The organism is Brachybacterium sp. SW0106-09 (assembly GCF_001293905.1).
In the GTDB taxonomy this organism is placed as follows: Bacteria; Actinomycetota; Actinomycetes; order Actinomycetales; family Dermabacteraceae; genus Brachybacterium; species Brachybacterium conglomeratum.
In genome coordinates this window covers 1-57,359 of the sequence record NZ_BCAK01000056.1, presented here as the reverse complement: position 1 = coordinate 57,359, position 57,359 = coordinate 1, and the positions used below count along the sequence as shown (strand labels likewise).

Below are 57,359 nucleotides of genomic sequence, written 5' to 3'. Positions count from 1 at the left end.
TCCACGAGACTCCGATCCCCGGACTGCTCGTCGTGGACCTGCCCGTCCACGGGGATGCGCGAGGCTGGTTCAAGGAGAACTGGCAGCGCGAGAAGATGCTCGCCGCCGGGCTGCCGGACTTCGGCCCCGTCCAGAACAACATCTCCTTCAACCAGGCCCCCGGCGTCACCCGCGGCATCCACGCCGAGCCCTGGGACAAGTACATCTCCGTGGCGACCGGGCGCGTTTTCGGCGCCTGGGTGGACCTGCGCGAGGGCGACTCCTTCGGCGCCGTCCACTGGCAGGAGATCACCCCCGAGGTCGCGATCTTCGTGCCCCGCGGGGTGGGCAACGCCTTCCAGACCCTCGAGGCGCCCTCGGCCTACACCTACCTCGTCAACGACCACTGGTCCGCCTCCGCGCAGTCGCAGTACACCTTCCTGAACCTCGCCGACGAGACCGTCGCGATCCCCTGGCCGATCCCGCTCGCGGAGGCCGAGCTCTCCGCGAAGGACCTGGACCACCCGCGCCTGGCGGACGTCGCCCCGGTCCCGCCGCGCCGCACCCTGATCGTCGGCGCGAACGGTCAGCTGGGGCGCGCGCTCGCCGCGCGCTGGCGCGGGCGGGCCGACGTGGACCTCGTCGGCCGCGACCGCCTGGACCTCGCCGCGGCGGAGTCGGTCGCCGCCTTCGACTTCCGCCCCTACGGCACGATCATCAACGCCGCCGCGCACACCGCCGTCGACGCCGCCGAGACCCCCGAGGGCCGGGCCGAGGCCTGGGCCGTGAACGTCGACGGCGTCGCCCGGCTCGTCGAGGCCGCCCGCGCCCAGCGCGCCGCCCTCGTGCACGTCTCGAGCGACTACGTCTTCGACGGCACCGCGGAGGTCCATGACGAGGCGGAGCCGCTGACCCCGCTCGGCGTCTACGGGCAGACCAAGGCCGCCGGCGACCGGCTGGTGGCGACCCTGCCGGAGCACTTCGTGCTGCGCACCAGCTGGGTGGTGGGGGAGGGGAAGAACTTCGTCGCGACCATGGCGAGCCTCGCCGAGCGCGGCATCGACCCGAGCGTTGTCGACGACCAGATCGGCCGCCTGACCTTCACGGACGACCTCGCCGCCGCGATCGAGCACCTGCTCACCGCCCGTCCCGGGCCCGGGGTGTACAACCTCAGCGCCGGCGGGGAGCCGACGAGCTGGGCCGGGATCGCGCGCCAGGTGTTCACGCTGACCGGCCACGACCCGCAGCGCGTCACCCCGGTGCCGACGGCCGAGTACTACGCCGCCCAGGGGAGGGCCGAGGGCGACGGCACCATCGCGCCGCGCCCCCGCAGCTCGGTGCTGGACCTCGCGAAGATCGAGGCGACCGGCTTCGTCGTGAGGGACCAGGCCGAGGCGCTCGCCACTCATCTGGGAGTCGTCGCCCGCTGAGCCGGGGCCGGCGGGCACCGCGCCGGCATCAGCGGGCGGCTTCCTCCGCGACTGCGGTGAACAGCTCCTCGTTCGCAGGCACCCCGGTCCGCACCGCGCCCTCCTCGTCGAGATAGCGCCAGGTGAACGGCACACCCTTCGCAGTGGTGATGTCGGGCCCGTCCATGAGCTGGACGTGGACGTGCGGATCGGAGGAGTTGCCGGAGTTACCGCACTGCCCGAGCACCTGACCGGCCCGCACCCGCTCACCCGCCTGCACCGTGGGCGAGCCGCGCCGGAGATGGGCGAGCACCGCGACCGTCCCGGCAGGGACGTCGGACCCGTCGCCGTCGTGGGCCGCTCGGCTCCGGGCCGCGCGCACCATGACGTGGTTGCCCAGCAGGTGCCGCGGCGAGCCGAGGCTGCGCACGAATCCCTCGAGCAGCAGGTACGCGATGCCGGGCAGGGAGAGGCGGCTGAGATGGTCGCGGCTGGTGCCGTGCACAGCGATCACCTCCCCGTCGAACGGGGCGAGCACCTCCTGCCCGAAGGACGGGAACCCCTCGGGCTGACGCATCGGCGCCCAGAGCGGATCCAGGGCCCGGGGCGAGGCGCCCTCGGGCTCGTGGGTGATGTCCAGGGCGTAGGTCTGCGCGAGATGATGGGTGTGAGACGGGACCGATGAGGCGGGGGAGTTCAGGCCGCGCCACCGCCCGCGCACCGGCACCGCGACCGGCACCGGGTTCTGCTCCTGCGAGGGGCGCTGGAGGCGGGTCTGCAGGAACTGACCGACCAGGCCCAGCACGACGAGCGCGACCCCCAGCAGATAGAAGACGTCGATCCCGCGGCCCAGCGAGACCGTCAGGATGATCAGGAGCGCACCGAGCGCGAGCGCCGGCCCGGACAGTCGCAGCACGGAGGACATCGAGGAACCTTGCCGGTGAGGGGGGCGGAGATGCACCCACAGTACGCACTGCCGGCCTGGTCCGTCCCGGGTCTTCCGCGACCGCTCAGAGGGGCCTCGCCGCCGGGGCCTGCAGTGTCGGGCTCAGGCGGCGCGGACCCCCGGCCGGCCCGACGGCCCCGGGGCGACCGACGGGTCAGTGCCCGTAGCCGCTTCCCGGCTCGGTCCGCTCCTCCGCATCGATCTCGTCCTGCTGCGCCTCGATGATGCCGTCGTGCTGCTCGGCCTCCTCGCGGGAAAGCCTCTTGGTGCGCTCGTCGACGAGATCCTCGATCTCGTCCGTCGACGAGCTCCCCTCCCCCTGGTCCTCCGGGTTGGGGCGCGCCTCGTCATCGGGGTCGTGCATCGGTGTGCTGGTCATCTCGGTACCTCGTCTCCGGGTCGATCGGTCCGGTGGTGTCTCCGGACGGGTCAGTCGCCGGGCCATTCCCCGAACGTCTTCTCGAAGGCTCGGGCGCCGCCACGGTCCACGAGCGCCTTGACCGTCGCGTAGATCGCGCCCTGGAGCGCGGCGGCGATGAGGATCTCCCGCAGCGGGAACTCGGACTCGAGCGCCTTGGGGGTGTCCTTCGATCGTGAGGGAGAGGCGACCTTCCAGAGCTGCTTGAACAGCACCCCGGAGAGGGCGCCGCTGAGGATCCCGCTCGCCAGGCCGACGGGCCGGTAGAGGATCTTCGCGGACGTGCTGGTGGTCTTCCGATGGGCCATGAGGTGCTCCTTCGTGCAGTGCAGTGTGGCGGGCCCGGCCGGGAGGGGCCGGGTCAGCGCCGACGGGTGATCAGCAGGCCGACGGCGGCGAACACGGTCGCGCCGGCGACCGCGGCGAGCAGCGCCGGGACGGGGCTGCGCGGGTCGGCGGCTGTGTGCCGGGCGTGGGCGAGCGTGGACCGTGCGCGCTCGCGGGCGTGGTCGACCTGCTCACGGGCGCGGTGCGTGAGCCGGCTGATCTGCTCATCGGCCTGCGCCTTCGGGTCGAGCTTGTCGGAGAGGGCCTCGACCGTCTCGCCCAGCTCGCGGCGGGTGCGCGCGATGTCGGCCTCGATCTCGTCGGGGCTCGCGTCGTCGGCCGGTTCGCGGGGTTCGCCGGCGCCAGGGTTCACGCGGGCGTTCTCGTCCTGGCCGTGCCTGGCAGCTGAGTGGGACATGTCAGATCCGCTCCTTGATCTCTCGGGCGTCGCGGCGCACGGTCTCGACCGTGCGCTCCGGCGCGGGGGTGAGGCCCTCGGCCTTCTTCTTGCCGAGCAGCGCGGCGATCCCCGCGGCGATGAACACGGCGACGGTCACGATCAACGCCGCGGCCCAGGCCGGCAGGAACAGCGCCAGGACCAGGATCAGCGTGGCCAGGAGCGTGCCGACGCCGAACCAGGCGAGGATCGCACCCGCGCCGAACAGCCCGGCGGCGGTCCCGCCCTGCTTGGCCTTCTCGGTGTACTCGGCGCGGGCGAGCTTCAGCTCGTCCCGCACCAGCCGTGCGGTCTGCTCCGAGAGCCGATCCACCAGATCGGCGATGGAGGGCTCCCCTGGGGGTCGAGAGGTGGTCACAACGTGCTCCCTTCGCAGTGTCCGCGGCGCCCGCCCGGAGCGGGGGCCGCGGTGCGGGGCCGGGGCGAGGCGCGCCCGGCCCGTCAGTGGTACTGGCCACAGCTTAGGGACGTCACGGTCCGCTCAGCCTGGAGCCGGCCGGGACGGGCCGCAGGGACCCACAGCATCCGGCGCTCACCTGCGACGCTGCGGCGAACGCAGGCATCTTGTGAAGGAACCCGACCGGACGGTCACGGTGGTCGCACCGCGCCCCACCTGCGGGTGCGCTCGCTTGCGCGCCGTGGCGCCGCCCAGGACGTGCCCGCAGCGCCGATCGCGTGGTCTGATCGTTTCAGGAGTGCGGGCGCCCCGCTGCGGGCCTCGAGGGGCCTGTGCGGGTCCCGCTAGGGCTCGGCCCGCGCTCGTGAGCAGGAAAGAGGAGCGAGCATGACCGCGAAGAGCACCGAGCCCGACGCCCACCCCGCCGACGCACCCGACCCGGAGGATCCCCGCAAGCCGGACTCGCCTGCGGAGGTGACCGCACCGTCGTGGAAGTACGTGCTGCGCACCACCATCCGAGAGTTCTCGGCCGACGCCTGCACCGACCTCGCCGCGGGCCTGACTTACCGCGCTGTCCTGTCCATCTTCCCCGCCCTGATCGCGCTGGTGTCGATCCTCAGCCTCTTCGGGCAGGACGAGCAGTCGGTCACCTCGGTGCTCGACCAGGCAGAGGGCATCGTGCCGCCCGACGCCTGGGAGACGGTGCGCCCCGCGCTCGAATCGATCCTCACCGCGCCCGCCGCCGGGCTCGGCCTGATCATCGGCCTGATCACGGCGCTGTGGTCGGCCTCGACCTACACCAAGGCCTTCGGCCGGGCGATGAACATCATCCACGACGTGCCCGAGGGGCGCGGGGCGATCACGCTCAACCTGCAGATGTACCTGCTGACCGCGCTGTTCCTGATCCTCGGTGCGGTGGGTCTGCTGATCTTCGTGCTCTCCGGGCCCGTCGCCGAGGCCGTGGGCAGCGCCATCGGCCTGGGCTCGGTCGCCGTGACGGTGTGGAACATCGCGAAGTGGTTCGTGCTGGCCGCGATCGTGGTGCTGGTGGTGGCGCTGCTCTACTACGCGACGCCCAACGTGCAGCAGCCCCGGTTCCGCTGGGTCAGCCTCGGTGCGCTGATCGCGATCGCCGTCGCCGTGCTCGCGAGCGTCGGCTTCTTCCTCTACGTCTCGAACTTCGGCAGCTATGACGCCACCTACGGCGCGCTGGCCGGCGTGATCATCCTGCTGTTGTGGATCTACCTGATCAACGTGATCCTGCTGTTCGGGGCCGAGGTGGACAGCGAGATCGAGCGGGGCCGCGAGCTGCAGGCCGGGATCCCGGCCGAGGAGGAGCTGCAGCTGCCGCCCCGGGACACCAGGGCCAGCGACAAGAGGGCGAGGAAGTACGCCGAGGACGTCGAGCGCGGACGCAACCTGCGCGAGAGCGCCGGCCGCAGCCAGGAGGACCCGGCCGCGGCCCGCGACGGCGAGCGTCGCGGGGGGTCCGACAGCGATCGCCGGCACCGGCGCCACGACGGATCACGCTGACGGGCACGGCGCTGCGGTGCAGGCCACGACCACCGCCCGCATCGGCCGAGTCGGGCCGGTCGCCGCCGCGCCGCGAGGGCGCCGCGACCCGCGCCTCACACCAGGTCCCGCGGGATCCGCCGCGACCAGCTCTGCGAGTGCACCCGCGGATCGCCCCGCTCGGCATCCAGCTCGTGCGCGTCCAGCTGGGCGTCGATCACGAACTCGGTGGGGGTGGAGGTGAGGATCGTGCGCGTCGTGATCAGCGCGCCCCAGTCCTCCCGCTCCACCCGGCGCACGGTGCGGGTCTCCCCGCGCACCGAGGTCACGTCGTTCCAGCGGAAGCTGTACCACTCGTCGGTCGCGCGGCGGATCCGGCTGCCGGTCTCGTCGATCAGGAACTCGCCCTGGTCGTTGACCACCTCGAGCACGGACTCGTCGGTCGCCAGATCGCGCGTGACCCGCCAGTGGTGCGCGCCGGGGGCGAGATCGGTGACGGCCGGAGGCTCGGCGGCCTCGGGCTCGCCGAACTCGTGCAGGTGCGCATCCTCCTCGCGGGGTGGCCGGACGGGCAGGAGCAGGCGGCTCGTGCCGGTGGTCAGCGTGACCGTCGCGGCATCCGGCGCGGGCCAGATCAGCGGCCAGTACGAGGTGGAGACCGACAGGCGCAGCCGGTGCCCGGCGGGGAAGGACTGGGCGACGCCGTTCAGCGGCAGCGCTGCTGCTCGAGGCGGCTCCAGTACTTGTGCTCGCTCTTCAGCAGGCTCTCGAGCGACGGCGCGGGCAGGCCGTTCTCCGCCGCGAGCACCATGGCGAGCACGCTGACCGGGAAGTCCCAGTGCGCGATGATCGCGTCGATGCTGCCGTCGAAGGCGTCCAGCTCCGCGCGCGCGTCATGGAGCACCTGGTCGAAGTCGAGGTCCGTCGTGTTCACCAGGGTCTCGTAGTCGAGCACGCCGTGGAAGGCGAGGTCCTCCGTGTTCCTGACGGTCTCGAGCTCACGGCGCTGCACGTCCGTCAGCCCCAGGACGAAGATGTTCTTCGTGTTCATGCGTGTGCTCCTCCGCGGGCCGGGATCGGGTGTGCCGGGGTCGGAGTTCCCCGGGCGGCCCGGGTGCCGCGACTGTTGCACGACGACCCCGTCGGGGCCCACGATGCGGGCCGATCGGTCGGACTCCGGCGCTGCGTGCCCTATCAGCTCCGGAACCGGGCCGTATACGCCGCGAAGTCCCACGGCTCCTGCCCGCGCTCGTCGCCGTCGAGGAACTCCGACGCGGCCTTGCGCCCCTTGCGGTAGAGCAGGTCGCGGTCCTCGTCGGAGAGGTCGAACTGGGTGGGGCGCACCGAGTCGGTGTCGATGAAGATGGTCCGCTCCACCGCATGCTGGGCGTCGATGTGCATCCGGTCGTAGAACCCGGTGACCGTGTCCACCACCGCCTTCCCGAAGGAGAGCGGGCCGCGGATCCGGTTGCGCTGGCCGAAGTCCGCCTCCGGCTTGGCCGAGAGCTTGATGCCGAAGGTGGGCCAGCGCGGCATCTCGCCGCCCGGCCGGTCGAACACCGAGACCGGGAAGTTCGAGAGCATCCCGCCGTCCACCAGGATCGCGCTGCCGCCCGCGGGGGACTTCCATCGCACTGGGCGGAAGAACAGCGGGATCGAGGACGAGACCCGCACCGCCTCCGCGATCCGCAGCCGTTCGGGGTCGCGCCCGAGCTCGGCCGCGTCGCGGGGCAGCAGCCGCAGCGTCCCGGCCGAGAGGTCCGAGGCGGTGACCACCAGGCGGTGACGGCGCGGATCGTCCCTGCTCACGTCCACCTCGGGATCGTCGATGACGAGGTCGCCGAAGGTGCCGGTGCTGCCTGCCGGGGCGTGCTCGGCGAGCTGCTGCTCGAGCCACTGCTGGAGGAAGTCGCCGCGGTGGATACCGTTGTGCAGCAGGATCGCGAGTCCCTTGCCGGGCAGGGTGCGGGTCCACCACGGCCCGTCCTCGAAGCGGCGGTAGTCGGTCGCGCGGAGGATCTCCACCATCGTCGCCCCGTCGATCCCCGACGCGGCGAGCGCGCCCGCGATCGCCCCGGCCGAGGAGCCCGCGACCCGGTGCACCCGGTAGCCGCGCTCCTCGAGCACCTCGATCGCGCCGGCCAGGGCGATGCCCTTGACCCCGCCGCCCTCCATCACGAGGTCGACGCGATGCGAGAGGTCCTCGCCGCCGGCGTGCGCAGAACTTTCCTCTCCCCCAGCGTGCGGGGCGGCGCTCGGCGCGGTGTCGGGCGACGCGGCAGGCTGCGGGGACGTCATGCCGCCAGGCTAGGGGAGAGGTGTGACGGCGAGCCCGCCGCGCCGACGGGCGGGCGGTCGTGGGCAGAGCCACGGAGCTGGGGGGCAGGCATGGGCGAATGACGCGCTCGAAAGCCCACGTTTTCTGACCCCGGCCGACAGTGCGACGGCGAGGCATGCAGATCCCTCGCCCGGACCGGAAGGTTTTGTGCCCGTGGCGACTCATGCCGGCCCGCACATGAGTCCTCACGGCAGCAAAAGCTCACCGGACCCGCGCCGGCGGTCGATTCCCGCCGCCGAGGCGTGGATATGTGTCGGAATGGGGCGGCGCTTTCCCGGCAGAAATCCACGCCTCGATTGCGCCCCGCCCGAACCCCGGTCCCGCCCGGACCACGCCCTCCCCGCACAAGGACCCGTCCGACGCCCTGCAGCGTCCTCCGCCCTGACAGGCCCTGGTTGCGGCACCCCGAGGTGGGGATACTGCGGTGAGCGAGGTCGCGGGTCCGGTCCGGCTACTGGCGGGACGCGGACGAGACTCCCGCGGAGGACGGCTCCGGTGCGTCGGGGACGCCCTCGCCAGCGGCGATCCGAGCCGCGAGCTCTGCGCCGCCGATCCAGCCGTCGGCCTCCCGCCGTTCCACCTCGGCCTTCACCAGCGGGATCACGTTCTCGCCGAATTCCTGCGCATCGGTGACGACGTCCTCGTAGCCGCGCACCCCGAAGATCTCGAACCCGAGGTCCACGTAGTCCATGAGCGCCCTCGCGACCGTCTGGTAGGAGCCGACCAGCGCGGTCGAGGACCCCGCGCCCCAGCCCACCTTCGCCGGTGCCGTCCACAGGGCGCGGTCCTGCAGATCGCCGCGCTCCGCAGCGGCGAGCAGCCGCTGGGACCCGGCGTTCTCGGGACCGCCCGAGGGGTTCTGCCGGTGGGTCTGGCCGGGTATAGCCCTCTGCTCGGCGCGAGTGCGCAGCCCCTCGAGGATCCGCTCGGCCCGCTCCCAGGCCTGGGCCTCGGTGGGAGCGATGATCGGGCGGAACGCGATCTGCCAGCGGAGAGGGCGTGTGCGCCCCTGGGCTCCGGCCTCCTCGAGGATTGCCCGTTGCAGCGCCCGGGTCTCGGCGAGCGGCTCGCCGAAGAGCGTGTAGATGTCCCCGAGTGCCGCGCCGGAGCGCCAGGCGGCGGGGGAGGAGCCGGCGAAGGAGACCGTGGGCCGCACCCCGCGCAAGGGCCGGATCGCGGAGTGGTGGCCGTCGAAGGAGTAGTAGGTGCCACGGTGGTCGAACGGCTCCTCCTCGCTCCAGGCCCGCAGCAGGATCCGGAGGTACTCGTGGGTGCGGGCGTAGCGGTCGTCCTTGCTGAGCCGGTCACCCTCCCGCGCCTGCTCCGCCTGGGACCCGCCGGTGATGAGGTGGACGGTCAGCCGACCGTCGCTGATGTGGTCCAGGGTGAGGAACTGCTTCGCCGCGACCGTGGGGAATACGGTGTTGGGCCGGTGGGCCAGGCGTAGCTGAAGATCGCTCGAGGCGATCGCCGCCGCAGTCGCCGCGGTGAGCGGATCGGGGGAGTCGGAGCCGTAGGCGAACAACAGGTGCTGGAAGCCTGACTCCTCGTGCACGCGCACCACCCGCCGAAGGTGCTCGAGATCGAACACCTCCGTGGTGCGCGGGCGCAGATCGGACTGGTCGTTGGTGGCGCCCATGCCGAGGAACTCGACGCTCATGGGATGGCTGCCTTTCGTCGGAGGGTTGTCGGAGTGTCATCGGTGGGGTGGCGGCGGGTCGTCTGCGGGGACGACGGGGTCAGCGGCGCAGGATCCGGCCCGCGAGCCAGTTGCCCAGGAGCTGTCCTGACTGCACGATCACGATGATGATCGCGACGGTCGCCCAGGTGGCCTGCTGGTTGAACTGCTGGTAGCCGTAGATGATCGCGAAGTTCCCCAGGCCGCCGCCGCCGATGTACCCGGCCATCGCGGACATGTCCACCACGGCGATGAACATGAAGGTGTAGCCCAGCACCAGCGGCGCGAGCGCCTCGGGGATCACCACCCCGAACAGCACGCTCAGGCGCCGAGCACCGGCGGCGCGCGCGGCCTCGACCACGCCGGGATCGACGGCCACCAGGTTCTGCTCGACCACGCGTCCGATCACCACGGCGGCCATGATGGTGATAGGCACGATCGCCGCCTCGGTGCCGAGGGTCGTCCCCGCGATCGATCGCGTCACGGGCGCGACCGCGGTGAGGAAGATGATGAACGGGATCGGCCGGATGATGTTGATCAGAAAGTTCGTGACGAGGAAGACCGGCCGGTTTGCGAAAAGGTTCCCGGGTCGGGTCGCGTACAGTGCGGCGCCGATCGCGAGGCCCACGATCCCCGAGATCGACAGGGCGACGGCGACCATGTAGACGGTTTCGCCGATCGAGCGAAGCAGGACCGGGGTCAGGGTCTCCCACTGGTTCATGAAGCCACCTCCTGCGTGGCCGTCGGGTCGTTGCCGGCGTCGGTCGCCGCCGTGCCGGCCCCCGCGGCGGCGGTGAGATGGCGGATCTCGGTGCGCTCGCCGATCTCGTCGATGATCCGCTCCAGCGCATCCCGATCTGTGTGCACGCGATAGGTCAGGGTGCCGATCTGGCGCCCCAGCACCTCCGTGATGCCGCCGTGGACCACCGCGTGTCGGGCGCGGTGGCGATGCAGGATCTCGCCCACGTCCTCGCTGGTGACGTCGCTTATCTCGATGCTCAGCAGCTCCCCTCCGCCGCGCTCGAGCGCGGTCAGCGTCTCGCCGGCGGGGACGCCCTGCGTGACCGCCTCGACGAAGCGCCGGGTGAGCGTGGCGCGTGGGTGGGCGAACACGCGGTAGGCGTCGCCGCTGTCGACCACCCGGCCGTTCTCCATCACCACCACCTGGTCGCACAGCTCATGCACGATCGATATCTGGTGGGTGATGACCACGATCGTGATGCCGAGTCGGCGGTTGATCTGCCGCAGGAGGTCCAGGACCTCGGCCGTGGTCTGTGGATCCAGGGCACTGGTGGCCTCGTCGGCCAGCAGGATCTCGGGATCGGTGGCGATCGCGCGCGCGATGCCGACCCGCTGCTTCTGCCCTCCGGAGAGCCGCCGCGGGTACTGCCCGGCCTTGTCGGCGATACCCACGAAGTCCAGCAGCTCGTCGACCCGACGGGTGCGCTCCTGCCTCGACCAGCCGGCGACCTTCAGCGGATACTCGACGTTCGCGCGCACGGTGCGCGAGCCGAAGAGGTTGAACTGCTGGAAGATCATTCCTACCCGGCCGCGCAGACCGCGCAGTGTGCCCTCGGAGGCGGAGCCCACGTCGACGCCGAGCACCTCGACGGTGCCCGAGGAGGGTTGCTCGAGCCCGTTGAGCAGGCGGACCAGGGTCGACTTGCCAGCCCCGGAGTACCCGATCATCCCCACGATCGAGCCCTTCTCGACGTCCACCGAGACGTCGTCCACGGCGGTCGTCGCCGCACTGCGGCGCGTACCGGGGAAGGTCTTGGTCACGTTCTTCAGAGAGATCACTGCGGGCATCGCGATATTCCCCTTCCGGGCCCGACCAGGCGGGCGGAGTTCTCGGAGCGGCGGCGGGCTCCTCGGTCCACGGGGACCCGCCGCGGAAGGCTGGACACGGAGGGCGGCGTGCTCAGCCCTCGGAGCCGCGCAGCTCGTCCTCGAGGCCGTGCAGGACCTCGGTGAGCTCGGGGCCCGTCCACTCGGTCTTGAACTTCAGGTTGCCCTGGTTCAGCTCGGTGACGGCCTCCTCGACCTCGGGGGAGTGGTAGGCGGCCACGAGCTTCTCCCAGCGAGGATCCTCCGCCAGCTCCTCACGAGTCACGAAGGCGTTGATGTAGGGGTCGAGCTCGGGATTCTCGAGGTCCTCCTCGAAGATGATCAGGTCATCGCCGAGGCCGCCCTTCTGCGCCTGGGTGTTGTTCACTATCGCCGCCTGGGCGCTGCCGTCCTTGAGGGCCGAGACGGTCTGGTTGGAGTCCACGGGGAGCAGCTCGACGCTCGACTCGGTGATCTCGTCCGGGGTGGACAGCGAGTTCCCGCCGTCCTGCAGGGCCAGCAGCCCGGCCGTCTGGAGGTTCAGCAGGCCCCGCGCGAGGTTGGTGGGGTTGTTGGGGATCGCGACGGTCGCGCCCTCGGGCAGCTCCTCGACGCTCGCGAACTCCTCCGAGTAGAGGGCCAGCGGGTACACGGCGGTGGCGCCGACGGGCACGAGGGAGCCGCCGTTGTTGACGTTGAACTGCGAGAGGAAAATCAAGTGCTGGAACAGGTTCACGTCCAGCGCGCCGTCCTGGACCCCCTGGTTCAGCTGGACCCCGTCGTTGACGGTCTGCACCTCGAGCTCGATGCCGTCCTCGGCGAGCCTGGTGCGCAGGAGCTCCCAGTGGGGCTCGTTGCCGTCGTCGGTGCCGATGACGATCCGTTCGGAGCCCCCGCCGTCCGCGCCAGAGGCGTCGGAGGAGCAGGCGGCGAGGGGGAGCGAGACGCTCGTGGCAAAGGCGGCGGCGAGGGCCGTTCGACGGGTGATCATGGGCCCACGATGGCGGCGCGCGGTGAGGGACGACAAGCGCTGTGACGACTTATGAAAAGCAAAGACATGGAGTGACATAAGTTTGTCTATGGGACTGTGGTCGAGGTCGCACATGCCGACGGCCCGGCGGTCTCTGCGTGGATCCGCAGAGGTCGCCGGGCCGTCGGGTCCGGAGCCGGGGGCTCGCCCCGATCAGGTCATGCGCTCAGAGCGTCTTCTCCAGCGGGTCGAAGCCCTCGGGCAGCACCGGCACGGTGTCCACCGACGACTCGACGTCCACGAACTCGCCGCGCTCGGCCGACTCCTCCGCGGAGAGCATGATGTCCAGCACGTGGTAGCCCACCTCGCCGCTCGCCACGTGCGGGCGACCGTCCTGGATGGCGCGGACCATGTCCAGCAGGCCCAGGCCGCGGCCGGTGACCGGGCCCTCCTGCTGGATCTCGATCCACTCCTGCTCGGGCGGGGCCTCGCCGAAGGACTCGAAGGGGCGCACGTAGGCGATACGGCCCTCGAACATGTTCGGGTCGGGGATCGAGAGCGAGCCCTCGGTGCCGTGGATCTCGACGATGCCCTGACGGGCCAGCGGCGAGTCGAAGCTGACCAGCGACGTGCCGGTCTGGCCGCCCTCGAACTGGGTGAGCACGGAGATGGTCGACGGCGGCTCGACGGGGAACTTCTGCCCCTTGTTCGGACCGACGAGGATCTCGCGCTCCTCCTGCGCCTTCAGACCCATCGCGGCGACCTTCTCGACGGTGCCGAAGAGGCTCACCAGGGTGGTGAAGTAGTACGGGCCGATGTCCAGCAGCGGGCCCGCGCCCTTGGCGAACAGGAAGGCGGGGTTCGGGTGGAAGACCTCCGGGCCCTGCCACTGCATGGAGGTCTGCGCGAACAGCGGGCGGCCGATGAGGCCGTCGAGGATCGCGCGCTTGGCGGTCTGCACGCCGGCGCCGAGCACGGTGTCGGGGGCGCAGCCGATGCGCAGCCCGGCCTCGTCGGCCTGCTTCAGCAGCGCGGCGGTGGACTCGCGGTCCAGGCCGAGCGGCTTCTCGGTCCACACGTGCTTGCCCGCGGCGATCGCCTGCGAGGAGATCTCCGTGTGCACGGCGGGGATGGTCAGGTTCACGACGACCTGCACGCCCGGGTGGTCCAGCACGTCCTGCGCGGTGCCGGAGGCGGGGATGCCGTACTTCTCGGCCTGGGCCGCGGCGACCTCGGTGTTGAGATCGCCGAGGATCAGGACCTCGAGGTCGGGGAAGGTGGTGAGGTTCGTCAGGTACTGGTCGGAGATGACTCCGGTGCCGATGAAGCCGACGCCCACGGGGCCGTTGAAAGGGGTGCTCATGCTGCGAGTCCTCCGTCGATCAGGAAGCGGTAGCTGTTCTCGACGTCCGCGAAGACGTCGCCGGGGGCGTTGTCGTACTCGATGACGGCGTACTTCACGTTCGTCGCCGCCTTCATCGCCTCGACGGTGGGCACCTCGCCCTGGCCGGCGTGGCGCTGGTCCAGGGTCGAGGAGCTGAACTTCGGGGCGCCGGGCGCGAAGGGGTTGGACTCGGGCTTGATGCCGTCCTTGACGTGGATCGCGACGAGGCGGTCGCCGAGCTCCTGCACCAGCGCGACGACGTCCTGGCCGCCGACGAGGGCCCAGTACAGGTCCAGCTCGATCTCCACCGACGGATCGACCAGCGACAGGAAGCGCTGGTAGGCGGTCTGGCCGTCGAAGTCCGCGAGGAACTCCTGGGCGTGGTTGTGGTAGCCGACCGCGAGGCCGAACTCCTCGGCCTTCTCGGAGGCGGCGTTGAGGCGCTCGGCGATGTCCTTCACGCCGTCCTCGGTGAGCCAGCGCTCGGTGGGGACCATCGGGTCGATGACGGTCTTCATGCCGATCTCGGCGGCGGCCTCGAACACGACCTCGTTGGAGGGGGTGGGGATGGAGCCGTCCGGGGTCCACAGCTCGTCGGAGAGCAGAGGGGCGTGGCCGGTGGGGGAGGCGAGGCCGGAGGCGTCCAGCGCCGCACGGATCTCCTTCGGGCGACGCACGAAGTCGAAGGCCTCGACGTTCTTCAGGCCGATGCCGGCGAGCTTGTCGAGGGAGCCGTTCATGTCTGCGGAGAACTCCGCGGCCAGCGTGTACAGCTGGACGGAGGCGAGGGGCAATGCCACGGGTGACCTGCTTTCGGTACGTCGTCGTCAGAGGGCGGGTCGCACTCGCCGGCCCGCGGCGCGCGAGGGGTGGGGCGGTGCGTGGGCGACAGCGTAGCACCAGATCCCACCAGTTGGAGGTTTTGTCTGGGATCGGCGTCCGACGGCGCATACTGTGGCGCCATGAGCACCGACGACGAGCCCGCCGAGGACCCCGCGAACCCTGCCGCGAGCTCCGAATCGAGCCCCGCCGGGAATCCCGCGACCTCGGCAGACCGCCCCGAGACCCCTGCCGACGACGCCGCCGGACCGGCCGGTCCGTCGGCCGCCGGGACGGCGCGGGCCCGCGGCATCGGCCGTCAGGGCTCCTACTCCAAGGGCATCGCGCGGCGGCAGGAGATCCTCGACCGCGCGATCGAGGTGTTCCGCGACCGCGGGGCCGACGGCACCTCGCTGCGCCGGATCGCCGAGGCCATCGGCGTCTCCCACGGTGCGCTGCTGCACTACTTCTCCTCCCGCGAGGAGCTGCTGGTCGCCGTCTACGAGCATGCCGAGCGCAGGCGCGACCTCGACCGGCTCGAGCGGGAGGGCCCGAGCGCCCTCGACGACGAGCGCGCCGTCGAGGTGATGGCGAACGCGGCGCTGGCGAACCTCGAGGTGCCCGGGCTCGTCCAGCTCTACTCGACGCTGGTGGCGACCTCGCTGGAAAGCGAGCGCGGGCCGGAGAAGGAGTTCTTCACCGCCCGCTTCGAGAACGTGCGCCGGGGCCTCGCGACCCGCCTGCGCGAGGACCAGGCCGCGGGCCGGGTGCGGGGTGACGTCGACCCCGAGCAGATGGCGGCGCTGATCGTCGCCGCCTCGGACGGCCTGCAGATCCAGTGGCTGCTCGAGCCCTCGATCCAGCTGCAGCAGACCCTCGAGCTGTTCGCGGTGCTGCTGGAGCCGTGAGGGCAGCGGGTGGCCCATGCGAATTCAGCAACTCGTGATTGAGCTTAGGGTGACTGGGTGGCATTGGTGCGCAGCCGTTCCTGTTCCACAAAGCCGAGCAGTATCTCATGGGCCATATTCTGTAGGTCAACGCCAGACGTTGCCACAAGGCTGTTGATGTCGATTAGAGGGAATGAATTCTCAAGATTGAGATCAGAGACGTAGGCCTTGGCTCCACCGCGGAGGTTGCCATTTCCCTCGAAGGAGTCGACGCTTAGGCCGATCGAGGCTGCCCCTTCGTCGAATCGGACGACTTTATATGTTGGCATTGAGCCATGCGCAAACTCGTTCCGCAAGAATGTGAGGAACTTGTATGCGTTCGTCCGATCGAATAGGTTAGCTAGTTTGTCGTATTCTTCCAACGGGGCGCTTGAGGTCATTCGTGACCTAACGCCCTCCATGTGGAGTTGAAGTTGGCGAGCGGCGATGAGGTGGCTACGCAGAAGGTGGTTCGATTCTGCAATAAAGAGCATTTTGCGTGCATCCACGACGGAGTTTGCGAGGGCGTGATCAATAAAGTCACGGTTGCCGCTATGGGCGAGGAGGTGTTCGTTGAAAACCCTCATGCTAAAGCTCACGGACACCTTCCCCTCCTCTATTAGCGAAAAGTCGTTGCGAGTTAGGCTTGGAGGGAGTCCAATGTTTTGTGATTGCATTGCGTGAATCCCGGGTTTCTGTTTTGTTCGCCGTGGAGAGTTGGTGTAGCGCGTGCTTTGAGGGGTGGGGTGAAAGCTGTTCAATCTATCATATTAAAGTAGCTTAGCCTGCCATGCGAGTAATGCCGAGTGTGTCACCCGGGAGTGGTCTGATCGTATCTGGCTGTAGGGTGACTGAGGTTGTCTGCCGCCACGCGGTAGGGTTGCTGACCAGTGCTGAACTGGGATCAGAATGCCGACAGGAGACTCGCCGATGTTCTGTAGCTGCGGTTGCGGTACCCCGAGTAGGGAGCAGCTGCTCACGGACCTCGCCGCGCCGGGTGCCTCCGAATCCTCGCGGTCCGGTGCAGGAGCGCACTCTATCGAGCAGATCGCCGTCCCCGCCGGCACCTTCACCATGGGCGACTCCTCCGGCGACAAGAACCGCGCCGACGGGGAGACGCCGCGCCACGAGGTCGCGCTCAGCGCCTTCGACATCGACGCCACGACCGTCACCAACGACGCCTTCGCCTGCTTCGTCGAGGAGACCGGGTACGTCACCGAAGCGGAGCACTTCGGCTTCTCGGCCGTCTTCCACCTCGCGCTCGCCGCGCCGGAGGAGGACATCATGGGTCCGGCCGACGGCACCCCGTGGTGGGCGGGCGTCACGGGCGCGGACTGGCGCCACCCCGGTGGCAGGCTCTCCGACCTCGACGGGCTCGGCGATCACCCCGTCGTCCATATCTCCTGGAACGACGCGATCGCCTACTGCGACTGGGCCGGGCGGCGCCTGCCCACCGAGGCCGAGTGGGAGTACGCCGCCCGCGGCGGGATCGACGGCGCGAAGTACCCCTGGGGCGATCAGGAGGTCGACGAGGGCGGCTGGCGCGCGAACATCTTCCAGGGCGAGTTCCCGCAGCAGAACACCGGCGAGGACGGCTTCCTCACCACCGCGCCTGTGCACAGCTTCGCCCCCAACGGCTACGGCCTCTGGCAGAGCGTCGGCAACGTCTGGGAGTGGTGCGAGGACCGGTTTCACCCCGCCACCTACCGCCGCGGCACCACTGCGGCCGAGCGCACGACGGTCACGGATCCCGTCGGCCCCGAGGACGGGCCCACCCGCGTCATGCGCGGCGGCAGCTACCTGTGCCATCTCTCGTACTGCAACCGCTACCGCAACTCGGCCCGCTCGCAGAACACGCCCGACTCCTCGATGGGCAACGCCGGGTTCCGCACGGTCTCGCGCCGTCGGGCGCAATGACGCCGAGCGCACGCCGGCGCCGGCCCGCCGTGATCATCCCGTGACAATCCTCCTTTCTGTCGAACTCTTGACGGAATAATTCGACCCCTCTAGCGTCTCCGTCCATGGACCGGCAATGGAGCGTCAGGGACCAGCATCGCGAGGAGGTGCTGGCGCTGCTGCATCGCGGCCGCAGCCTTACCCGCGCGGAGATCGCCCGCTCCCTGCGGATCACCCGCTCCACGGTCTCCGACGTGCTCGGCGACCTCCTCGACCAGGGCATCATCACGGTGACCGAGCAGCGCTCGCCCGGCGGCCGCGGCCGCCCGGCGGAGGTGCTCGGCATCCACCCTGGCGCCGTGCGCCATGCGGGCCTCGACTTCAGCCACACGGGCGTGACGATCTGCCTGGCGAACTCCGCCGGCGACGTCGTGGCCAGCTCGGTGACCGCCTACCCCGAGGGCGCGGGCTGGGAGATGCGGGTGCGGCTGGCGCTGCGCACCCTGCGCGAGCTCGCGGCCGGCGAGCTCCACCTGGACTTCCTCGCCGGTATCGGGATCGGCCTGCCGGGCCCGAACTCGGCCGGCTGGCACGGGTTCTCCGCCGTGTCCTCCCTCGAGCCCTTCCACCTCGTCACGGCGCGGATCCGCGAGCAGTTCGCGGACGCCTTCGACTGCCCCGTCCTCGTCGACCACCACATCCGCCTCGCCGCGCTGCACGAGGCAGGCCGCGACGGGGACGGTCCGCGCGACATCGTCTACCTGCGCCTCTCCACCGGCGTGGGCGGGGCCGTGCTCGGCGCCGGCGCCGCCCTGCGGGGCACCCACCTGATGGCCGGCGAGATCGGGCACATGATCATCGACGACCGGGAGGAACCGAGCCCCTGCCGCTGCGGCCGACGGGGCTGCCTCGAGACCGTCGCCTCCCTCGGCGCGGTCACCCGGGCCTGGCAGGAGGTCGCCGGGCCCGACGGCGACGACCTCCCCGCCGCGCTGCACGCCGGCGACCCGCGCGCGCATGCGCTCGTGACCGAGGTGGCGGCGGCCGTCGGCCGGGTGCTCGGCACCGCCGTCCTCGTCTCCGATCCCGAGGAGGTCATCGTCGGCGGCGAGGTCGGCGCGCTGCTCGAACCCGCGCTGCCGACGCTCCGCGCCACGATGATCCGCCACTGCCTGACCGGCGCCAACGTGCCCGTACGCCTCGGCGAGTCCGCCCCCCACCAGGGTGCGCTCGGCGCCATCGCCGCCCTGCGCGCCGCCGAGCGGCCCCCGGCGCGGCCCCGCCCCGGCCGCGCCCCGACCCAGCCCCCTGCCCCGCTCCACCGGGCCGAAGGAGGACTCCGTGTCCGCTGATCCCACCGCCGCGACAGCCGTCACCGACGGCGCGCCCGCCGCCCCCACCCCCAGAGCGACCTCGTCCCCGCGGCGGAGGACGCCGACGCTCCTGCTGCTGAACATCGCGACGGTCCTGCTCGGCATCGGGCTGTGGTGGCTGCTGTCCCTCGTGGGTCTGCAGATCCCCGGCCCGCCCGAGGTGGTCCTCGCCGCGATCGACCTCGCCGCCTCCGGGATCCTCCTGCAGGACGTCATCGCCTCGCTGCTGCGCGTCTTCACCGGGTTCCTGCTCGGCACGGCGCTCGCGATCCCCGTCGGCTTCCTCATGGGCTGGTACACGTGGGCCCGCGGCCTGCTCGAGCCGTGGGTGCAGTTCTTCCGCACCATCCCGCCGCTCGCGATCATCCCGCTCGCGATCGTGCTGATGGGCATCGGGGAGCAGCCGAAGATCTTCGTGATCTTCCTGGCCTCGTTCCTCGCCTGCGTGATCTCGACCTTCCAGGGCGTGGTGCAGGTGGACCGCACCCTCCTGAACGCCGCCCGCGTGCTCGGCGCTAAGGACGGCACCATCTTCGCCCGCGTCGTCGTGCCCGCCTCCACGCCCTTCATCCTCGTCGGCATGCGGGTGGGCCTCGGCTCCGCCTGGGCGACCGTGGTCGCCGCCGAGCTCATCGCGGCGCAGCAGGGCCTCGGCTACCGCATGCAGCAGGCGCAGATCTACTACGACCTGCCCACCATCTTCGTGGGCATCCTCGTCATCGGCATCTTCGGCTTCGTCATGGACCGGACCCTGCTGGCGATCGAGGCCCGTGCGACCCAGTGGCAGGAGCGCCGATGACCACCCTCAGCCTCAGCGACCGGCGGGACCCCGCCGACGACCCGCGCAAGATCCAGGTGCAGGACGTCACCAAGCACTTCACCGTCGGCGCCCAGCGCTTCGAGGCGCTCGGTGGCGTGAGCCTGGACGTGGAGGAGAACGAGTTCATCACCGTCGTTGGCCCCTCCGGCTGCGGGAAGTCCACCCTCATGAACATCCTCGCCGGCCTCGAGGAGCCCACCTCGGGCACCGCCCTCGTCGACGGCAGGGAAGTGCACGGCCCCAGCCCCGAGCGCGGGGTGATCTTCCAGCAGTACGCCCTGTTCCCGTGGCTCACCGTGCGGGCGAACGTGGAATTCGGTCTCAAGAACGCGCGGGTCCCCGCCGACGAGCGCCGCGCACGGGCCCAGCACTTCATCGACATGGTCGGACTGACCGACTTCGCCGATGCCCTGCCCAAGACGCTCTCCGGCGGCATGAAGCAGCGCTGCGCGATCGCCCGCGCCTACGCCATGGACCCCTCGATCCTGCTGATGGACGAGCCTTTCGGGGCGCTGGACGCCCTCACCCGGGTGCGCATGCAGGAGCACCTGCTGCAGACCTGGGAGCAGGACAAGCGCACGATCGTGTTCATCACGCACGACGTCGACGAGGCGGCCTTCCTCGCCACCCGCGTGGTCGTCATGGCCGCCCGCCCCGGACGCATCCACCGCATCATCGACGTCGACCTGCCCTACCCCCGCACCGAAGAGGTGCGCCTGTCGGCGGAGTTCACCGCGATCCGCAACGAGATCTGGACCTCCGTCTACCACCAGTGACATCCCCTCCACCGGCGACACAGCCGTCGTCGGCCCACCCCACCCTCAAGGAACCCCGCCATGAGCATCTCCCGACGCACCGTCCTCGGCGGCCTCGCCTCCGTCCCCGCCCTCACCGCGCTCGCCGCCTGCGGCGGCTCCGGCTCCGGCACCACCGACATCACCTACGGCTACATCCCGGACTTCAACGGCGCCAGCCTCCTCGCGATCGCCGACGAGCAGGGGCTGTGGGAGGAGAACGGGCTGAACCCCACCCTGCAGACCTTCACCAACGGCCCCCTGCAGATCCAGGCCCTGGGCACCGGCGACCTAAACTTCGGGTACATCGGTCCCGGCGCGATGTGGCTGCCCGCCTCCGGCAAGGCGAAGGTCCTCACCGTCAACGGCGTGGGCCAGGCCGACCGGGTCATCGCCCAGCCCGGCCTCGACTCGATCGAGGCGCTGGCCGGGAAGAAGGTCGCCATCCCGGAGGGCACCAGCGGTGACATGATCGTCCAGCTCGCCCTCTCCGCCGCCGACATGAGCCTCGAGGACGTCGAGAAGGTCGCGATGGACCCCGCGACCGTCGTCTCCGCCTTCGCCTCGGGGCAGGTGGACGCGGCAGGGATCTGGTACCCGATGATCGACACGATCAAGGAGCAGGTCCCCGACCTGGTGGAGCTGGCCCAGAACTCCGACTTCGCCGACGTCATGCAGTTCCCCAACGTCATGGTCACCAGCACCTCCTTCCCCGAGGAGAACGAGGAGACCACTCTCGCGGTGCTGAAGGTGCTGCGCTCCGCGATGGACTTCCGGGCCGAGGACCTCGACGCGACGATCGAGCTGACCGCGGCGATGACCCAGGCCGATGTCGAGGCCGTCGCGGGCGACGCCCAGAACGGGCAGTACTACACCGCCGCGGAGCTCGACGGGCTGATCGCCGACGGCACCGTCGAGACCTGGCTCGACGCGATGAACGGCTACTTCGAGGAGAACGGCAAGATCGAGGGCGAGACCGTCGCCCCCGCCGACTACTTCACCTTCGACCTGTTCACCGAGGCGGGGAAGTGACAGCGCCCGTTACCGGTCCCCGCAACGTCCTGTCCGTCCTCACCGACCAGCACCGCGTCGACACCCTGGGCTGCTACGGCAGCCCCACGGTGCGCACCCCGCACCTGGACGCGCTCGCCGCCTCGGGCACCCGCTTCGACCGCTGGTACACGCCGACGGCCATCTGCACCCCGGCGCGCGCGAGCGTGCTGACCGGGTATGCCCCGTTCCGCCACCGGCTGCTCGCCAACCACGAGCGGAACGTCGGCTATCTCGAGGATCTCCCCGACGGACAGTTCACCTTCTCGCAGGCGCTGCGGGGAGCGGGCTACCAGTGCGCGCTGATCGGCAAGTGGCATGCCGGGGACCGCAGGCTCCGGCGGCACTACGGCTTCGACGGCGCCGAGCTGGAGGGATGGCACAACCCCGTCGACCATCCCGACTACCAGGGCTATCTCGCCGAGCGGGGACTGCCCGCCTACGAGATCTCCGGGAGGATGCGGGGCGTCCTGCCCAACGGCGGCCCCGGCAACCTGCTCGCCGCCCGGCTGCACCAGGGCGTCGAGGCCACCTTCGAGCACTATCTCGCCGACCGGGCGATCGAGCAGTTGCGGGCCTATGCGGCGGACCAGGAGGCGCATGGGACCCCGTTCTACCTGGCCCTGCACTTCTTCGGCCCGCACCTGCCCTACATCGTCCCGGACGAGTACTTCGACATGTACGACCCCGAGGAGATCGAACTGCCCGCCTCGGTGCAGGAGACCTTCGCGGGCAAGCCGCCCGTGCAGGCCAACTACTCCGCGCACTGGACCTTCGACACGATGACCGAGGCCGAGAGCCGCAAGCTCATCGCCGTCTACCACGGGTACGTCACCCTCATCGACGAGCAGATCGGCCGGGTCCTCGCCGAGCTGGACGCGCTGGGCCTGACCGACTCCACGGCCGTGATGTTCAGCTCCGACCACGGCGAGTTCACCGGCTCGCACCGGCTCCACGACAAGGGGCCCGCGATGTACGAGGACATCTACCGCACCTGCGGCCTGGTGCGCGTGCCGGGTGCCCCGCCGGGGCAGGTGCGCGAGGAGTTCGTCAGCCTCCTGGACACGACGGCGACGGTGCTCGACTGGTGCGGGCTGGACCCGTCCCCGGCGCTCGACTCCCGCTCGCTCCTGCCGCTCGTGCGGGGGGAGGAGGTGGAGTGGGATGACGCGATCGTGTGCGAGTTCCACGGGCACCACTTCCCCTACCCGCAGCGGATGCTGCGCACCGACCGGTACAAGCTCGTGGTGAACCCCGAGTCGGTCAACGAGCTCTACGACCTCGAGCGGGACCCCGACGAGCTCCACAACCGCTTCACGCACCCCGAGATGCGCGAGGTGCGCGAGCGCCTCTCCGCGGAGCTGTACCGGCGCCTGCGCGAGCGCGGCGACAACTTCCACCACTGGATGACCTCGATGGACGACATCGGAGTGATCGATCACGACCCGTCGATGAGCGGTCTCGACGAAGGGGCGCATCGCGCGCGGTGACGCGTGCATCGCACCCCGCCTCCCCGCTCACCGCGCGCGGCCGGCCCTCCCGCCGGGACGCAGAAAGGGAACCCATGAACCACTCCGCCACACCCCCGCACATCGTGTTCGTGCTGGTCGACGACCATGCGGCGCATGCGATCTCCGCCTACGGCAGCCGCGTCAACCGCACGCCGCAGCTGGACCGGATCGCGGACGAGGGCGCGCGCCTGGACGCCCTGTACTGCACGAACTCGATCTGCACCCCGTCGCGGGCGAGCATCCTGACCGGCACCTACAGCCACGTCAACGGAGCGGCGACGATCTATGCGCAGTTCGACCACCGCGTGCCGACCTTCCCGGAGGCGCTGCAGCGCTGCGGGTACCGCACGGGCATGTTCGGGAAGTGGCACCTGGGGGAGAGCCCCGCCGCGATGCCGAGGGGCTTCGACCGGTGGCGGATCTATCCGGGACAGGGCGCGTACTGGGACGCCGAGATGATCGGACCCGACGGCTCCGAGGTGGTGCCCGGCTATGCGACCGACGTGGTGACGGACATGGCTCTGGACTGGCTCGACGAGCAGCGCGACGAGCACCCGGAGCAGCCGGTGTGCCTGCTGCTGCACCACAAGGCGCCGCATCGTCCGTGGGTGCCGCACCCGCGGCATGCGCAGCGCCATCCGGTGGGGTCGATCCCGGAGCCGGAGACGCTGCTGGAGGACCACGCGCACCGCTCCCTGGCCGTCCAGGGGGTGAGGATGTCGATCGCCGACGACCTCACTGCGACCGACGTCAAGGAGGAGGTCCCGCCCGGGCTGCGGGGGGAGGAGCATCGCGAGGAGAGGGCGCGCTGGAACTACCAGCGGTACATGCGCGACTACCTCCAGACCGTCGAGGCGATCGACGAGAGCGTCGGTCGCGTGCTCGACCGTCTGGACGCTCTCGGCATCGCCGACGAGACGCTGATCGTCTACACCTCCGACCAGGGCTTCTTCCTCGGGGACCACGGCTGGTACGACAAACGGCTGATGTACGACGAGTCGCTGCAGATGCCGATGATGGTGCGCTGGCCGGGCCGGATCGCGCCGGGCACGCGCGTGCCGGAGATGCTCACGAACGTCGACATCGCCGCGACCCTGCTCGAGGCTGCGGGACTGGAGGCCGCCGAGGCGCTGCCCGGGCAGCAGGGCCGCAGCTTCCTCCCGCTGCTGCGCGGGCAGACGGTCCCGGACTGGCCGGAGGCGGTCTACTACCGCTACTGGGAGCACGACGACCCCGAGCACCATGCACCGGCGCACTACGGGATCCGCACCCGGCGGTGGAAGTACATCGACTACTACGGTGACGGGCTGGGCGCTCCGGGCGCCTCGGAGCGGATCTTCCCGCGCGAGCACGAGCTGTTCGACCTGGAGGAGGACCCGCAGGAGCTGGTGAACCTCGCCCGCTCGCCCGAGCACGTCGGCGTCCTCGCCGAGCTGCGGGAGCAGCTCGCGCGTCTGCAGGCTGAGGTCGGCGACCATCCCTACACGGGTCCCGGCAGCTGGCACCCCGACTGGAACCTCGAGGCCTTCCAGCAGCACTCCGGCCGCTCCTGACCCCCACCGCCGTCCTGTCCCTCCCCGCCGGCGACAGAGGCGCCGAGCGCCCATCCTCACCCTCGCCGGGGCGTCACCTCTGCGGCCGTGCCGGTGCTGGTCGCACCGGCGGGGAGCTCGCCGTGTCGAAGTCCCTGCTCGCCATCGCCCGCTCGCTGCGGGTGATCAAGTGCAGCACATCGAGCGACACATAGGCACGCTGGGCGCGGCCGATCGAGATCCGGTCGAGGACGCCGTAGTCGGCGAGCTGGGGCAAGGCGTTCTGCGCGGCGGTCGTCGTGACCCCGTGCATCCGTGTCACGGTCGAGGTGGTGAGGACCGGGGTGCCGGGAAGCGCATCGAGGATCATGGACAGTGCGGAGTCCCGAGGGGCGGCTCGTACGCGGCCCTCGACCTGGCGGGCGTCAGAGATGACCTGGGACCAGGCCTGACGGAGTTCACCGAGCCTGCGCTCCAGGTCCGCTGCCTGCTCAGCGGCGAGTCGCACAGCGTCCGCGAAGGTGCTGATCCACGTCTCGTAGGCTTCGAAGACCTGGGCCGACTCCGCCCCACCCTCGACCCGGAAGGCTCCGAGACCGGCGATGTACTCGTCCTGCAGGGTCGCGAGGACGAGGCTTACCGGCAGGATCGCTTCCGAGTTCAGCCCCCGGCGGGTGAGCACGGTGTGGATCAGCGCGCGCCCCACGCGACCGTTCCCGTCGGGGAACGGATGGATGGTCTCGAACTGGGCGTGGACCAGCGCGGCCTGCACGATCGGGGAGTGGGTGGCCCCGGCCATGTACAGCATCAGGTCCTCGAGCAGAGCCCGCACCTCCCCCGGAGGGGGGCGGCACGTGCGCCGCGTCGAGCGGGTGATAGCGCGAGCCGCCGATCCAGTTCTGCGTGGTGCGCACGCCCTGCAGGTCTGAAGGGTCGTTGATGATGGAGGACTGCAGCGTCTCGAGGTCGTCGACGGTCAGCGCGCCCTTCGCCGAGAGCGCATCGGAGGCGTCACGGACGATCGTCATGTTCCGTGCGAACTGCTGGGCCGTCTCGGTCAGTCCGCGGATGTCCTCGTCGAGCGCGAGCTCGGCCAGGGCGATGCTCCGCGGGCTGGGAGCGATCCCCTCGATATAGGACGACGCGATCGCCTCGGACCGCAGCAGAAATCGGGAGACGAGGCCCGGATCCCCGTGGCCCCCGCGATTCAACGAGCGGACGGCACGCTCAGCGGCGGCGACCTCGGCATCGACCTGGGGACTGATCGCGAGGTGCATGCCCGCCAGCGCGGTGGGCGTGTACGTGCGGTACTCGCCGGAGCGGCGATCCGCGCGGGGGATGCCCGAGTCGTACGGGTTCTCCCAGCAGTGGCTCGAGTAGCGACCCATGGATAGTCCCTAAGATGGCGGGAAGAGCTCGATCGTCCAAGGATAACTCTTGAAGTTGGATGGGTGGCGGTGGGAGCCCACCTTAGGAGTTATCCCGGTCCCGGTCTCTGCCCGCCCGGTCTCTCGTGCCGGGCCGCACTGTCCCGCTGTCGTGGGCCGACCGTAGGCTGGCGCTCCCACCACCCTTCTGACCTGCGCCTTGCGAGCACGGGTCGCCCCGCCCCGCTCACGAAGAAGGTCGATCCCCACGGCCACGCCGACCCTGCGCCGCTTCGGTCCGCTCCGTGACCGCCACTCCCGCCCATATCTGATGACCGCCGGTCTGTCGATGATGGGCGACAACATCGAGCACGTGATCACCTACTGGGTGCTGTGGGAGGTTTTCGCCTCGCCGTGGCTGGTGGGCTTCCAGGTGATCAGCCACTGGCTGCCGTTCCTGCTGTTCTCGGTGCTGTTCGGCGGGCTCGCGGAGAAGTACGACTGCCGACGCATCATCCAGATCGCCCAGGGCCTGTTCGCTGTCGTGTCCCTGAGCTGGGGCCTGCTGTTCCTGACGGGGACGCTGGAGATGTGGAGCGCCTGCGTGCTGCTGGTGCTGCACGGCTGTGCCGGAGCGCTGTGGGGCCCGGCCGAGCAGCTGATGCTGCACGACTTCGCCGAGCCCGCCGAGCTGCCGAGCGCGGTGCGGCTGAACGCGACGTTCAAGTCCCTCGGCGTGCTCGCGGGCCCCGTCGTCGGCTCGGTCCTGCTGCTGCTCCTGGGGCCGACGTGGGGGATCCTCGCGAACATCGTCTTCTACCTGCCGATGACGCTGCTGATGCTGCGCACCCCGTTCACCGGCCACTCCCGCAGCGGCTTCGTGCGCCGCGAGCAGGTCTCGATCCTGGACACCCCGCGAGTGCTGCGCACGGTCGGCAGCGACAAGGTGCTGGTGGGGATGATCGCGCTCGCCGGCCTGATCGCGGTGTGCGTCGGCGCGTCGCTGCAGGTGGCGATGCCGAACTTCGCCCAGGTGCTCGGCGCCGGGGACGAGGGAGGCCTCGGCTACGGCGCGCTCCTGTTCGCCAACGGGATCGGGGGAGTGGTGGGCGGTTTCCTGCTCGAGGCCACCGGGATCCTGAAGGTCGACGTGCGCGGCGCGGTGATCGCGGCGGTGATGTTCGGGCTGACCTCGCTGATCGTCGCGACCACGACGAGCTATCCGATCACGCTGATCGCGCTGGTGATCGGCGGTGTCGCGAATCTCGCCGCGACCGCGATCGGGCAGGCGCTCGTGCAGCTGCGCGCCCCGGAGGACCAGCGCGGCCGCGTCGTCGGGGTCTACTCGATGATCGGCAGCGGCATGCGCACCGGCAACGGGATCACGATCGGCTGGCTCGGCGCGCTGCTCGGCGTCAGCGGCGCCGTGGCCGTGGGCGGGCTCGCGCTCGTGGTCGGCGCGCTGCTGATCGGCGTGCTGATCGCGCTGCAGACCCGCCGCGGCGCCCCCGCCTGACGCGGGCTCCGGCGCACCATCCGCCCCGGCGGGCGCTGGTGACCGCATCCGGCGTTCCGACCGCCGTCGGGCTCCGCGCCGCTCGACTCGACAGGTGCGGAGCACACCTTTTGTGAGCCCACGACTCATGCGGGCGCCGACATCGGTCCTCCAGGCCACAAAACCTGCGTCGTCGAGGGACTCGGCCCGGTGAACGAACAGTCACCGTGGGGCGGTGCGGGTCGGTGCCCGCCGACGGCTCAGAGTCCGCGACGTGCCTGGTGGATCTTCAGCCCGGCTCCGAGGAGGATCGCTGCGGCCGCGATCCCGGCGGGGACCAGCATGTTCGATCCGGTCGCGGCGAGCGCATCGCCGTCGGAGGACTCGGAGCCCGAGCCGTCGTCGCTCGAGCCGCCGGTGCCGGAGCCTGCGGGCACCTCGATCTCGGAGGCGTCGGCCGACGGGTCGATCACCGTGCGGGCCTGCTCGGGCGTCGTGCCGACCGAGCCGGAGGAGACCCCGCCTGCGAACAGCTCGGTCATCAGCACCGCGAGCGCGGCCGACTGCTTCTGGTCAGCGGTCGCCTCCTGCTGGGCGGCCGGGAAGTCGTTGGTCGCCGAGCCGGGAGCGGCAGGCGGCTGCGCGGGCGCGTCGCCCCTGCTCGCGGCGTTGTCGTTCGCGGCCGACGCCGAGGTGTCGCCACCCTGCTCATCACCGGGGAAGGGCCTGGTGGGGGAGCCGGACGCGGTGGTATCGCCGCCCTGCTGCTCCTCCTCGGAGCCCTCGGTGTCGTCGGACGTGCCGTTGTTCTCGTCGTCCTGCGTCTGGCCATCGCCAGTACCGGGGTCGCCGTCGACCACCTCGTCGTCGTCCGGGTCCTGTCCGTTGCCGTCCTGGTCCTGGGTGTCGTCGCCCGAGCCCGAGCCGTCGTCGTTCTGCTCGTCACCGTCGCCGGGGTTCGGCGATTCATCATCATCGCCATCGCCCGGGGCCGGATCGGTCGGCTCTTCCGTTTCGGGAGGGTCGGTGGGTTCTTCGGTCGGCGGGTCCGTGGGTTCCTCGGTCGGAGGGTCGGTTGGTTCCCCGGTCGGAGGGTCAGTGGGTTCTTCGGTCGGCGGGTCGGTGGGTCCCTCGGTCGGAGGGTCGGTCGGCTTTCCCGGTCCGGACACCGTGAACGGCACGTTGGCCTCGGTGCTAGCTCCATCCTTGATCGTGGCGGTGTAGCTGCCTTCGGATTTGGGCTCGAAGCTCACGACCACCGTCCCGCTGCCGTCTGTCTGCCCCTGGAGGGTCTCGACCACGGCACCTTCTTTGATGATGTCGACATCGACAGCAATCCGGGTCGGGAAGCACGTGCCGGTGATCGTCACCGTTCCGTCGGTTTCATAGGCAGACGTATCCGCAGACGCAGTAGCCGGTGCTCCGTCGCACTCCGCCTGATTCGGTACCTGCGGAACCTCGCCCGCGGCATCACCGAACGCGACAGAGGGTCCGGCAGCGAACGCCGCGAGCAGCAGCAGCCCGGCAGAGGACTGGGCGACGGTACGGCGGACAGACATCGGAACCCTTCGGGTGTACGGGGAGGACCAGCCATACTGTAGGAGGCGACGGCGCCCCGGGGGACCTCGATGAATTCATCCCCCGGCAAACTTTTCATGAACACCGCTGGGGTGCGCATCGGAGGAGCCTGTGATGATCCTGGAAGAATCCGGTGCCGGAACCGCCCCTGACCTGCAGAGGAGCGAGCCGCCCGAGGTCCTGTCGGAGCAGCGGGCCCACCAGGTCGCCGAGGACGCCTCGGCGGTGGTGAGAGAGATCGCGACCGTCGTCGAGGGCAAGGAGGAAGTGGCCCGGATCGCGGTGCTGGTGCTCCTGGCCGGCGGGCACCTGCTGATCGAGGACATCCCCGGCGTCGGCAAGACGATGCTCGCCAAGTCCCTCTCCGCCGCGCTCGGCGCGGACCGCCACCGCATCCAGTTCACCCCCGACCTGCTGCCCGGCGACGTGACCGGCGCGAGCGTGTTCAACCAGGCCAGCGGCGAGTTCGAGTTCCGTCCCGGCGCCGTGTTCACGCAGATCCTGCTGGCCGACGAGATCAACCGGGCCTCCCCGAAGACCCAGTCCGCGCTGCTCGAGGCGATGGAGGAGCGGCAGGTCAGCGTCGACGGCACCACCTACGCGCTTGCCGAGCCGTTCATGGTCGTCGCGACCGCCAACCCCGTCGAGATGGAGGGCACCTATCGCCTCCCCGAGGCGCAGCGCGACCGCTTCCTCGCCCAGACCTCGATGGGCTATCCCGTCGCCTCCGCCGAGGCGCGGATGCTCGAGGCGCAGGCCGGGCCCGTGGCAGCAGGGGACCGGGAGGTGGTCGACGCGGTCCGCCGCCGCACCAGCCCCGAGAGGATCGCCGCTCAGGTGCGGGCGGTGCGCAGCGTCTACGCCTCGCCCGTGATCCTGCAGTACGTGGTGCGCCTGGCGGAGGCGACCCGCTCCCACCCCCAGGTCACCCTCGGCGCCTCGCCCCGCGCGGCCGTGCACCTGGTGCGCGCGGCGAAGGCGAACGCCGCGCTCGCCGCCCGCACCTTCGTCACCCCGCAGGACATCGCCGACGTCATCTTCCCCGTCTGGCGCCACCGGCTCCATCTGACCCCGCAGGCGCTCTCCCGCGGCGCGAGCGCCGGGGAGCTCGTGGACCAGGTCCTGCGCAGCACCCCGCAGACGTGAGGGGCCGCGCACGCACGATCCTCCGCCCCACCGGGCGGGGCGTCGTCGTGCTCGTGGCCTGCGCGGCGCTGTGGCTCCTGGGCGACCTCACCCGCATCGAGCCCGCCCGGCAGCTCGCCGCCGGCCTCGTGCTGGTCCTCGCCGTCGGCGCGATCGGGATCCTCGTCGTCAGCCGCGGCATCTCCCCGCGGCGCCGGGTCGTGGACGACGCGGTGCCCGTCGGCGGTTCCGCCCGAGTGATGCTCGAGATGCAGGACCGCCCGTGGATCACCGTCGTGCCGCTCGGCCGGGGCGTGGTGCGCGAGCACCTCCCGGAGGAGCTCGGCGGTCAGGGCGACCTGCCGCTGGCGATGCGCATGCCGCACGTGCTGCACGTGGGCCGTCGCGGCGGCCATGCGCTCGGCCCGTACTCGGTCCTGGTGCGCGACGTGTTCGGGCTGTTCCACCTCCGCCGCACCGTCGAGGACGGCCTGCGGATCACCGGCCTGCCCGTGGTGGCCGAGATGTCGACCGCCGCGGAGCGCTCGACCGGCATCGCCGACAGCGCCGTGGCCGGCGCGGCGCCCGTCGCGGGGGCGGGGGAGATCGGCCCGATCGCCCGCCCGTATGCCACCGGCGACGACATCCGCCGCATCCACTGGCGGGCCAGCGCCCGCACCGGCACGCTGATGACCCGCGAGGACGAGCCGACCGCGAGCCGCAGCGCCGTGGTCGTGCTGGACACCACCCGGCGGGACGGGCTCGAGGGGCAGGTCGAGGAGGCGCTCGTCTCCCATGCCGCGACCGTGCTGGACTCCCTGGGCCGCAACGGCTGGGAGGTGCGGATCGTGGACGCCTCGGGCGACGAGATCACCCGCGCCCAGCGCCGACGCGGCGTCCCCGGCCCGTCCCTGCTGGGGGGCGAGGCCGACGCGCTCGAGCGCCGCGCCTCCCTCCTCGCTCTCGCCGAGGTCGACTTCGACGACGACGAGCAGCACGGCGTGGGCCGCGACCACGCCGCCGGCCATGCCGAGCTCGCGATCGCGCTCGGCGCCGACCTGGGCGAGCCCTTCGCCGGCCTCGAGCTGGACCGCTTCGCCGGCCGCGCCACGCGCCGCACCGCGATCGCGCTGGACGCGGCTCTGCCCGAGGAGGAGCCCGAGACGCCCCGTCGTGCCCGCCGCATCGGCCCCGCCGACGGCGACGACTTCGGCCACGCACACGAGCAGCACGCCGAGCAGCTCGCCGCCGCGCGCGCCCAGCGTCCGCCGCGCTGCTCGCGCCTGGGCACCTGGGCCCTCGTGCGCGGCTCCTCCGCCGACACCCTCGACGACCTGCTCACCACCGCCGTGGAGGAGCCGCGATGAGCCCGCTGATGGGCCGCCCCTCGCTCGAAGGCCCCCACCTCACCGGCCGCGCCCTGCTGCTCCTGGTCGCGCTGCTGCTCGCCGCCGCGCCCACCTCCCAGCTGCTGGCCGGCGCGTCCTGGCTGGTGCTGACCCTGACCGGCGCCGCTCCCGTGATCCTCGGCGGGATCGTGCTGCGTCACCTGCTCTCCCGGACCGCGCTGGTGCCGCTGCTCCAGCTGGGCCTGATCCTCGTGCTGATGCTCGTCGTCGAGACGGCGCAGGGGCTCGCCCCGTGGTCCGACGGGCCGGTCGTGGTCCTCGCCTCCCAGCCCGAGGTGCTGCGGCTCGGCGTGCAGGAGCTCGCCTCCGGCCTGCCGCCGATGGTGCTCGGCGGGCCCGGGACCGTGATCATCGTCGTGCTCGTCGCGCTGCTCGCCCTGCTGCTGGACCTGCTGTACCTCGACCTCGGCTGGCACACCCCCACCGCCCTGCTGCTGATGGGCACCGTGCTCGTGCCCGCGCTGCAGCAGCCCTCGGGCGGGGCGTGGTGGCAGGTGGCCGCGCCGGTCGCCGCCGGCGCCGCCGTCCTCGCCGTCCGCACCGTCCACGGGGACCCGCGCTATCTCGAAGGGGACCGCCGCCCGCAGGCCGGACCCGTCCCCGCGCCCGGCCGCACCCTCGGCGCCGCGGTCCTGTGCGTCGCGCTCGTCGCCGCCGGCGCCCCCGTGCTCGGCGCGGCCCTGCCCCAGCTGGTCCCGCCGCGGATCGCGCTGAACGTCGACGTGCTGAACCGCTGGAAGGACCCCGACACCCCGCAGCTCGGCCCCGTCATGATCGACGACGACGTCTCCGTGCGCCGCTCCCTGCTCGAGCAGTCCGACACCGAGGTGCTGCGTTACACCACCACCGCCGAGGACCCCTCCTACCTCCGCCTGCGCACCCTGAACCGCTTCGACGGGGAGACCTTCCACGCCGGCGACGAGGAGGAGCCGAACCTCGCCTCCTCCTTCTCCGACGCCCGCGATGACGGCAGGGCGGTCAGCGGCGGCACGGGCGATCTCGAGGAGACCGACGTCCAGGTGATGAGCCTCGGCGGGGACCGGCTGCCGATGCCGGAGAACGTGCGCGAGGTGCGCACCGCGAGCCCCGCGCTGGACCGTGCGCTCACCCTGCGGCCGGTCGACGGAGAGGCGGCGCTCGACTTCGTCCCCGAGGGACTGACCGGGCAGCAGTACACCGTGCTCTCCGAGCCGCGCTCCTCCACCCCCGAGCAGCTCCGCGCGGTCACGCCCGCCGCGGCGAGCGCCCCCTTCGACTCCGGCTACACCGACCGCGCCGAGGTGCCGCAGGTCGCGGCCGACCTCGCCGAGCAGCTCGTCCAGGACGCCGGGGCGGAGAACGGCTTCGACGCGGCCGTCGCCTTCCAGGACTACTTCCGCACCGCCTTCGCCTACTCCCTCACCGTGAACACCCCGCCGGGGGAGGACCCGCTCGAGTCCTTCCTCGAGGACCGGATCGGCTACTGCGAGCAGTTCGCCTCGACCTTCGCGCTGATGATGACCGCGCAGGGATATGCGACACGGGTCGTCATCGGCTTCACCGCCGGGGACGCCGACGGGGACGAGCGCGCCGTCAGCGCCCGCAACGCCCATGCCTGGCCCGAGGTGTGGTTCGGCCCCGAGCACGGCTGGGTCCAGTTCGAGCCCACCCCCGCCGCCGCGAACAACGGAGTGCGCACCCCCGAGGTCACCGACCTCTCCGCGAGCGAGGAGGACGTCGACGCTCCCGAGGCGACCCCCGACACCCCGACCGCCGACGAGGAGAGCGTGAGCAGCGAGGAGGGCACCACCGAGGAGCAGAGCAGCGCGAGCACCGAGGAGGACGAGACCGCCGAGCAGGGCCCCTCACCCCAGACGGTCCAGCGCATCGAGTGGGGCACCGTGAGCGTGCTCGGCCTCGGCGCGCTCCTGGCCGCCGCCGCGGCCGCCGTGGTGCTGGTGATCCGGCGCCGACGGATCCGACATCGCGAGGAGCGCTGGGCGACGCTCGGCGGCGGCGCAGGGGAGCGCGGCGCAGAAGAAGGCGGGAGCGGAGAGCCCGCTGCGGAGAGCAGGGGCGGCCCGTCCGGTGCGTCGGGCGACGCCTCCGCCGCCGCGCTCGAGACCGAGCGGCTGCGCCGCGCCGCCGGCGAGCTGGCCTGGTCGGAGCTGACCCACGAGCTCGAGGTGCGGGCGACGGCGATCCGCTGGCTGGGCCTCACCGGCGCCTGGGGCAGGCCGCCGACGCGCCTCGCGATGGACCCGGCGCTGCCCCCGCACCGCGCCGTCCAGGACCTTCTGGACCAGATCGCGGAGGGCCCGGGGGAGGTCACCGCCGAGGACCGCGCCGCCGCCGCCCGCCTCGCCGACGCCTATACCGCCGCCGCCTACGCCGCCCCGCTCCCGGCAGCCGCGAGGACGACCGGGCACGACGGCACGGGAGCCACTCCGGGCGGCACGGCGACCAGGGTCGACGCCGAGACCGCCCCCGCGGAGCAGCGCCTTCAGCACCCCCTGCGCCACGACGCCGACCGCATCGTCGAGCTCATCCGCACCGCACGCTGAGCCGCGCGGGGCCGGGTCAGTCCTTGGACGGAGCGGCGACGTCGGCCGCGCCGGGAGCGTCCTCGGCCGCCGCCCGGTTCTCCCGCGCCCCGGCGTTCAGGCCGAAGAGGCGGTGCGGGGCCTGCTCCTCGAAGATCCTCGCCGCGCGCAGCGAGTCGACCTCGCCCACCACGGGGTTCGGCTGGTGGGTGCCGCGGGTGCCGCCGTACAGCGAGACGAGGTTCATCGCGACAGCGCGCTGGTTGCGGTGGCCGAGCATCTTGGTGATGTGCACGCCGAGCCAGGCCGCCCAGCCCACCGAGCCGGAGAGGCCGCCGACGAAGGGGATCTCCGCGATCGCGGCATGGCGGCCGATGGTGGCCATGGTGCCGAGGTTCGTGTAGGTGAACTCCGGGCGGGGCTTGCCCTTCACGTCGGCCGCGATCGACTTGGCGACCGCCGCGCCGGTCTGGATCGCAGGCTGTGCGAGCTGGGGGAGGGGCTCGTCCTGCGAGGCGATGTCGCCGGCGGCGTACACGCCCGGGAAGCCCTTGACCTGCAGCGTGTCGTCCACGGCGAGGCGGCCGCGCTTGTCCTGCGGCAGGCCCCACTCGGAGACGGCCTCGGGGATCGCGACGCCCGCGGCCCAGATGGTGATGTCGGACTCGAGGATCGAGTCGTCGTCGAGGACGACGTGGTCGTAGCCGACCTCCTTCACGCCGTGGCCGAGGCGGAGCACGACCCCGCGGTCGCGCAGCTCGTCCGCCGCGTACTGGCGGTACTTGTCGCTGAACTCCTTGAGCAGCTCGTCGCCGCGCTGCAGCACCGTGACCCGCAGGGTTCCCGGATCCATCTCGGGATAGAGGATGTCCAGCTCCTGCATGCGGAAGTCCGCGAGGGCGCCGGCGATCTCCACGCCCGTCGGCCCGCCGCCGACGATGCAGACGTGCAGCTTGTCGTGGGTGACGCCGGCCTCGCGGCTGGAGCGCTCGAGCTCGGAGAAGATCCGGTCGCGGATCGCGAGGGCCTGCGCGCGCGTGTACATCGGCATCGCGTGCTCCTCGGCGCCCGGGGTGCCGAAGTAGGTGGTGGTCGCGCCGTTGGCGAGCACCAGGTAGTCGTAGGAGAGCTCCTGATCGCCGCGCTGGCCCTCGTTGAGCGTGACGACCTTCCGCTCCGGGTCGACGCCGACCACCTCGCCCTGCCGGTAGCGCATGTTGGGGACCTTCAGCGAGAGGCCGCGCAGGAACATGGTGACGTCGCCCGGGTTCAGGCCCGCGGTCGCCACCTGGTACAGCAGCGGCTGGAAGGTCTTGTAGACGTTGCGGTCGATGAGGGTGACGCGCACACGGGCGTCGCGCAGGCCCAGCACGGCGTTGGCGCCGGCGAAGCCACCGCCCACGATGACCACGTGGGGCCAGCTCGCGCCGTCCTTCGCGGGGACCGTGGGGCGACGGGTGAGGAAGGGCAGCGACATGGGGAGGACTCCTAGGGGCGACGCGTCGGCCGACGGGGCGCGGCGGTGGCCGGCCAGGTCGTGCACCGCGTCTGATCGAGGGAGAGAGCGGCGGAGTGAGCGGGCTTCGGGCGGAGGCGGGATATCCGTCGGCCGGTCCGAGATCGTCGGGCCGATGCCGCGATACGGGCGACCCGGTCCGTCCAGAGTCCTCACCGATGCTACCCACTCCGCCGCCCGTCGGCACAGCGGACGGCGGGACGGGTCGTCACGATTCACATCCTCCGCGGCTCCCGCGGTGACTCGGGTCTCCCTGCGCGACGCCGTCGGCGACGGGTGCGCAGCGGAGCTCCCGATCGGCAAAAGGTTCGTCAAACGCAGCAATGCTGCAGGTCAAGAAGCCAGCGCAGCGGGGTGATGCAGATGAACTCTCGGTGACGGCTCGATACCGGATCGGGGAAAACAGGTCCTGACGCCTCCCGATGGGGTGAGATGACATGGCGCACCCGTGCGCCCTCCTCGACTCCGCCTCGTCCCCGGGAGCCTCCTCCATGCGTGTCCACCTCGCCCGCCGCGCCGTCCGCGGTGCGACCGTCGGCCTCGGCGCCGCCGCCCTCGCCGTCTCAGGCGCCCTCGCGCCGCTCGGCGCGACCGCCGCCGAGCCCGGTCAGCAGATCACCCTCATGGGTTTCAACGACTTCCACGGCGCCCTCGGCGGCGCCTCGGCCCTGGCCTGCCAGGTCGAGACGGTGCGCGCCGAGAGCGAGACCTCGTTCCTCTTCTCCGCCGGTGACAGCGTGGGCGGCTCCGCCTTCGAGTCCGCGGTGCAGAACGACGAGCCGACGATCGACGTGCTGAACGCCCTAGGCGTCGACGCCACCGCGATCGGCAACCACGAGTACGACCAGGGGCAGGACGACCTCACGGGCCGCATCGAGCCGCGCACCGAGTTCCCCGACCTCGCCGCGAACGTCTACGACGCCGACGGCGAGCGGGTGCACGACGCGTTCACGATCGTCGAGCGCGACGGCGTGAAGGTCGCCGTGATCGGGGCCGTCACCACGAAGACCGTCGGCAAGGTCAGCCCGGCCGCGATCGAGGGGCTCACCTTCGGCGACCCCGTCGACGCGGTCAACGACGTGATCGTCGAGCTCGAGGCCGACGGGGTCGAGTACGACGCCGCGGTCGCGCTCTACCACGAGGGCGCCTCCGGCAGCGGGGAGGTCGGCTCCGCCCCGGAGAACTCCGACCCCATCTTCGACAAGATCGTCTCCGAGACGGACGCCGAGGTCGACGCGATCTTCAACGGCGACTCCCACCGCACGTACGCCTACCAGGCCGCGGTCCCCGGCGAGGAGGGCGAGACCCGCCCGATCCTCCAGACCGGCGCGAGCGCCGCCAACCTCGGCACCGTCACCCTCCAGCGCGGCACCGGGGACGACACCGACTGGGACGTCGCCGTCGAGCCCGCGCTGCGCCCCACCGACGCCGAGTGCGCGACCTCCACCCCCGTCACGGAAGAGGTCTCCTCGATCGCGCAGACGGCGATCGACGAGGCCGCCGTCGTCGGTGCCGAGCCCGTCGGCTCGATCACCGGTGACATCACCACCTCCTGGGACGACTCCAAGGCCGCCTACGTCGACGGCGCGCGCACCCCGATCGAACCGGTCGGCAACCAGGCCACCACCAAGGGCGACAACCGCTTCCGCCACTCCGCGGCCGGCAACATGCTCGCCGACTCCATGAAGTGGTACCTCGAGGACGCCGGGCTCGCGGGCGAGAGGGAGGTCATCGGCTTCATGAACCCCGGCGGCATCCGCGCCGAGCTGTGGGACGCCTCCTCACCCACCGGCGAGGGCGACGGCGTGGTCACCTACGCCGAGGCCAACGGCATGGTGCCCTTCGGCAACACCCTCAACTCCGGCGAGGTCACCGGCGCCCAGTTCGAGCAGATGCTCGAGGAGCAGTGGCAGCGCAAGGCCGACGGCGCCGGCGTGGACGAGGGCGACGAGTCCTTCCTCGCCTTCAGCGTCTCCGAGAACGTCGAGTACGTCTTCGACAGCAGCCGCGAGAGGGACGACCGCATCCGCGAGATCCTCGTGAACGGCGAGCCGATCGACCCCGAGGGGACCTACACGATCGTCACCGCGAGCTTCCTCTTCGAGGGCGGCGACAACATGTGGGCGCTCTCCGAGGCGCAGGACGTGCGCGACTCCGGCGTGCTGGACCGCGACGCGTTCATCTCCTATCTCGAGGCCCACCCCGACCTCGCCCCCGACTACTCGCAGCGTCAGGCCGACCTCCAGCTCGTCGTCGGCGCGGACGGCGAGGCCCCGGTGCTGCGGCTCTCGGGCCTCGAGTCCCAGAGCCTCGGCGCCCCCGAGATCACCTCCGTGACCGTCGACGCGGGCGAGCACGGCACCTTCGAGACGCCCTACGCGAAAGACGAGGAGTCCGGCGAGCTCCTCGCCGACGTCACCCTCCCCGCGGACCTGTGCGCCACGGAGGCCTCGCCCGTCCCGCTCACCATCACGACCGACCCCGCGGCCGGCACCTCGATCGAGACCGAGCTGCCCGTGAGCGAGGACTGCGGCGGGGCGGCCGACGGCGTCGTCCTCCCCGGCGACCTGCAGATCAACGAGATCTACGGCGGCGGCGGCAACTCCGGCTCGACCTTCACCCACGACTTCGTCGAGCTCGTGAACACCTCCGACGAGCCGATCGACCTCGCCGGCTGGTCCCTCCAGTACGCCTCCGCGACCGGCACCTTCAACGCCCCCGGAGTCCTCGCCCTCGAGGGCACCGTCCCCGCCGGCGGCACCTTCCTGATCCAGCTCGCGAAGGGCGCCGGCGGCACCGAGGCGCTGCCCGAGCCCGACCTCACCGGCACCACCGCCGTCTCCGGCACCCAGGGCGTCTTCGCCCTCTCCGACTCCGAGGGCCGCCTGGTCTGCACGGGCAGCGCCTGCGCCGACGAGCCCGCGGTCGTCGACCTCGTCGGCTGGGGCGGCGCGACCACCTTCTCCGGCACCGCCCCCGCCCCGCGCACCACGAACGCGACCTCCGTCGCGCGCGTCGCCGCGACCGGTGAGAACTCCACCGACTTCGTCGCCGGCGAGCCGACGCCCACCAACTCCGGCGGCGACGGCACCGATCCCGAGGAGCCGGGCGAGCCCGGCGAAACGGTCGAGGCGAGCATCGCCGAGATCCAGGGCACCGGCGCGCAGAGTCCGATGGTCGGGAAGAACGTGGTCACCGAGGGCGTCGTCACCGCGGTCTACGCGACCGGTGGCCTGAACGGCTACGTCATCCAGACCGGCGGCACCGGAGGCGCGCTGGACTTCTCCACGCACAAGGGCTCCACCGCCGTGTTCGTGCACTCCCCGGAGACCGCCGACCAGGTCGCGATCGGGGACTCGGTGCGCGTGACCGGCGAGGTCTCCGAGTACTACGACTCCACCCAGATCTCCGTCGGCGCCGAGGGCCTCGAGCAGCTCGATCAGGCGCTCGAGCCCGCCCAGCCCGCGACCCTCGCCGGCGGCTTCCCCACCGAGGAGACGCAGCGCGAGAGCATCGAGCACATGCTCTACCTGCCCGGCGCGGAGGAGTTCACCGTCACCGACGTGTACAGCACCAACCGCTTCGGCGAGGTGGCCCTCGCGATCGGCGACCAGCCGCTGCAGCAGGCCGGTGACATCATGCGCCCCGGCGCGGAGGCCACCGCCTACTACGAGAGCCGCGACGCGCTCAAGGTGCTGCTCGACGACGGCCGCACCACGAACTTCCAGAACAACCCCACCCAGCCGATGAGCTGGCTGACCACCGAGGAGCCCGTCCGGGTCGGGGCCACCCCCTCCTTCACCGAGCCCGTCGTGGTCGCCTACTCCTTCGACCAGTGGCGCCTGAACACCACCACCCCGTGGGAGTCGGCCGACACCGACGGCGTCGACTTCGAGAACACCCGCCAGGACGCGCCCGACCCCGTCGGCGGTGACCTGCAGGTCAGCACCTTCAACGTGCTGAACTACTTCACCACCCTCGGCGAGGACACCCCCGGCTGCGAGCCCTACACCGACATCGACGGGAACGGCACCACCGTGCGCGGCGGCTGCGACCTGCGCGGCGCGTGGGGCGCCGACGACCTCGAGCGCCAGCAGTCCAAGATCGTCGAGGCGATCTCCGGCACCGGAGCCGACGTGGTGGGCCTGACCGAGATCGAGAACTCGGCACGCCTCGGGGAGGAGGCCGACGAGGCCACCGCCACCCTGGTCGCCGCGCTGAACGAGAAGCACGGCGAGGGCACCTGGGACTACATCCCCACCGGCGAGGCCTACGCCGCGCAGGGTCTGGACGGCGGCCAGGACGTGATCACCAACGCGATCATCTTCAAACCCGCCGAGGTGCGCCCCGAGGGGCAGATGCAGATCCTCGCCGACGACCCTGCCTTCGACAACGCCCGCGAGCCGCTCGGCCAGGTGTTCGTGCCGATCGACGGCGACGGTGCCCAGCAGGTCGAGGGCGAGCCGTTCTTCTTCACCATCAACCACTTCAAGTCCAAGGGCTCGGCCGACGCCGAGGACTCCGGCCTCCCGGCCGACCCGGTCCAGGGCAACGCCCGCACCTCCCGCCTCCAGCAGGCCGAGGCGCTGCTGACCTGGGGCGAGCAGACCGCATCCGAGCTCGGCGTCGAGGACGTCCTGCACGGCGGCGATTTCAACTCCTACACCCAGGAGGAGCCGCTGCAGACGTTCTACGAGCAGGGCTTCGTCAACCTCGGCGAGACCCACGACCCGGAAGGCTGGTCCTACAGCTTCGGCGGCATGGTCGGCTCGCTCGACCACGTCATCGCCTCCCCGTCGGCCGCCGAGCGCGTCACCGGCGCGACCGACTGGCAGATCAACGGCCCCGAGTCGGTGATGGCCCAGTACGGCCGGTACAACAACAACGCGGTGAACCTCTACGAGGAGGGCCCCTTCGCCTCCTCCGACCACGACCCGATGATCGTGGGCCTGGACGCCGGGTACGAGGAGGCGCCGACGCTCCCGGACTTCACCGACGTGCGACCCACCCACGAGCACTACGACGAGATCATGTGGGCGGCCGGCAGCGGCATCGTCCCCGGTGGAGAGGACGGCACCTTCCGTCCCACCCGCGCCGCGGACCGCGTCACCCTCGCCGCGGCCCTGTACGAGCTGGCGGGCCGTCCCGAGGTGGAGGTCCCCGCGAGCTCGCCGTTCAAGGACGTGAAGGCCGATCACCCGCACTACGAGGCGATGCTGTGGGCCGAGTCCGAGGGCGTGCTCACCGTCAACAAGGGCGGCGCGTTCCGCCCGAGCGCGGCGCTGAGCCGGGGCATGGTCGCCGAGGCGCTGTACGCCGCGGCCGGCTCGCCCGAGGCAGGCTCGCCGAGCGGTGACGTGCAGGCCGACGCGATCGCGTGGCTGCAGGCCGAGGGCCTCGACGAGGGCATCGTGGACGGGGACGACCTCCGCCCGAACTCCCGCGTCGACCGCGCCGAGACCGCCGCCTGGCTGTACCGTTTGGACCGCCTGTGAGCGCGGGGGCGGTGCCCGCCGCACTCTCCCGCCGCCTCGGACTGCGCGACGCGGTGGTGATCGGCCTCGCCTCGATGATCGGGGCCGGTGCCTTCGTCTCCCTCGGCGCCGCCCAGGACCTCGCCGGATCGCTCGCCCCGGCGGCGGTGCTGGTCGCCGCCGTGGTCGCGCTGTGCAATGCGACCTCGACCGCGCAGCTCGCCGCCCAGCACCCCGCCGCGGGCGGCACCTACCACTACGGCCGCGAGCGACTCGGGCCCTGGTGGGGGTTCCTCGCCGGCTGGTGCTTCGTGATCGGCAAGACCGCCTCCTGCGCCGCGATGGCGCTGGTCGTCGCCGCGTATCTCGTGCCCGAGCCGTTCCAGCGACCCGTCGCTGCGCTCCTGGTCGTGGTGCTGACGGGCGTGAACCTGGTCGGCATCACCCGCACCGCGGTGCTCGCCCGGGTGCTGGTCACGGTCGCGCTCGCCGCGCTCGTGCTGACCGGGGTTCGGCTGCTCGTCGGGATCGTGGCGGGCGGTCCGACGGGAGGCGCGGGCGACGGGGCCGGTGCCGGGACGTGGGAGGTGCCCGGCCCCCTCTCCGGGCAGGCCGCTGGGCTGTGGGACGGCGGGATCGCGGCCGTCGCCGGCGCGGGGGAGGGCGGTGCGCTCGGCATCGTCCTCGCCGTCGCGCAGGCCGCGGCGCTGATGTTCTTCGCCTTCGCCGGCTACGCCCGGGTGGCGACCCTCGGCGAGGAGGTCGTCGCGCCGCGGCGCACCATCCCCCGCGCGATCCTGCTCGCGCTCGCCGCGGTCAGCGCGCTCTACCTGGTGCTGTCGGTGATCCTCGTGCTCGTGGGGCCGGCGCCGGGTGCGCAGGGCTGGGGCCCGGCGCCCTTCCGTGCGGCGCTGGACGCGGTCGGCGCGGGCGGGGTCTGGGCCGTGGTGGTGACCATCGGCGCGGTCGCGGCGGCCTCCGGCGCGCTGCTCGCCCTGGTCGCGGGCATCTCCCGCACCGTGCTCGCCATGGCCCGGGAGCGGGACCTGCCGCCCGTGCTCGCGCACGTCAGCCCCCGCTTCTCGGTCCCGCAGCGGGCGGAGGCCGCGGCCGGCATCGCGGTGGTGCTGCTCGTGCTGCTCGCTTCCGACGTGCTGGTCGCGATCGCCGCCTCGTCCTTCGGCGTGCTGCTCTACTACGCGGTCGCGAACCTCGCCGCGCTCACCCAGACGGGGCAGTGGCGGCTGTTCCCGAAGGCCATGCAGTGGCTCGGCCTCGTCGGCTGCGTGCTGCTCGTCGCCGCGCTGCCCGGTCGCACGATCGTGGCGGGCCTGGTGCTCGTCGCCGTCGGCCTCGCCTACCGCGGGCTCGTGCTCGCGGTGCGGCGGTGACCGGCGCCGACGCTGTCCCGGCCCGGCCCTGGTGCCCCCGCTGTCCTGCTTGCCCTCCCGCCCGGCACCGCTGAACGTGCTGCCCAGCGCCGGCCGGCCCCGCCACCCTGCGCCGCCGAGTCGATCGACGTCCCGTACCACTTCACTGGTACCTGAGGTCGATCGTCTGGCCGGGTGCGGGCCGCAGCGGGCACAGCGCCGAGTTGTTCGACGTCCCGTACCGCTTTCCTGGTACCTGTGGTCGATCGACTGGCCGGGTGTGGGCCACAGCGGATCGAGCGCCGAGTTGTTCGACGTCCCGTACCGCTTTCCTGGTACCTGAGGTCGATCAACTGGCCGGGTCGGGTCGCCGTCGACTCCCTTATTGCATAAGGGTTGACTTATATGGCTGTGCGGGTGGAGCATGGGCGCATGCACGCGCTCGACGTCCTCGGCGACCCGGTGCGGCGACGGATCCTCGAGCTCCTCGCCGACGGCGGGGAGCTCAGCGCGGGGGAGATCGGCGAGATCGTGCAGCAGGAGTTCGGGATCAGCCAGCCGGCCGTCTCCCAGCACCTGCGCGTCCTGCGCGAGCACGGCTTCGCCACCGTCCGCCCGGAGGGACGTCGTCGCCTCTACTCCCTCGACCCCCGCGGCCCGCGCGAGGCGAGGGAGTGGCTGACGCCCTTCGAGCGGTTCTGGCTGCCGAAGCTCGACGCGCTCGGCACCGAGCTCGCTCGCGGAAAGCGCACCCGTCGCCTCGCCGCCGAGCGTGCAGAGAGCTCCGGCCCCGCCGCCGGCCCCACCGACCCCGCGGTGAACGCGCCGCACACAGACCCTGCGACGGGCACCCCGCCCGCCGCGACGGCCCCCGCGACCGAGAAGGAGACCTGACATGGTCGACGTCCCCGCCCAGCTGCAGTCCGTCACCCGCGCCTATCGCACCGAGGAGCGCGACGGCGAGCAGATGCACGTCCAGTCCCTTGAGCAGACCTACCCCACCGCCCTCGCCGACGTGTGGGAGGCCGTCACCTCGGCCGAGCGCATCCAGCGCTGGTTCCTGCCGGTCAGCGGCGACCTCCGCCTCGGCGGCCGCTACCAGTTCGAGGGCAACGCTGGCGGCGAGATCACCGCCTGCGAGCCGCCGTCGGCCGGCGCCGCCGAGTTCTCCGCCACTTGGGAGGCCATGGGCTCCGTGTCATGGCTGACCGTGCGCCTGGCCGAGGTCGGGGGTGAGCGCACCAGCTTCGAGCTCGAGCACACCAGCCGCGTCGCCGACGTCCCCGCCGAGATGTGGGAGACCTTCGGCCCCGGCGCGACCGGCGTCGGCTGGGACGGCGGCCTGCTGGGTCTCTCGCTCCACCTCGGCGATGTGGAGGGCTCGCTCTCCCCGGCCGAGGCGGAGGCCTGGGCGGGCACCGACGAGGGCCGCTCCTTCTACCGCGGCGCCGCCGATGGCTGGGCCGTCGCGCACGCGGCCTCCGGCGAGGACCCTGCCGTCGCCCAGCAGCGGGCCGACGCGACCTACGGCTTCTACACCGGCACCGAGGCCTGATCCCCGCAGCCCTGCTCAGACCGCCCGGGCGATCACCACGAACTCCCTGCCCGGGCGGTCCGGCGCGTCCCGGACCTCCTCGACGTCGAATCTGGCGGCCTCGAGCGAAGCGCGCAGCTCCGCCTCGTCCCGCCAGCGCAGTGTCGAGGTCGACGTCAGCACGGTCCCGTCCTCGAAGCGGAACTCGTCGGAGAAGGTCACCAGCGGCAGCGCGACCTCGAACCCCGTCGAACGCTGCCGGATCGTGCCCACCCCGGGCACCTCGTGGACCGTCTCGGCCGTGTCGGCCTGCCACTCCTCCCAGGCCCGTCGCTCCGGCCGACGGCTCTCGAACACCAGCACCCCGCCACGCCGCAGCGCGCGGCGGATCCCGCGCAGCGTCGCGGCCCAGGCCTCGTCGGTCGTGAACACCTGAGCGACGTTGCCGGTCATCACGGCGGCGTCGGCAGCGAGCGGCGGGAGGTCCTCGGCGGTGCCGTGAAGCCAGGTCGCCGACTCGGCATGGGGCTTGGCGCGGGCCACCTCGAGGGAGGCGAGGGCAGGGTCGATCCCGGTCACGGCCAGTCCGTCGGCCGCGAGCAGAGCGGCGAGGGAGCCGGTGCCGCAGCCGATGTCGATCACCGTGCGCGCGCCGTGCTCGGCGAGGATCGCCCGGTAGTGGGGGAGGTCGTCGCGCTCGCCGTCGAGGACGTCGTAGCAGGCGGCCAGGCGCGGCTCGGCGAAGAGCGCGTCGGGTTCGGGCTGGGAACCGGGGGAGCTCTCTGTCATGGCGCCGACGCTACGGCGCTGCGGGGTCTCCGACCAGCGAATACCCGGTGGCCTCCCTGACCGTCACACGAACGAGGTCCAGGTGGTCTCGGCGTCGATCAGCCAGTGGTTGCGCAGTGTGAGCGCGCGCTCGACCGCGGCCAGCACACCGGCGACCGTGACCGAGATGTTCAGCCAGGCGGGCAGCTGGATCGGCGAGGTGAAGGCGCCGACCCGCTCGGCGACCGGCGGGATGCTCGTGATCAGCTCCGCGGCCTGTGGAAGCATCAGCACCACCCCGATCAGCAGCACCACGATCGCGAGCGCGCCGAGCAGCCGGCTCGCCCCGGGGTGGCGTCGGCCGAAGCGGGCGCGCAGGCCCTCGAGGGAGCGGGGGTGCGGGCGCAGGGTCGTGGCCGGGCCGTCGTCGGAGGGGACGAGGTGCATCCGGGAGAGGCCGTAGCTGCCGATCGCGACCTCGACCGTCCCTCCCGGCACCTCGAAGGCGACCGGAGAGTTCGCGATGTGGAGCTGTCGGCCGTCGCGGTAGAAGGAGATCGGCGCGTGCCGCGCGCCCTCGGCGATCCTCCCGCCCTCGAGCTCGGTGGCCAGATAGCGCACGTCCACGATGTACGACGCCTCGCGACCTGCCCCGTCATCGGGGTCCAGGACGAACTGGGTGCGGGTGAGCGTCTGCCACCAGCGCAGGTCCTTCAGCGCGCTGCCGTCGCCGGGCTTCGCGCGGCCGAGCTGTCGCTGTCGGCGCAAGCGCTGGAACATGGTCCTCCCGGGGCAGGCGGCGCATGGCCGTGGGGCGTCGAACGCCTCCATCCCATCGGATGCGGAGGAGCGACGCCAGTGCGATCTGTCATCTCCTCCGAAGGGAGGAGATGCGCCGGCGGGGGAGGAGCGGCACGGAGGGGAGAGGGCTCGGCTCAGCCGGCCCGGAGCGCGCGCGGCAGCTCCTCGAGCAGCCGCAGCCACAGCTCCGAGGCGGCCGGGTAGCTCGGCACCGCATGGCGCAGCACGTGCACCGGCACCGCGCCGACGATCGCGATCGTCGCGGCGTGCAGCAGCTCGGAGGCCTCGGGGCCGACGAACGTCGCACCCACGAGGGTGCGGGTGCCGAGGTCGACGACGATCTGCGCGGTGCCGGTGACGTCGTCGCGCAGCAGCGCGGAGCCGGCCGCCCCGCCGAAGGGCACCTGTGCGGTCACCACCCGGTGCCCGGCCTCGCGGGCCTCCGCCTCGGTGAGGCCGACGGCCGCGACCTGCGGATCCGTGAACACGACCTGCGGCACCGGCACCTGGTCGGGCACCGGCTCCGCCGCCTCCCCGGTCGCGGCGGCGAGGATCCGCTGCCCGATCACGCGGGCGCGGTACTTCCCCCAGTGCGTCAGCGGCGCCTCCCCGCTCGCATCGCCCACCGCGTGCAGCCAGTCCGGCAGCGTCCCGCCGCCGGTGACGTCCTCGGGGGACAGGCCGACGGTCTCGAGGCCCACGTCGTCCAGCCGCGGACGGCGCCCGGTCGCGACGAGCACCTCGTCGGCCTCGAGTGTTTCGCGACGGCCGTCGGCCTCGATCTCGAGACGCACCCGGCCGCCGTGGAGCCGGCCCAGGCCCGTGTCTCGGACGTCCTCGCGCGCACCGGCGCGCACCGAGGTCCCGAGTCGCACGTCGACGCCGAGGCCCCGCAGCGCCTCGAGCACGTGGCGGCCGGCGAACGGCTCCAGTCCTCGCAGCAGCGCGTCCCCGCGCGCCAGCATCGTGACCCGGGTGCCGAGCGCGGCCATCCAGGTCGCGGCCTCGACCGCGACCACACCGCCGCCGACGATCACCAGCTCGTCCGGCACCTCCACCACGCCCGTCGCATCGCGCGAGGTCCACGGCGCGAGCTCCCGCAGCTCCGCGGGGATCCTGGGCACGGATCCGGTGGCGAGGACGACGGCGCGCTCGGCGACGAGGCGCTGCGGGGCGCGCCCGTCGGCCCCGACGACCTCGACCTCGCGCTCGCCGACGAACCGGCCGTGCCCGCGCACCACGTGCAGCCCCGCCCCCTCGGCCCAGGAGACCTGGCCCTCGTCGGAGTAGTGGGAGACCCAGGTATCGCGCCGGGCCAGCAGCGCCTCGGCGTCGACCTCGGGAGTGGTGATCCCCGGCAGGTGCGCGGCGGCGTCCGCGACGGCGAGGGGGCGCAGCAGCGCCTTCGAGGGCATGCAGGCGTAGTAGGAGCACTCGCCGCCCAGCAGCTCGCGCTCGACGATCGCTGCAGTGAGGTCGGTGCCCTCGGTCGCGTACTGGGCGACGTTCTCGCCGACCGCCCCGCCGCCGAGAACGATCACGTCGAAGGAGGTCGCAGCATCGGGGGAGGGAGCATCAGCAGTCATGGTCCGACGCTACGCCCGGGCCCGGGCGTTGTCACGGCCTCGTCAGGGGCGGGGGCGGGTGCCCATCCCGTCGAGCACCTCGCGCACCGCCGCCCCCGGGTCGGGCGCCTCCATCACCGCACGCACCAGCGCGAGCCCGGCGACGCCCGTGCGGGACAGCGCCGGGGCGTCGGCCGGAGTGACGTCCCCGATCGCGACGATCGGCAGCATCGTCGCCCGCACCAGCGCCGGATAGCCCTCGACGCCCAGCGGCTCCCGGCCGGAGTCCTTCGTGGGGGTGCGACGGAAGGGGCCCGCGCCGAGATAGTCGAGGTCGAAGGCGACCCCGGCCGAGTCGCGGACCAGGTCGAGCGTGCCCGTGGTCAGCCCGATGACCGCGTCGTGGCCGAGCAGGGCGCGGGCGTCGGGGACGGGCAGGTCGTCCTGGCCGAGGTGGACCCCGTGCACATGGGCACCGCGAGCGCGGGCCGCCGCGGCGACGTCGGCCCGGTCGTCGACCAGCACCCGGGTGGTCGGATTCGCCGCGTGGACCGCCTCGGCGACGGCGAGCACGAGCTCGAGCAGCTCCCGCGTGCTCGCCTCCTTCGCCCGCACCTGCACGACCCCGGCCCCGGCCGCCGCGGCCTCGGCGGCGACCTCGACGGTGCGCGGGCCCGTGCCGGAGGTGACGAGATAGCAGCGCAGGTCCAGCGGAGAGGAGGGGGCGGTCATGGGCGTCGTCCGATCTCGTCGAGGGCGTCGAGCAGGTGCATGCGGAAGCTGCCGGGCCCGGTCGCGCGCGACGCGGCGCGCTCCCCGGCCAGAGCCATCCAGGTGGTCGCGGCGAGCGCGGCCTCGAAGGGATCCTCCCAGACGGCGGTGCAGGCGGCGGTCAGCGCCCCGAGCAGGCAGCCCGTCCCGGTCACGCGCGGCAGCAGCGCGGAGCCGCGGGTGAGCCGGGCCTCGCGGCTCCCATCCAGCACCAGGTCCACCGCGCCGGAGACGGCGACGGCCCCGCCGGTGCGACGGGCGACCTCGGCCGCAGCGCCGGCGGCGGACTCGGCGGCGGCGGTCGAGTCCGCGCCCCGCCCGCCTCCCGCCTCGCCCACCAGGGCCAGGATCTCTGAGGCGTTGCCGCGCACCGCGGTCGGCCGCTGCGCGAGCAGCCGCCGCGCGAGCGGGGTGCGGACCGGGGCGATCCCGATCGCCGTAGGGTCCAGCACCCAGGGCCGCTGCTGCTCGCGCGCGACTGCGACGGTGGCGGGGATGCCGTCCATCGCGTCGGTCGAGAGGGTGCCGAGGTTGATCAGCAGCGCGTCCGCGACGGTCGTGACGACGGGCGCCTCGACGACGGTCTCGGTCATCATCGGCCGCGCCCCGGCGGCGAGCAGCCCGTCGGCCACCAGCTGCATCGACACGGTCGCGGTGAGGCAGTGGACCAGCGGCGCCGCCTCCCGCACCGCCGCCAGGACGGGCAGGGCGCGGGCGAGATCGGGGTCGTCGGCGGGGCTCATCGCGTGCTCCGCTCGGCGACCGTGTCGAGGTCCGCGTCGATCTCGCGCGGGGAGAGCCGCGGGCCGAGCAGCGCCCCGACCACCACGAGCAGCCCGCCGAGCGCGACCATCCCCATCACCGTCGCGTGCCGGCCGAGCAGCGGCTCGAGCGCCGGCACATAGAACGGGTACAGCGCCGGCAGCACGAGGGAGAGGCTGTAGGCGGAGCCGTAGCCGGTCGAGCGGATCGCGGTGGGGAACCGCTCGGAGAGATAGGCGGCGATCGGACCGTAGGCGGAGACCGTCGCGACCTGCAGCAGCGCGGCGAGCAGCGCCGCGACGGCGAGGGTCGGCGCGGTGACCGACGCCCACCACAGCACCGGTCCGACGAGTCCCGCGACGGCGCCCCACACCACGAGCAGTCGCCGCCTCCCGACGAGGCTCGAGAGGTGCCCCGCGAGCGCCATCACGAGCGCCTGCGCGATCGAGGCCGCGCCCATCACCAGCGGCACCGCCTCCGGGGTGATCGGCGAGTCGGTGGACAGCCGGGCCGTCAGCAGCAGCACGGTCGAGTCGGTGAGCAGCCACAGCCCCGTCATCAGCACGAACGCCGCCCAGAACGCGGACGCCCACCGTCCGGTGAGCAGGCTGCGGAGGCCCGGTCGCGGGGCCGACGGGGTGGCGGACGCCGGTGCTCGCCGGGCCTGCGGCGCATCGACCACGTGCCGCCGGTAGTAGAGCATCATCCCGATCGACAGCGCCGCGCCCGCGACGAACAGCGCCCGCCAGCCCCAGGCCGCGTACTGCTCCGGCCCGAGGGCCGCCAGCAGCGCCGCGACGGCGAAGGCGATCGTGGCCTGCGCCCACGGCGCCATCGAGAGGATCAGCCCGCTCATCAGTCCGCGCCGCCGCGGCCTCGACCACTCCATCGCCAGCGGGATCGCGGCCGAGTACTCGCCGGCCACGAAGATCCCGCCGAGGAAGCGCAGCGCCAGGATCAGCGCGACCGTGCCCGGGCCGAGCATCTGATGGGTGGGGACGAGGGCGATCGCGAGCGCGCACGCCGCGGTGCCCGCGATGGCGAGGCGGGTGGTGCGGGTGCGTCCCATGCGGTCCGCGATCCGCCCGAACACCACCCCGCCGACGGGCCGGCCCAGCAGCATCGCGACGATGATCAGCGCCGCCGCCGACGCGGTCGCCGACGGGCCCGCGATCACGAGCATCGCCGGCGCCAGCGCCGTGACCGGCAGGAACACATGGATGTTGTCGATGAAGTTCCCGACCACGCCGGCGCGCAGCGCGGCCCGGCCCTCGGGCGGCAGGGCGCGGGTGCCGGTCGCGGCGATCGAGGCGGCGGTCATCGAGTCGCCCCGGTGAGCGTCGGAGCCGGGGAGACGGCGGCGGCGTCCACACGTCGTGCCTGTTCGAAGAACTCCAGCTCGTGACGGCAGGTGAGGAGGAAGGCGCGCGCCGCCTCCGCCCGCACGGCGGGATCGGCGGTCTCGAGCTCGCGCTCGACGACGCCGAGCGCCCCGCGCACCCCCTCCACGAAGGTGGGGTCGCGGTAGGTCAGGAGCCACCCCGCGTAGGGGTGCTCGTCCGGTACCTCGGGCAGGCTCGCCCCGACCTGCGCGTACAGCCAGAAGCAGGGCAGCGCCGCGGCCGCTCCGACGGCCGTCGGGTCCCCGAGCGCCCGGGCGAGCAGGAAGTCGGTGTATGAACTGGTCACCGGGCTGACGGCCACCTCCGCCGCGTCAGGACGGGTCGCGAGCCAGCCGCGGTGGAGCTCGAGCTCGGTATCCACGCAGTGCCGGGAGGAGTCCGACCAGAACTCCCGCGCGGCAGGGTCCTCCGAGGTCGCGGCGAGGGTCGCGAGGGCGCGGGAGTAGCGCTGCAGGTAGTGAGAGTCCTGCGCGAGATAGAAGGAGAACTGCCCCTCGGGCAGGCTCCCGTCCACGAGCGCCGCCACGAAGCCGGAGCCCTCGATCGCGCCGGCGAGCGGCGCCCCGGCCGCCCACAGCGCCTCGGTCCACGGGCCGACGGGCGGGACCGAGGCGGCAGGACCCGTCGGGCCGTCGGCCGTCGCTCGGGCGGCGAGCTGGGCCGGCTGCTCCCACCGGTCCGGCACCGCGCCGCCGGCGACCCACGGCGCGGCCGATCCCGCCGCCGCGAGCCGCCGTGCCCGGTGGGCGTGGTCGACGGGGCCGTTCCCGCTCCCGACCTGCAGCTCTGCGCCGTGCAGGATCGCCTCGTGCAGCCAGTCGGTGACCCAGGCGAGCGCCGTGGCCGGGTCCTCGCCGGCGCCGAGCCGGGTCGCGAGCGCCGCCGCGAGGGAGCAGCCGGTGCCGTGCGTGCTCGTCGTGTCCACCCGCGTCGAGTGCACGGGGTGGCGGGTACCGTCGGTCCCGATCCAGGTGTTGGTGACCTCGCGGCTGTCGAGGTGCCCGGTCTTCACCACGACCGCGACGCCGGTCGCCTCCGACCAGCGGGCGGCCTGGGTGAGGGCCTCGTCCTCGTCGTGCGCGCGGGGCTCGCCGGTGAGGACGGCGAGCTCGTCGATGTTCGGGGTGACCACGGTGGCGAGGGAGCAGAAGCGGATCATCGCCTGCTCCGCCTCGGGCTCCAGCAGCCTGTCGCCGCTGGTCGCGACCATCACCGGGTCGACGACGAGCACCCGCGGCGGATGGGCGGAGAGCCAGGTCCGGACGGCCTCGATGATCTCGGCGGTGCCGAGCATGCCGGTCTTGACCGCCTCGAGCTCGACGTCGTCGCAGACCGCGCGGAGCTGCGCGGCGAGGAACTGCGCGGGAGGGACGTGGATGTCGCTCACGCCGTGGGTGTTCTGTGCGACGACCGCGGTGACCGCCGCCATGCCGAAGCCGCCCGCGGCGGTGATCGATTTGAGGTCCGCCGCGGTGCCGGCGCCGCCCGTCGGGTCGGTGCCCGCGATCGAGAGCACTCGCGGGGCCGACGGCGCGGGGCGGTCGGGTGCGGGATGGCCCGTTGCGGGATGGCCGGACGCGGGCCGGCGGGTGGCGGGCCGATCGGGCGCGGCGGCGCGGGGGAGGGCAGCGGGAAAGAGGGTGCAAGGATCCGAGCTCATGCGGACATCCCTTCGCTAGTACGAACTAGATCAGGTTCCACGGGTGTGATCTCAGCGCCTCGGGCGCACCCCGTGTCCAGCGGCCGAGTGTAGGCCAGGCGGCGGGGAAGGGGCCGGGATGTCCGGAGCCGATGCCCCTCTACCGCAGGGGTCCGACAGACGAGGCGGCCCCTCGGAAATCTGTGGATGGCATTGTGGAAAACGAGGAGCTGTGGAGGAAAGGTGAGGATCGAGAGCCGCATTGCGCTCGAGATCCGCCACTCGATCAGAAAGTTATCCACATATTCTCTGTGGGCCTTTCTTCTGTCGGTGTCGGTCCCTAGTCTGAAGGGGTCGGATCGAGAAGGGCGGTGCATCGACGCATCGCCGACGCGGACGGGGAGGAGGGGCCGATGGGCATCACGCAGCCGGAGCATTCGCCGGGCGATGAGATCGCCGACGGCGCACGCGACGCGGTGCGTTCCGAGCGGTCGGATGCCGCCGCCCCAGATACCTCCGCGTGGGAGGTCTCCCTGCCCTCGGTTCCCGCCTCCTCGCCGGTGGTGACGGCATCGCCGTCGGTTCCTGCCGCCACCTCCCCGGACCCCGTCGACGATGCCCTGATCGCGTCGCTTCCTGCACGTTTCCGCCGGGTCGGCGCACGCCAGGCTCGTACTCGTGACGCGCTGCCCGATCTCGGCGGCTGCGCCGACGACCCCGCCCTGAGCGAGGCCGCGCAGCGCGTGTGGGATGCGGAGCGCGCCACTGCCCTCGCGCTCGCGGCGCAGTACCGCGCCCTCGCCGCCCTGCACGAGTTCGAGGGCGAGTACGAGGACGCCTGCGAGCTCGACGAGGTCGAGACGCTCCGCGCCGCACTCGGCCTCCGGGTCACTCGCAGTGCCGCGAGCTGGCGACTGCGCGACGCATACCAGGCCGTGAACCATTTCCCGCGCACCCTCGAGAACCTTGAATCCGGGAGCATGCCGTCGGCGTGGTTCCAGAAGATGCTGAAGACCTCGCAGAAGCTCTCCGAATCCTCCAGGAGGGATCTCGATGCCGTGATCTCGACATGGTCCACGGATATCAGCCCGGAACGATTCTTCACGCTCCTGCGCGCCCTCATCGAGCATCTCGCCGAGCGCGAGAGCCGTCCCGATCCCGTCGCCGCGCTCGAGCGCACCGTCGAGCTGCTTCCCGGCGCGGAGGCCGGCACCGGGACCCTGCGGATCACGGGCCCGATCCCCGAGATCCTCGCCCGGTGGAAGTCAGTCGACGAGTCCGCCCGCGCCGTCCAGGCGGCGCAGCGTGCGGCGCTCCGCGACGGCACACCGATCCCGCACGACCCCGACGGCGTCGTCCTCGAGACCGGCAGGGCCCTTCCGCTCACCCGGCTGCGCTACGCCCTGATCGGTACCGCCGAACTCGACGTCGACGGGGTCGCCGTCCCCGCCGAGCGGTTCCGCCTCAACGTCACGGTGCCCGTGCTGACCCTGCTCGGCGCTTCCGACCAGCCCGGCATGCTCGACGGCGTCACCCCGCTGCCGCCCTCGATGGCGCGTTCCCTCGCCGGCAGCTGCACCGTCTGGCACCGCGTCCTCACCAGCGCGAGCAGCGGCGCCTTCCTCCCGCTCCCGGCCGACCGCGTCATCCCCACCCCCGCGATGCTCGAGCACCTCCGGCTCCGCAACGGACAGTGCGCCGTCCCCGGATGCACGCGCCCCACCTCCTGGGCCTCCGAGTGCGACCACATCGAGGAGTGCCTGCGCGGCACCCCGGGCGAGGGCGGCGCCACCGAGGTCGAGAACCTGCACCTCCTGTGCTGGCAGCACCACCTCGACAAGACGAACGGCCTGCTGGACCCCACCCGGCTCCCCACGCAGGCAGGCGAGCCAGGCCGCACCCGCTGGACCGTCGGCCACCACGGCGACGCCGTCACTGTCCTCGACGACCTCGACCACGCCAGCCTCGAGATGGTCGAGCTGCTCACCGCCGCCTGGACCGGATTCCTGCGCGGCACCCACGCCGGCAGCCCCGCGACCAGCCCGAACAGCCCACCGGAGCATCCCGCTGACCGGCGCGTGCTCACCACACCGGTGGCCGGGGAGCCGACCCTGCAGACCCAGGCGCCGCCCGGACCCCCGCCCACGGCGGACCCACGCCCTCACCGAGGCTCGCGGCACATCCCGGACCCGCGGACTCGCGCGGAACCTCCGCCGCGCCCTGCCCCGAATCCCGATGCTGCCCCGCCGACCGCGACGACCTCGCGCGGCGAGACTCCGACACCGCGTGCCCAGCTCCCGGAGCCCCCGCCGGAGGGATGGGGCGACCACGGTCCGCCGCCCTTCTGATGCCGCGCGCCCGTCCCTCGTCCGTCGCACCCCACCCCTAGGCTCGATGACATGAAGATCCTGCACACCTCGGACTGGCACCTGGGCCGCACCCTGCACAAGGTCGACCTGCACGAGCACCAGGCCGCCTTCCTCGACTGGCTCGTCGACCTCGTCGAGGCCGAGGGGGTGGACGTGGTCGTGATCCCCGGCGACGTCTACGACCGCGCCGTGCCCGCGGTGAGCAGCGTGACCCTCCTGGACCGGGCCCTCGCCCGCCTCGCCGACACCGGCGCGACCGTGGTCCTCACCAGCGGGAACCATGACTCCCCGGAGCGGCTCGGCTTCGGCCGCTCCCTGATGCGCGCCGGCATCCACCTGCTCACCGACCTGCCCGGGATCGAGCATCCCGTCTCCGTCGAGGACGAGCACGGCGAGGTGCTGTTCTTCGGCCTGCCCTATCTCGAGCCGGACCGCGCCCGCACCGAGCTCGCTCGCGAGGGCGAGGAGCCGCTGCCCCGCAGTCACGAAGCCGTCACCCGCGCGGCCCTGGACCGGGTGCGCGAGCGCGCCGCGGCCCGGCCCGGTGCCCGCACCGTCGTCCTCGCCCACACCTTCGTCACCGGCGGCGAGGCCAGCGATTCCGAGCGTGACCTCTCCGTCGGCGGCGTCGACTCCGTGCCCGCCGGGGTGCTCGGCGGGATCGACTACCTCGCCCTCGGCCACCTCCACGGCTGCCAGGACCTCACCCGCAGCGTCGGCGCCCCCGCCTGGTACTCCGGCTCCCCGCTCGCCTTCTCCTTCTCCGAGCGCAGCCACCGCAAGTCCGTCCTCCTCGTCGAGCTCGGCGCCCCGGGCGCCGAGGGGGAGCGGGCCGAGGTCGCCGTGCGCCGCATCGAGACCCCCGTCCCGCGCCGTCTCACCGAGCTGCGCGGCACCCTGGAGGAGATCCTCGCCCGCCGCGACGAGCACGCCGGCGACTGGCTGAAGGCCGTCGTCACCGACCCCGCCCGCCCAGCCCACCTGCAGGAGCAGCTCCGTGAGGCCTACCCCCACCTGCTCCTGACCGAGTACGCCCCCGAGGGCCGCGCCGCGAGCGCCGGCACCCCGGTGGTGCGCCGGGAGCAGAACCCGCTGGAGGTGATGGACGAGTTCCTCGCCCACGTCACCGGCGGCGACCCCACCGAGGCGGAGCACGACGTGCTCGAGCGCGCCTACTCCGCCGTCCGCCGCCAACAGGAGGCCTCGTGAAGCTCCACCACCTCCGCATGACCGGGATCGGCCCCTTCGCCGGCACCGTCGAGATCGACTTCGCCGGCCTCGGCGCCTCCGGCACCTTCCTGCTCGAGGGGCCGACGGGCTCCGGCAAGTCCACGATCCTCGACGCGATCGTCTACGCCCTCTACGGGCAGGTCGCCGGCTCCGCCACCAGCGCCGACCGGATCCGCTCCCAGTTCGCCGCGCCGACGGAGCCGAGCATCGTCGACCTCGTCTTCGAGACCCCCTCCGGACTGCACCGCGTGCGCCGCTCCCCGGAGTTCCAGCGCCCCAAGCTGCGCGGCACCGGCACCACGAAGGAGCAGGCCAAGGCCCTCATGTGGCGGATCGGGTCCCCGCAGGCCCTGCCCGCCGCGATCGCCGACACCGCCGGCGCGGGCGACGGCAGCGAGGTGATCGCCAGCCGCATCGACGAGGTGGGCCGCGAGGTGCAGCGCGCCGTCGGCCTCACCCGCGAGCAGTTCACCCAGACCGTCCTGCTGCCCCAGAACGAGTTCGCCCGCTTCCTCCGCGCCGGCACCGGGGAGCGCCAGCAGGTGCTGCAGCGCGTCTTCGGCACCGAGACCTACGCCGCCGTCGAGAAGCAGCTCGAGGAGATGCGCAAACAGGCCAAGCGCCAGGTCGACGCCGCCCAGCAGACCCTCGGCACGGCGCTGGCCCGGTTCACCGAGGCCGTCGCCCTCGAGGACGAGGAGGGCGCCGCGCTCACCGAGCACGCCGCCGCACTGCGCCTCGAGCCGCTCGCCTCCGCGGCCGACGCCCAGCTCGCGCAGGTCACCGCCCGCGCGACCGAGACCGCCGCCGGCTCCGCCGCCGCGCAGGAGGTGGAGCAGACCGCGCGGACCGCCGCCGAGGCCGCCCGCACCGCCCGCACCCGGATCGACCGCCGCCGCGCACTCGACCAGCTCGCGACCCGCCTCGAGACGGAGCAGCCCGAGGTCACGAAGGCGTCGGCCGCGCTCGAGCGCGACGAGACCGCCCGCCCCGTCGTCGAGGTGCTGCGGCGACGCGACACCGCCGCCCAGGCCGCCTCCGCCGCGATCGAGGCCCTCGCCGCGCGTGCCGAGGAGACGCGACCCGCGCACCCCGACCTCGTCGACCTCCTCGCGGACCAGGCCGAGGACCCCGCCGTCGCACTCGCCGCCGCGGCCGACGAGGCGACCGGCGCCGCCGGCGCCCTCACGGACCTCGTCGACCTCGAGACCGCGCTGCCCGAGCGGGAGAAGCAGCTCGACGCCCGCCGCGAGGCCCTCACGGCCCGGGAGGAGCAGCTTCGGTCCGCGACCGGCCGTCTCGAGGAGCGTCCTGCTGCTCGCGGTGCCCTCCTCGGGCAGCGCGATGCCGCTCGCACCGCCGCCTCAGGTCTCGCCGAGGTGCGGCTCGCCCTCGCCGCCGCGCAGGACGTGCTGAAGGCCGCGACCGCCGCAGCTGCCCAGGTCAAGGCCGTCGCGAAGGCCAAGGAGACGGCCGAGCGCTCCCTGCGCACCGCCCGCACCCGCGCCGAGGAGGAGGCCTCACTGCGACGGCGTCGCTTCGCCGGGATCGCCGCCGAGCTCGCCGCCGACCTCGAGGACGAGGCCGCCTGCCCCGTCTGCGGCTCCCACGAGCACCCCCACCCCGCGGACCCCTCCGAGGACGCCGTCAGCCCTGAGCAGGTCGAGGCCGCCGAGACCGCCCGCCGCGCCGCCGAGCAGGCACAGGCCGCCGACGCACAGGCCCTCGCCCTCGCCGAGAGGGAGCTCGCCGCGCTGCGCGAGGACGCCGGGGAGCACACCCCCGACACCGCCCACGCCGAGGTCGGGACCCGCACCGCCGCCGTCATCGCCGCGACCGCCGCCGCCGCCCGCGCCGACGAGCTCGAGACGCAGCTGAACGCCTTCGACGCCGAGACCGAGAAGGCCACCCGCGCCAAGGAGGCGCTCGCCCTCGACATCGCCCGTGAGCGCACCGGCATCGACGAGACCGGCCGCGCGCTCGTCGCCGACCGCACCCGGATCGACGAGGCCCGCGGCCAGGACGGCTCCATCGCAGCGCGCCGCCGCAGCCACACCGCCCGCGCCCGCGCCGCGACCGCGCTCCGCGAGGCGCTGCGCAGCCGCGTCCAGGCCGAGAGCTCCGCCGCCGAGCTCGCCGCCGAGGCCGACCGCGCCCTCGCCGCCAGCGGCCTCGCCACCGCCGAGACCGCCCGCGCCGCGGTCCTGCCCGCCGAGGAGCGCACCCGGCTGCAGAAGCAGGTCCAGACCCGCGCCGTCGACGAGACCCGCCTCGCCGACGGCCTCGCCGAGGACGGCA

At 72.4% G+C, this 57,359-nt stretch carries 46 protein-coding genes, 1 pseudogene and 1 riboswitch (1 of these 48 running past the window's edge); of the genes and pseudogenes, 21 read left to right on the top strand and 26 right to left on the bottom strand.

Annotation, left to right across the window (positions count from 1 at the left end; translation table 11 throughout):
* Nucleotides 1-1,409, top strand: the 3' portion of a protein-coding gene (locus Y09_RS15245; protein WP_053918719.1) for a bifunctional dTDP-4-dehydrorhamnose 3,5-epimerase family protein/NAD(P)-dependent oxidoreductase. 19 nt of this gene lie to the left of the window's left edge; 1,409 of the gene's 1,428 nt are visible here — the last part of the coding sequence; the start codon falls outside the window, past its left edge; the stop codon is at nucleotides 1,407-1,409.
* Between the two features lie 28 nt (nucleotides 1,410-1,437).
* On the opposite strand, the gene Y09_RS15240 is transcribed toward Y09_RS15245, so the two are convergent.
* From Y09_RS15240 to Y09_RS15220, 5 genes are all read right to left on the bottom strand, one after another.
* Nucleotides 1,438-2,313 (bottom strand): M23 family metallopeptidase, encoded by an 876-nt coding sequence (locus Y09_RS15240; protein WP_082358911.1) that lies wholly within the window; start codon nucleotides 2,311-2,313, stop codon nucleotides 1,438-1,440.
* Between the two features lie 175 nt (nucleotides 2,314-2,488).
* Complete coding sequence (locus Y09_RS15235; RefSeq protein WP_053918718.1) at nucleotides 2,489-2,713, bottom strand: hypothetical protein; 225 nt, start codon at nucleotides 2,711-2,713, stop codon at nucleotides 2,489-2,491.
* A 50-nt stretch (nucleotides 2,714-2,763) separates the two neighbouring features.
* Complete coding sequence (locus Y09_RS15230; protein ID WP_053918717.1) at nucleotides 2,764-3,060, bottom strand: DUF4235 domain-containing protein; 297 nt, start codon at nucleotides 3,058-3,060, stop codon at nucleotides 2,764-2,766.
* Nucleotides 3,061-3,113: 53 nt separating this feature from the next.
* A complete protein-coding gene (locus Y09_RS15225) occupies nucleotides 3,114-3,497 on the bottom strand; it encodes a DUF3618 domain-containing protein (protein WP_053918716.1) in 384 nt (127 codons plus the stop codon).
* Nucleotide 3,498: 1 nt separating this feature from the next.
* Nucleotides 3,499-3,894: a phage holin family protein gene (locus Y09_RS15220; protein ID WP_053918715.1), complete on the bottom strand. Its 396-nt coding sequence runs from the start codon at nucleotides 3,892-3,894 to the stop codon at nucleotides 3,499-3,501.
* Between the two features lie 426 nt (nucleotides 3,895-4,320).
* On the opposite strand from Y09_RS15220, the gene Y09_RS15215 reads away from it, so the two are divergent.
* Complete coding sequence (locus Y09_RS15215; protein WP_053918714.1) at nucleotides 4,321-5,466, top strand: YihY/virulence factor BrkB family protein; 1,146 nt, start codon at nucleotides 4,321-4,323, stop codon at nucleotides 5,464-5,466.
* 95 nt (nucleotides 5,467-5,561) lie between these two features.
* Here the strand turns inward: Y09_RS15215 and Y09_RS18025 are convergent, their stop codons facing one another.
* The 10 genes and pseudogenes from Y09_RS18025 to Y09_RS15170 all read right to left on the bottom strand — a co-directional run bounded on the left by Y09_RS18025 (nucleotide 5,562) and on the right by Y09_RS15170 (nucleotide 14,442).
* Nucleotides 5,562-5,876, bottom strand: coding sequence for a hypothetical protein (locus Y09_RS18025; protein WP_053918713.1), 315 nt, complete (start codon nucleotides 5,874-5,876; stop codon nucleotides 5,562-5,564).
* Between the two features lie 180 nt (nucleotides 5,877-6,056).
* A pseudogene (locus Y09_RS18020) lies at nucleotides 6,057-6,155 on the bottom strand (CocE/NonD family hydrolase C-terminal non-catalytic domain-containing protein); the annotation flags it as partial.
* Nucleotides 6,152-6,496, bottom strand: coding sequence for a hypothetical protein (locus tag Y09_RS18015; protein ID WP_053918712.1), 345 nt, complete (start codon nucleotides 6,494-6,496; stop codon nucleotides 6,152-6,154). The gene Y09_RS18015 and the pseudogene Y09_RS18020, both read right to left, overlap by 4 nt.
* 143 nt (nucleotides 6,497-6,639) lie before the next feature.
* Nucleotides 6,640-7,743 carry a patatin-like phospholipase family protein gene (locus Y09_RS15200; RefSeq protein WP_234695764.1) on the bottom strand — a complete coding sequence of 368 codons (1,104 nt, stop codon included), beginning with the start codon at nucleotides 7,741-7,743 and terminating at the stop codon, nucleotides 6,640-6,642.
* Nucleotides 7,744-8,234: 491 nt separating this feature from the next.
* Entirely contained in the window at nucleotides 8,235-9,443 is a 1,209-nt protein-coding gene (locus Y09_RS15195; RefSeq protein ID WP_053918710.1) for an LLM class flavin-dependent oxidoreductase, read from the bottom strand.
* Nucleotides 9,444-9,522: 79 nt separating this feature from the next.
* The gene (locus Y09_RS15190; RefSeq protein ID WP_053918709.1) at nucleotides 9,523-10,182 is read right to left on the bottom strand and encodes a methionine ABC transporter permease; all 660 of its coding nucleotides are present in this window, start codon (nucleotides 10,180-10,182) and stop codon (nucleotides 9,523-9,525) included.
* Nucleotides 10,179-11,270, bottom strand: a complete 1,092-nt coding sequence (locus Y09_RS15185; RefSeq protein WP_053918708.1) for a methionine ABC transporter ATP-binding protein — start codon at nucleotides 11,268-11,270, stop codon at nucleotides 10,179-10,181. Before Y09_RS15185 ends, Y09_RS15190 begins: the two co-directional genes overlap by 4 nt.
* 112 nt (nucleotides 11,271-11,382) lie before the next feature.
* Complete coding sequence (locus Y09_RS15180; protein WP_053918707.1) at nucleotides 11,383-12,279, bottom strand: MetQ/NlpA family ABC transporter substrate-binding protein; 897 nt, start codon at nucleotides 12,277-12,279, stop codon at nucleotides 11,383-11,385.
* A gap of 205 nt (nucleotides 12,280-12,484) precedes the next feature.
* Nucleotides 12,485-13,621, bottom strand: coding sequence for a Gfo/Idh/MocA family protein (locus Y09_RS15175; RefSeq protein ID WP_053918706.1), 1,137 nt, complete (start codon nucleotides 13,619-13,621; stop codon nucleotides 12,485-12,487).
* A complete protein-coding gene (locus Y09_RS15170; RefSeq protein ID WP_053918705.1) occupies nucleotides 13,618-14,442 on the bottom strand; it encodes a sugar phosphate isomerase/epimerase in 825 nt (274 codons plus the stop codon). Before Y09_RS15170 ends, Y09_RS15175 begins: the two co-directional genes overlap by 4 nt.
* 162 nt (nucleotides 14,443-14,604) lie before the next feature.
* On the opposite strand from Y09_RS15170, the gene Y09_RS15165 reads away from it, so the two are divergent.
* Nucleotides 14,605-15,369 carry a TetR/AcrR family transcriptional regulator gene (locus Y09_RS15165; RefSeq protein WP_148639689.1) on the top strand — a complete coding sequence of 255 codons (765 nt, stop codon included), beginning with the start codon at nucleotides 14,605-14,607 and terminating at the stop codon, nucleotides 15,367-15,369.
* A gap of 44 nt (nucleotides 15,370-15,413) precedes the next feature.
* Here the strand turns inward: Y09_RS15165 and Y09_RS17355 are convergent, their stop codons facing one another.
* A complete protein-coding gene (locus Y09_RS17355) occupies nucleotides 15,414-15,992 on the bottom strand; it encodes a hypothetical protein (RefSeq protein ID WP_148639688.1) in 579 nt (192 codons plus the stop codon).
* A 325-nt stretch (nucleotides 15,993-16,317) separates the two neighbouring features.
* Between Y09_RS17355 and Y09_RS15160 the strand changes: the two genes are divergently transcribed.
* From Y09_RS15160 to Y09_RS15130, 7 genes are all read left to right on the top strand, one after another.
* Nucleotides 16,318-17,304 (top strand): formylglycine-generating enzyme family protein, encoded by a 987-nt coding sequence (locus Y09_RS15160; protein WP_234695763.1) that lies wholly within the window; start codon nucleotides 16,318-16,320, stop codon nucleotides 17,302-17,304.
* Between the two features lie 104 nt (nucleotides 17,305-17,408).
* Complete coding sequence (locus Y09_RS15155) at nucleotides 17,409-18,635, top strand: ROK family transcriptional regulator (protein WP_053918703.1); 1,227 nt, start codon at nucleotides 17,409-17,411, stop codon at nucleotides 18,633-18,635.
* Nucleotides 18,625-19,455, top strand: coding sequence for an ABC transporter permease (locus Y09_RS15150; protein ID WP_053918702.1), 831 nt, complete (start codon nucleotides 18,625-18,627; stop codon nucleotides 19,453-19,455). Before Y09_RS15155 ends, Y09_RS15150 begins: the two co-directional genes overlap by 11 nt.
* Nucleotides 19,452-20,252 carry an ABC transporter ATP-binding protein gene (locus Y09_RS15145; RefSeq protein ID WP_053918701.1) on the top strand — a complete coding sequence of 267 codons (801 nt, stop codon included), beginning with the start codon at nucleotides 19,452-19,454 and terminating at the stop codon, nucleotides 20,250-20,252. Before Y09_RS15150 ends, Y09_RS15145 begins: the two co-directional genes overlap by 4 nt.
* A gap of 60 nt (nucleotides 20,253-20,312) precedes the next feature.
* Nucleotides 20,313-21,302 (top strand): aliphatic sulfonate ABC transporter substrate-binding protein, encoded by a 990-nt coding sequence (locus tag Y09_RS15140; RefSeq protein WP_053918700.1) that lies wholly within the window; start codon nucleotides 20,313-20,315, stop codon nucleotides 21,300-21,302.
* Complete coding sequence (locus tag Y09_RS15135; protein WP_053918699.1) at nucleotides 21,299-22,810, top strand: sulfatase-like hydrolase/transferase; 1,512 nt, start codon at nucleotides 21,299-21,301, stop codon at nucleotides 22,808-22,810. The genes Y09_RS15140 and Y09_RS15135 overlap by 4 nt, the downstream gene beginning before the upstream one ends.
* Nucleotides 22,811-22,884: 74 nt before the next feature.
* Nucleotides 22,885-24,384, top strand: coding sequence for a sulfatase (locus Y09_RS15130; RefSeq protein WP_053918697.1), 1,500 nt, complete (start codon nucleotides 22,885-22,887; stop codon nucleotides 24,382-24,384).
* A gap of 73 nt (nucleotides 24,385-24,457) precedes the next feature.
* On the opposite strand, the gene Y09_RS18010 is transcribed toward Y09_RS15130, so the two are convergent.
* Complete coding sequence (locus Y09_RS18010) at nucleotides 24,458-25,195, bottom strand: Fic family protein (protein ID WP_234695762.1); 738 nt, start codon at nucleotides 25,193-25,195, stop codon at nucleotides 24,458-24,460.
* 755 nt (nucleotides 25,196-25,950) lie between these two features.
* On the opposite strand from Y09_RS18010, the gene Y09_RS15120 reads away from it, so the two are divergent.
* Nucleotides 25,951-27,246: an MFS transporter gene (locus Y09_RS15120; RefSeq protein WP_082358904.1), complete on the top strand. Its 1,296-nt coding sequence runs from the start codon at nucleotides 25,951-25,953 to the stop codon at nucleotides 27,244-27,246.
* 239 nt (nucleotides 27,247-27,485) lie between these two features.
* Here Y09_RS15120 and Y09_RS15115 read toward each other — a convergent pair whose 3' ends face one another.
* Complete coding sequence (locus Y09_RS15115; protein ID WP_148639687.1) at nucleotides 27,486-28,784, bottom strand: hypothetical protein; 1,299 nt, start codon at nucleotides 28,782-28,784, stop codon at nucleotides 27,486-27,488.
* 133 nt (nucleotides 28,785-28,917) lie between these two features.
* Between Y09_RS15115 and Y09_RS15110 the strand changes: the two genes are divergently transcribed.
* From Y09_RS15110 to Y09_RS15100, 3 genes are read left to right on the top strand one after another with little or no spacing between them, the layout of a single operon-like run.
* The gene (locus tag Y09_RS15110; RefSeq protein ID WP_082358903.1) at nucleotides 28,918-29,949 is read left to right on the top strand and encodes a MoxR family ATPase; all 1,032 of its coding nucleotides are present in this window, start codon (nucleotides 28,918-28,920) and stop codon (nucleotides 29,947-29,949) included.
* Nucleotides 29,946-31,295, top strand: a complete 1,350-nt coding sequence (locus tag Y09_RS15105) for a DUF58 domain-containing protein (RefSeq protein WP_053918694.1) — start codon at nucleotides 29,946-29,948, stop codon at nucleotides 31,293-31,295. The genes Y09_RS15110 and Y09_RS15105 overlap by 4 nt, the downstream gene beginning before the upstream one ends.
* A complete protein-coding gene (locus tag Y09_RS15100; RefSeq protein WP_053918692.1) occupies nucleotides 31,292-33,880 on the top strand; it encodes a DUF3488 and transglutaminase-like domain-containing protein in 2,589 nt (862 codons plus the stop codon). Before Y09_RS15105 ends, Y09_RS15100 begins: the two co-directional genes overlap by 4 nt.
* A gap of 16 nt (nucleotides 33,881-33,896) precedes the next feature.
* Here the strand turns inward: Y09_RS15100 and Y09_RS15095 are convergent, their stop codons facing one another.
* A complete protein-coding gene (locus tag Y09_RS15095; RefSeq protein ID WP_053918688.1) occupies nucleotides 33,897-35,336 on the bottom strand; it encodes an NAD(P)/FAD-dependent oxidoreductase in 1,440 nt (479 codons plus the stop codon).
* Between the two features lie 530 nt (nucleotides 35,337-35,866).
* On the opposite strand from Y09_RS15095, the gene Y09_RS15090 reads away from it, so the two are divergent.
* The 4 genes from Y09_RS15090 to Y09_RS15075 all read left to right on the top strand — a co-directional run bounded on the left by Y09_RS15090 (nucleotide 35,867) and on the right by Y09_RS15075 (nucleotide 43,774).
* Nucleotides 35,867-40,870, top strand: a complete 5,004-nt coding sequence (locus Y09_RS15090; protein ID WP_148639686.1) for an ExeM/NucH family extracellular endonuclease — start codon at nucleotides 35,867-35,869, stop codon at nucleotides 40,868-40,870.
* An 11-nt stretch (nucleotides 40,871-40,881) separates the two neighbouring features.
* Nucleotides 40,882-42,240 carry an APC family permease gene (locus Y09_RS15085; protein WP_255351705.1) on the top strand — a complete coding sequence of 453 codons (1,359 nt, stop codon included), beginning with the start codon at nucleotides 40,882-40,884 and terminating at the stop codon, nucleotides 42,238-42,240.
* A gap of 411 nt (nucleotides 42,241-42,651) precedes the next feature.
* Entirely contained in the window at nucleotides 42,652-43,113 is a 462-nt protein-coding gene (locus Y09_RS15080) for a helix-turn-helix transcriptional regulator (protein WP_053918683.1), read from the top strand.
* Nucleotide 43,114: 1 nt separating this feature from the next.
* Nucleotides 43,115-43,774 carry an SRPBCC domain-containing protein gene (locus Y09_RS15075; RefSeq protein WP_053918681.1) on the top strand — a complete coding sequence of 220 codons (660 nt, stop codon included), beginning with the start codon at nucleotides 43,115-43,117 and terminating at the stop codon, nucleotides 43,772-43,774.
* 15 nt (nucleotides 43,775-43,789) lie between these two features.
* Here Y09_RS15075 and Y09_RS15070 read toward each other — a convergent pair whose 3' ends face one another.
* The 7 genes from Y09_RS15070 to Y09_RS15040 form a co-directional block, all read right to left on the bottom strand.
* Nucleotides 43,790-44,542 carry a class I SAM-dependent methyltransferase gene (locus tag Y09_RS15070; protein ID WP_053918679.1) on the bottom strand — a complete coding sequence of 251 codons (753 nt, stop codon included), beginning with the start codon at nucleotides 44,540-44,542 and terminating at the stop codon, nucleotides 43,790-43,792.
* Nucleotides 44,543-44,605: 63 nt separating this feature from the next.
* Nucleotides 44,606-45,301 (bottom strand): hypothetical protein, encoded by a 696-nt coding sequence (locus tag Y09_RS15065; protein WP_053918678.1) that lies wholly within the window; start codon nucleotides 45,299-45,301, stop codon nucleotides 44,606-44,608.
* Between the two features lie 155 nt (nucleotides 45,302-45,456).
* A complete protein-coding gene (locus Y09_RS15060; protein WP_053918676.1) occupies nucleotides 45,457-46,908 on the bottom strand; it encodes an NAD(P)/FAD-dependent oxidoreductase in 1,452 nt (483 codons plus the stop codon).
* A 42-nt stretch (nucleotides 46,909-46,950) separates the two neighbouring features.
* Nucleotides 46,951-47,619, bottom strand: coding sequence for a thiamine phosphate synthase (locus tag Y09_RS15055; RefSeq protein ID WP_053918673.1), 669 nt, complete (start codon nucleotides 47,617-47,619; stop codon nucleotides 46,951-46,953).
* Nucleotides 47,616-48,401: a hydroxyethylthiazole kinase gene (gene thiM, locus Y09_RS15050; protein WP_053918671.1), complete on the bottom strand. Its 786-nt coding sequence runs from the start codon at nucleotides 48,399-48,401 to the stop codon at nucleotides 47,616-47,618. Before thiM ends, Y09_RS15055 begins: the two co-directional genes overlap by 4 nt.
* Complete coding sequence (locus Y09_RS15045; RefSeq protein ID WP_082358901.1) at nucleotides 48,398-49,741, bottom strand: MFS transporter; 1,344 nt, start codon at nucleotides 49,739-49,741, stop codon at nucleotides 48,398-48,400. The genes thiM and Y09_RS15045 overlap by 4 nt, the downstream gene beginning before the upstream one ends.
* Nucleotides 49,738-51,483 carry a bifunctional hydroxymethylpyrimidine kinase/phosphomethylpyrimidine kinase gene (locus Y09_RS15040; RefSeq protein WP_082358900.1) on the bottom strand — a complete coding sequence of 582 codons (1,746 nt, stop codon included), beginning with the start codon at nucleotides 51,481-51,483 and terminating at the stop codon, nucleotides 49,738-49,740. Before Y09_RS15040 ends, Y09_RS15045 begins: the two co-directional genes overlap by 4 nt.
* Nucleotides 51,474-51,566, bottom strand: a riboswitch (TPP riboswitch). It overlaps the preceding gene by 10 nt.
* 309 nt (nucleotides 51,567-51,875) lie before the next feature.
* Here Y09_RS15040 and Y09_RS15035 point away from each other — a divergent pair.
* The 3 genes from Y09_RS15035 to Y09_RS15025 form a co-directional block, all read left to right on the top strand.
* On the top strand, nucleotides 51,876-53,810 hold the full coding sequence (locus tag Y09_RS15035; RefSeq protein ID WP_148639685.1) for an HNH endonuclease signature motif containing protein: 1,935 nt from the start codon (nucleotides 51,876-51,878) through the stop codon (nucleotides 53,808-53,810).
* 51 nt (nucleotides 53,811-53,861) lie between these two features.
* A complete protein-coding gene (locus Y09_RS15030; protein WP_053918665.1) occupies nucleotides 53,862-55,040 on the top strand; it encodes an exonuclease SbcCD subunit D in 1,179 nt (392 codons plus the stop codon).
* Nucleotides 55,037-57,359: AAA family ATPase (locus Y09_RS15025; RefSeq protein WP_053918662.1), on the top strand; the 2,323-nt coding region annotated here is incomplete at its 3' end. The genes Y09_RS15030 and Y09_RS15025, both read left to right, overlap by 4 nt.

Bases quoted from the DNA above. Each gene is read 5' to 3' on its own strand.
- Y09_RS15240 (WP_082358911.1), bottom strand. From the start codon at position 2,313: ATGTCCTCCGTGCTGCGACTGTCCGGGCCGGCGCTCGCGCTCGGTGCG.
- Y09_RS15070 (WP_053918679.1), bottom strand. From the start codon at position 44,542: ATGACAGAGAGCTCCCCCGGTTCCCAGCCCGAACCCGACGCGCTCTTC.
- Y09_RS15110 (WP_082358903.1), top strand. From the start codon at position 28,918: ATGATCCTGGAAGAATCCGGTGCCGGAACCGCCCCTGACCTGCAGAGG.
- Y09_RS15225 (WP_053918716.1), bottom strand. From the start codon at position 3,497: ATGTCCCACTCAGCTGCCAGGCACGGCCAGGACGAGAACGCCCGCGTG.
- Y09_RS15055 (WP_053918673.1), bottom strand. From the start codon at position 47,619: ATGACCGCCCCCTCCTCTCCGCTGGACCTGCGCTGCTATCTCGTCACC.
- Y09_RS15175 (WP_053918706.1), bottom strand. From the start codon at position 13,621: ATGAGCACCCCTTTCAACGGCCCCGTGGGCGTCGGCTTCATCGGCACC.
- Y09_RS15165 (WP_148639689.1), top strand. From the start codon at position 14,605: ATGAGCACCGACGACGAGCCCGCCGAGGACCCCGCGAACCCTGCCGCG.
- Y09_RS15145 (WP_053918701.1), top strand. From the start codon at position 19,452: ATGACCACCCTCAGCCTCAGCGACCGGCGGGACCCCGCCGACGACCCG.
- Y09_RS15095 (WP_053918688.1), bottom strand. From the start codon at position 35,336: ATGTCGCTGCCCTTCCTCACCCGTCGCCCCACGGTCCCCGCGAAGGAC.
- Y09_RS15185 (WP_053918708.1), bottom strand. From the start codon at position 11,270: ATGCCCGCAGTGATCTCTCTGAAGAACGTGACCAAGACCTTCCCCGGT.
- Y09_RS15115 (WP_148639687.1), bottom strand. From the start codon at position 28,784: ATGTCTGTCCGCCGTACCGTCGCCCAGTCCTCTGCCGGGCTGCTGCTG.
- Y09_RS15075 (WP_053918681.1), top strand. From the start codon at position 43,115: ATGGTCGACGTCCCCGCCCAGCTGCAGTCCGTCACCCGCGCCTATCGC.
- Y09_RS15215 (WP_053918714.1), top strand. From the start codon at position 4,321: ATGACCGCGAAGAGCACCGAGCCCGACGCCCACCCCGCCGACGCACCC.
- Y09_RS15180 (WP_053918707.1), bottom strand. From the start codon at position 12,279: ATGATCACCCGTCGAACGGCCCTCGCCGCCGCCTTTGCCACGAGCGTC.
- Y09_RS15040 (WP_082358900.1), bottom strand. From the start codon at position 51,483: ATGAGCTCGGATCCTTGCACCCTCTTTCCCGCTGCCCTCCCCCGCGCC.
- Y09_RS15230 (WP_053918717.1), bottom strand. From the start codon at position 3,060: ATGGCCCATCGGAAGACCACCAGCACGTCCGCGAAGATCCTCTACCGG.
- Y09_RS18015 (WP_053918712.1), bottom strand. From the start codon at position 6,496: ATGAACACGAAGAACATCTTCGTCCTGGGGCTGACGGACGTGCAGCGC.
- Y09_RS15080 (WP_053918683.1), top strand. From the start codon at position 42,652: ATGCACGCGCTCGACGTCCTCGGCGACCCGGTGCGGCGACGGATCCTC.
- Y09_RS15035 (WP_148639685.1), top strand. From the start codon at position 51,876: ATGGGCATCACGCAGCCGGAGCATTCGCCGGGCGATGAGATCGCCGAC.
- Y09_RS15045 (WP_082358901.1), bottom strand. From the start codon at position 49,741: ATGACCGCCGCCTCGATCGCCGCGACCGGCACCCGCGCCCTGCCGCCC.
- Y09_RS15065 (WP_053918678.1), bottom strand. From the start codon at position 45,301: ATGTTCCAGCGCTTGCGCCGACAGCGACAGCTCGGCCGCGCGAAGCCC.
- Y09_RS15235 (WP_053918718.1), bottom strand. From the start codon at position 2,713: ATGACCAGCACACCGATGCACGACCCCGATGACGAGGCGCGCCCCAAC.
- thiM (WP_053918671.1), bottom strand. From the start codon at position 48,401: ATGAGCCCCGCCGACGACCCCGATCTCGCCCGCGCCCTGCCCGTCCTG.
- Y09_RS15200 (WP_234695764.1), bottom strand. From the start codon at position 7,743: ATGACGTCCCCGCAGCCTGCCGCGTCGCCCGACACCGCGCCGAGCGCC.
- Y09_RS15130 (WP_053918697.1), top strand. From the start codon at position 22,885: ATGAACCACTCCGCCACACCCCCGCACATCGTGTTCGTGCTGGTCGAC.
- Y09_RS15140 (WP_053918700.1), top strand. From the start codon at position 20,313: ATGAGCATCTCCCGACGCACCGTCCTCGGCGGCCTCGCCTCCGTCCCC.
- Y09_RS15060 (WP_053918676.1), bottom strand. From the start codon at position 46,908: ATGACTGCTGATGCTCCCTCCCCCGATGCTGCGACCTCCTTCGACGTG.
- Y09_RS15030 (WP_053918665.1), top strand. From the start codon at position 53,862: ATGAAGATCCTGCACACCTCGGACTGGCACCTGGGCCGCACCCTGCAC.
- Y09_RS15190 (WP_053918709.1), bottom strand. From the start codon at position 10,182: ATGAACCAGTGGGAGACCCTGACCCCGGTCCTGCTTCGCTCGATCGGC.
- Y09_RS15090 (WP_148639686.1), top strand. From the start codon at position 35,867: ATGCGTGTCCACCTCGCCCGCCGCGCCGTCCGCGGTGCGACCGTCGGC.
- Y09_RS15195 (WP_053918710.1), bottom strand. From the start codon at position 9,443: ATGAGCGTCGAGTTCCTCGGCATGGGCGCCACCAACGACCAGTCCGAT.
- Y09_RS15160 (WP_234695763.1), top strand. From the start codon at position 16,318: ATGTTCTGTAGCTGCGGTTGCGGTACCCCGAGTAGGGAGCAGCTGCTC.
- Y09_RS15155 (WP_053918703.1), top strand. From the start codon at position 17,409: ATGGACCGGCAATGGAGCGTCAGGGACCAGCATCGCGAGGAGGTGCTG.
- Y09_RS15100 (WP_053918692.1), top strand. From the start codon at position 31,292: ATGAGCCCGCTGATGGGCCGCCCCTCGCTCGAAGGCCCCCACCTCACC.